The organism is Fictibacillus nanhaiensis, from assembly GCF_036213205.1.
In the GTDB taxonomy this organism is placed as follows: domain Bacteria; phylum Bacillota; class Bacilli; order Bacillales; family Fictibacillaceae; genus Fictibacillus; species Fictibacillus nanhaiensis_E.
Genome location: NZ_JARMFC010000001.1, coordinates 288,358 through 344,815, shown reverse-complemented (window position 1 = coordinate 344,815; position 56,458 = coordinate 288,358). Strand labels below are relative to the sequence as shown.

Below are 56,458 nucleotides of genomic sequence, written 5' to 3'. Positions count from 1 at the left end.
AACTCAAGAAAAATATGGGAATTTAATGTCGTCTACACGTCCTTTTGTAACAATAGAGGGTGTGTTTTTTTATTTTGAAATAACGCTGATGACTTTGGTAGAGGGGTTTATTAGGGAAAGTGTACAATTATCAGTTTGTTTTGCTAATTCAGTACTTTAACGATAACGTCACAAATGTTACGGACGCTGTAATATTGTTATAGAACTGTATCCTACAAATGTCAAAAGTCATGGTATAAATGAATAGGAGAGCTTGTTTGCATGTTTGCTCCCTAGCTTAATGTGGTAAATAAGAATGATTTTATTTTCAAATTAAAAATATCTGATTCACTAATAAACGAAACAAAACGCAAAGCAATTTTCTAACAGAGGTGATTTATAAACATGGCATCTTTAAATTTAAATGCAGTATTTCCTATTGCAAAAAATAAATTAACTAGCATTGAAGATAAAGTTCTAACGATCCAGGAAAGAGACGATGAGAAACTAAGAAACGAACTGATTGGTGATTACCAACCATTCATTAAAAAAGTAACATCAAAAGTTTGCAGTCAATATATAGATCGTACGATGGACGAGTTTAGTGTAGGTCTATTTGCCTTCAATGAAGCGATTGATCAGTACCAAGAAGGCCAAGGCAGCCGTTTTTTATCTTTTGCAGATATGGTAATCAGACGCCGTGTCATTGATTATATCCGTAAAGAAGTTCGTCAAAATAGACTAATTTTTCTTCAGCCAGATGAAGAGGATGAAGAAGGCCGTCTAGAAGAAAGTTATGCTGAACAAAAAGCTGCGATGGATCATTTTGAAGATCAGATTCAAGTTGAGAATCGTGTTTATGAGATTGAGGAATATCAGAAGTTATTAAAAACCTTTGGATTGAACTTTAAAGTGTTAAGTAAACATTGTCCTAAGCATGTGGATGCACGTGAAAATGCAAAAGAAATTGCTCGTCTTTTAGCTGAGAACGAAGAACTTGCCGCGTTTTTAAAAGAAAAAAAGCAATTGCCAATAAAAGATTTATTAAATATGGTATCCTGTAGTCGTAAAACCATAGAGAGAAATCGAAAGTATATAATAGCAGTATCACTTATATATTTAGGCGATTTTCAAGCGCTGAAATCATACATTCAGCCATAAGGTGAGGTAAATAAGATTACTTGGCAAGGGAATGGAATGTTCTCTTGCCTGTAATTATACTGATCCTGCTACATGCGGGAGGGATATCATTGAAGAACGGCAGCGGCATTGTTATTGAAGTTCAGAATAAAAAAGCAACTCTTCTCATGAAGGACGGAACCTTTGTTACAGTAAGAGTGCCAGCAGGGAAAAGGCCACTTATAGGTAACGAGTATCAGGCTTCTTATTTTTCAAATAAAAAAAGAAGTCTTTTTGTGCTGCCATCTATTTCATTTTCAGTTGTAGCATTAATTGCCTTTCTTTTTCTTTCAGGTTTAATGCCGAATAGCAGTCATTCTGCAGCGGCTGCTTATGTTAGTTTTGATATCAATCCAAGTCTAGAGGTTGGCGTAGACGATGAAATGCGAGTCGTTGAAATGGATGCTTTTAATGATGAAGCAAGAAAAATAATTAAAAAATATAATTTCTCAACAGAGGATCGTATGCCGTTTGAAGTATTTGCGGATCAACTGATCAAAGCTTATCAGAGAGAAGGCTATATGGAAGAGAATCAATCCATGCTTATCACCACAGTATCCGATAAATCCAGTGATAAGAAAACGAAGCAGGAATTGAATCATGCATTAGATTCAATTGTAAAAAAAGCTGTCGTTCAATACCCTGTAGCGATAACTGTTTCTGAAACGAACGAAGAGGTTCGAGATAAAGCGAAACAATTAGGTGTATCTTCAGGTAAATATACAGCATTCCAAGAAGCAACGAAGAACGATAAGCACCTTAAAGAAGAAAGAATTAAAGAAGTGAAGTTTCAAGAGCTTAAAGTGAACGCTACTTCTTCTAAAGATATTAAATCAGTGCCACATCCTCGTAAAATAAAGGCTACACCTCATGAGGTCAAGGTAAAGTCTGTGAAAAATCAAGGGAAAAAAGTGGACAACAAAAGCGTGGTTAAACCACTCCAGGAAAACGTGATGGAGCCTCAAAACAAAACGAATGAAAAACGTAATTATGAACAGCGTGGCAAAAGAAATGAACAAAATAACAATAAAAAGCATAAACAACAAAATGAGAAAAAAGTAGAACTTAAAATGATTAAGGACCCTGTCAGGTCACAAAACCATGACAGGGATAATAATCAGCATAAAGAGCATAGAAAAGAAAACAGACATCAAGATAAGAATCATAACAAGCAACAAAAGGGAAATGACCGTAATAAAAATGACCAGAGACAGCAATGGAATGAAGACTGGCACTCTAATGATAATCACAAGCGTTCTGAAAGTGAACATCGAAAGCAAGAAAAGAAACATAAGCACTAATTATGCGATAACGTGTCGTAATACCAATTACGATTCCTTGCTGCTGTCGAAGGGTTTATAAAGGTATATGAATATTCCTCTAGAATCGGTGAAGTAACAACCAATTCGGGGGGATTTTTTATGTTGGATATCCGTTACTTTGAAAGCCAAATAGCAAAAAGTCCGTATCTTTCTCTTTATAATATTCCGGTAAAGCCTAGTTTTAAATGCAAGGATGATACCACGCTCAAAATTGAATACAGAGAAGGAGAGCGGAATAGAACTGTCACTTTTACAGGAAATCCGAAATATCTATCCTTGTTGCTTGAGGGTAAAATGAAGTTGAGTACATTATTGAGACAAGAGATGATTGAGTTTCAAGGAACTCTCAGACAACGCTTAAAATGGGAGGCGATTTTTTACTTAAGTTCCCATTGGGAAGAGATCTCTGCTGGTGTACTCGTTCGAACTGCTAAAAATATTTGACATGAATCGACAAGGATGATAATATTCTTCACAGTGATTCAAAAATATGCATCGCTTTAACTTAATAAAGTAACACTTTTTACTTATCACGAGAGGTGGAGGGACTGGCCCTATGAAACCCGGCAACCGCTAGATCATTGCATTCTTATGAATGATGAACTAGAAAGGTGCCAATTCCTGCAAGACTTTAAGTAGTCTTGGGAGATGAGGAGAACGTGCATAGAATATTATATGCCTTTCTGCTCATATTGAAGCAGAGAGGCATTTTTTTGTTTGGTTGTTTTCTAAAAGAATTCCTTTTGGGTATTCTCTAAACTCATCTTTGAAAAGCTGATTGTAGTGGAAGGTGCGAGACTCCTGGGTGATCAGCGGGATAGGTGAGACACCTATAGTGCGAAGCATAGTGTGGCTCACCGCACGCGCCCCGGAAAGCGAGCAACCTGAAACGGAGATCAGCCACTTTCAAGAACAACATTGATTACTGAAAGAAAGCATTATTTTAGATAAGAAATGAGGTAAGAATCTTGATTAATTTACAGTCAGTCCGTAAAGTCTTTCAAACCAAAGATGGTGAAGTAAAGGCTGTTGATACGGTAGATTTAAACATAAAGCAAGGAGAGATATACGGAATCATCGGTTACAGTGGTGCAGGTAAAAGTACACTCATCCGCATCCTTAACATGCTAGAGCGTCCGACTAGCGGCACTGTTACCATTGGCGGCAAAAACATGTCTGAGCTGTCATCTAAAAAGTTAAGAGAAGCACGACAAGAAATTTCTATGATCTTTCAGCACTTTAACTTATTATGGTCTCGCACTGTAAGAGAAAACATTGCTTTTCCTCTTGAAATTGCGGGGTATCCAAAAGCTAAGATCAAACAGCGTGTTGATGAGCTGATCGACCTAGTTGGATTAGAAGGTCGTGGTGGTTCTTATCCATCACAACTAAGTGGCGGACAGAAGCAACGTGTAGGTATTGCGCGAGCTCTTGCTAATGAACCGAAAGTTCTTTTGTGTGATGAAGCAACTTCAGCACTTGACCCTAAAACAACTGACAGCATTCTTGACCTGCTTGTTGAGATCAACCAAAAATTAGATCTTACAATTGTTCTTATTACACATGAGATGCATGTTATCAGAAAGATTTGTCATCGTGTAGCGGTTATGGAGCAGGGGAAAGTTGTAGAAGAAGGCGATGTTCTAAGTGTCTTCAAAAACCCGAGAGAACCAATCACGAAGGATTTTGTGAAACAAGTAACAGAGCCTGAAGAAACAGTGGACACGATCAAACAGTTTATTTCTGAGTTTCCTGAGGGAAGAATCGTTCAACTAACTTTTATCGGTGGTCGAGCAGGACAGCCATTAATTACAGAATTGATTCGTAAGTATGAGGTGGATGTTAATATTCTTCAAGGAAAGATTACACAAACTCAGAATGGACCTTATGGGACGTTGTTCATTCAGATTAAAGGTACAGAATCTGCACTAGCTCGTGCAATGGAGTTTTTAAACAGTGTGCAGGTTGAAGTAGAGGTGATTCATAATGCTTAAGTCATGGTTCCCGAATGTTCAATGGGAAGTTCTATTTGAAGCAACAAATGAAACTTTATATATGTCAGCCATATCTGTGGTGATAACATTTTTCTTAGGACTAGCTCTTGGATTGGCGTTATTTCTAACTTCTCCTGGAAACTTGTGGGGAAATAAGTTTTTAAATAGCGTAATTGCCATAATCGTTAACGTTTTTCGATCGATTCCGTTTATTATCTTGATCATCTTATTGATTCCTTTTACACGATTAATCGTAGGAACGATGCTTGGAGCTGAGGCTGCACTTCCTGCTTTAATCGTAGGTGCTGCGCCATTTTATGCACGTATGGTAGAGATCGCTTTGAGAGAGATTAATAAAGGGGTAATCGAAGCAGCGAAATCGATGGGTGCTACAAACGCTCAGATTATTTTCAAAGTTCTTATTCCTGAGAGCACGCCAGCTCTTGTTTCAGGAATCACTGTAACCGCGATTGCACTCGTAAGTTACACAGCAATGGCTGGAGTTGTTGGTGCTGGTGGTTTAGGGAACTTGGCTTATATGGAAGGGTACCAAAGAGACAACGCTGATGTAACATTAGTTTCAACTGCACTTATCTTAGTCATCGTTTTCGTCATCCAATGGATCGGTGACCGCATAACAACAGCATTAGATAAGAGATAATGGTTTAGACAACAAGGAGGAAGTTCATATGAAAAAAGTTTTATCTGTTCTTGTATTAACCGTTCTTGTTGCAGCACTTGCTGCTTGTGGGAACAAAACTGAAGGCGGGATCAGCGACGAGAAGATCATTGTAGGTGCATCAAACGTACCACATGCTGAAATCTTAGAAGAAGCAAAACCGCTTTTGAAAGAAAAAGGTGTAGAACTTGAGATCAAAACATTCCAAGATTATGTACTACCTAACAAGTCTTTAGATGAAAAAGAAATCGGTGCGAACTACTTTCAGCACGTTCCTTATTTAGAGTCTCAAATGAAAGATCACGGATACAAATTCGAGAACGCAGGTGGCATTCACCTTGAGCCGATCGGAATCTATTCTAAAAAGTATAAATCACTAGATGAGCTTCCCGAAGGCGCAACAATCATCATGTCTAACTCTGTAGCAGATCATGGCCGTATGCTTGGCTTACTTGAAAAAGAAGGCTTGATTAAAGTTAAAGAAGGTGCTGGAGCAGAAGCACAAATTAAGGATGTAGTAGATAATCCTAAAAAGCTAAAATTCAAAGCTGATGTTGATGCAGGAATGCTGCCAAAAGCATATAAGAACGGTGAAGGTGATGCTGTTCTGATCAACACAAACTATGCTATCGATGCTGGATTAAACCCTCAAAAAGATTCGATTGCAATAGAAGGAACTGACTCTCCATTCGTAAACATCATCGCGGTGCGTGAAGGAGATAAAGATAAGAAATCTGTTAAAGCTCTAGTTGAAGTTTTACGTTCTAAAGAGATTCAAGATTTCATCAAGAAGAAATATGAAGGTGCAGTAGTGCCGGTAACGAAATAAAGCTTAAAAGAGACCTGACTTGATTTTTAAGTCAGGTCTCTTTTTTAGGAAAACGGTTTTTAGTCCTTCATCCTATTTTATAGGCCAAAAAATCCATTTATAGGCCCATAAAATCATTTTATGGGCTTTCAAATTTTTTTATAGTCCTTCAAAGTTATTTATAGGCTTTTCGACAAAAACTTACGAATATTTATTACATAACCGGCTTGCGAAAAACTCATACTAAACCTGTTTACTATTTTGACAGGAGTGAATGAAATGAAACAAGAAGAACAGCCGCTACCGGGATCGAATTCTACGCAATATCACCTAATCCGCTATAAAGAAGGCTTAGGGAAATATAATGAGAATATGCCTGAACTTACACATGCTTATAATGAATTTACACGCCATTGCTTTAAAGAAGGTGAAATCTCTGAGAAGTATAAGCAGTTGATCGCTTTAGGAATCAGCATCTATTCACAAGATGAGTATTGCATCATTTACCATACAAAAGGATGCTTAGATCAAGGGTGTTCAGAAAATGAAATCCTTGAGGCTGTTGGGGTTTCTGCTGCATTTGGCGGAGGAGCGGCTATGAGCCAAGGTGTGACCCTCGTTCAAGAATGCATTAAAGAATTAAATAACCCGCGTCATTAAAAGAAAGTCTAAAATCCACACTTTACATGTTTTAAAAATCATCCTAAAAGGTAATGGAAGTAATGTAGCGCATTTAGCAGGATAACACAGGAAGCCACATCTGTTTTCAATAGGAATCATCATGTGCCAGTATGTGGGGTGATTTCAATTGGATAACGGATTGAGCAAAATGAGTGATGCTGATACGCTATTAATGTTAACTAACTTTAACTTTGAAAGGATTGATTCATTATCCACCCCATTAAAGTAAAGCATACGTCCGAGATGGAAAAAGCAATGCACCAGTCACATGGCTGTGGTTTTGCAGAGTATGAGAGGGATTTGGAAAAACGATTAGATGTTGAGAAGGTCCGAGATAAGGAATACAAAGAAGGATTAAAAATAGCGACAGATGCAAACAGAATTCATACGCCGTAACATATGAAGATAAAAATACGAAAGGCTGATTTATGAGGTGGTTTACCACTTCATGAGTCAGCCTTTTTTTAAATATTGTGACTGATAAACAGATAATATGACAACAATGGAAAAGTAAACAGCTCGTTCCCTTGAACATACATTTCATTTGTTATAAGATTAGAATGAGAATAAATTGAGAATGGCTATTTTGTGCCTTTTATCAAAAATCTTGAGAATGATTTCTTAATGGAGGTTGTATTATGTCAGCACCTAATTTAAAGATTGAAGATCTTCGTGTATCTATTGAAGATAAAGAGATTATTAAAGGTTTAGATCTCGAAATAAATGGCGGAGAAATCCATGCGATCATGGGACCTAACGGAACAGGAAAGTCTACTCTTTCTGCAGCGTTAATGGGACACCCTAAATATGAAGTAACTTCTGGTAAAGTTACGTTCAACGGTGAAGATCTATTAGATATGGAAGTTGATGAGCGAGCACAAGCTGGTCTTTTCTTAGCTATGCAATACCCATCAGAAGTAAGCGGTATTACAAACGCTGATTTCCTTCGCTCAGCAATCAATGCAAAGCGTGAAGAAGGCGACGAAATTTCTCTAATGAAATTTATTCGTGAGTTAGATAAAAAGATGGATCACCTTGAGATGGACAATGCGTTCGCTCACCGTTACTTGAACGAAGGATTCTCTGGTGGAGAAAAGAAACGTAACGAGATTCTTCAAATGATGATGCTTGAGCCTAAATTAGCTATTCTTGATGAGATCGATTCAGGACTTGATATCGACGCTCTTAAAGTAGTAGCTAAAGGTGTTAACGAAATGCGCAGCCCTGATTTCGGTTGCTTGATTATCACTCACTACCAGCGTCTATTGAACTACATCACTCCAGATAAAGTACACGTGATGATGCAAGGACGTATCGTAAAATCTGGTGGACCAGAATTAGCTCAACGTTTAGAAGCGGAAGGGTACGACTGGATTAAAGAAGAGTTAGGAATTAAAGACGAAACTGTTGGTCAAGAAGCGTAAGCATTAAGGGGGACTATACATGTCAGTTGATACGAGCCTAAGATTTGATAAGGACTACGTAACCGGTTTTTCAAACAGCAGACAGGAACCCGCTTGGCTGCAGGAACTTCGTTTGCAAGCATTGGAATTAGCTCAAGAGCTTCCAATGCCTAAACCGGACAAAACTAAGATTGATAAATGGAACTTTACAGAATTTAAACATGAAGCAACTGGCACTCCTGTTGCGTTCAATGAACTTCCTGAAGATGTTAAGGCATTGATCGGTTCTGAAGAAGAAGCGAAAAATGTTCTTGTCATTCATAATGGAACACCTGTTTATTTTGCACTTGAAGATTCCGTAAAGGATCAAGGTGTTATTTATACAGATCTTCTAACAGCTGCAAAAGAGCATGAAGATTTAGTGAAAAAGTACTTCATGAAAGCTGTAGCGGTGGATGAGAACCGTTTACCAGCACTTCATGCAGCACTATTCGTTAATGGAGCTTTTCTTTATGTTCCAAAAAACGTTGAACTTTCTGCTCCAATTCAAGCAGTGTATTATCAAGATGATGAAGCAGCAATCTTCAACCACGTTATCGTTGCTGCAGAAGATAACAGTTCAGTAACGTATGTAGAAAACTACTTATCAACGAATGAATCTTCAGAATCTGTTGCTAACATCATTTCTGAAGTATACGCTGGCAGCGGAGCAAAAGTCGTTTACGGTGCTGTGGATAACCTTGCAAAAGGAATGACAACATACGTGAACCGCAGAGGTCGCGCTGAAAAAGATGCACGCATCGAGTGGGCGCTTGGTCAGTTTAACGATGGAAATACAGTTTCTGACAACACGACACACTTGATCGGTGATGGATCGTTCGCAGATACGAAGACGGTAACGATTGGTCGCGGTGATCAAAAACAAAACTTCGTTGCGCAAATTTTTAACCATGGAAAACATTCCGAAGGTTATCTCCTGACTCACGGGGTAATGAAAGATAGTGCGAGCTCTATTTTTAACGGTATTACAAAAATTGAGCACGGTGCTACAAAGTCTCATGGTGAGCAAACAGAACGTGTTCTTATGTTAAGTGAAAAAGCACGAGGTGATGCAAACCCGATTCTTTTAATCGATGAAGATGATGTTACAGCTGGTCATGCTGCATCAGTGGGAAGAATCGATCCTCTTCAAATGTTCTATTTGATGAGCCGTGGAATTCCAAAAGCTGAAGCTGAACGTTTAATCATTCATGGATTCTTAGCACCAGTAGTTAGTCAGATGCCTTTAGAATCTGTTAAAAATCGTTTAGTAGAGGTTATTGAAAGGAAAGTGCGCTAATGAGTGCAAACGAATGGAGAAAGCTGTTTCCTATCCTGGACCAGGAAGTTAACGGCAAACCTCTCGTTTACCTTGATAGTGCAGCCACTTCACAAAAACCGATACAAGTTATTGAAGCTTTAGATAAGTATTATAAAGAGTACAACTCGAATGTTCACCGTGGTGTTCATACACTTGGAACTCGTGCTACAGATGGTTATGAAGGAGCACGTGAAAAGGTACGCCGTTTTATAGGGGCAAAATCCACTCAGGAGATTATCTTTACACGTGGTACAACAACAGCGATCAATACGGTAGCAAGAAGCTATGGGATGGCTAACCTTTCTGAAGGTGATGAAATTGTGATCACTCCTATGGAGCATCACAGCAACATTATTCCTTGGCAGCAAGTGGCGAAAATCACTGGTGCAACGCTTAAGTACATTCCTTTACAGCCTGATGGCACGATTGATCTTGTAGATGTTGAAAATACAGTTACAGAGCATACTAAGATCGTCTCAGTTATGCAGGTATCGAACGTATTAGGAACAATCAATCCTATTAAAGAGATCGCAGCGATTGCTCATAAAAACGGAGCAGTTATGGTCGTGGATGGTGCCCAAAGTGCCCCGCACATGAAAGTCGATGTTCAAGATCTTGATTGTGATTTCTATGCCTTTTCTGCACATAAAATGTGTGGTCCAACAGGCATTGGTGTCCTTTATGGGAAAAAAGCGCTTCTTAACAAAATGGAACCTGTTGAGTTCGGCGGAGAAATGATTGATTTTGTCGGACTACAGGAATCTACTTGGAAAGAGCTGCCTTGGAAGTTTGAAGGTGGTACACCGATCATCGCAGGAGCGATCGGCCTAGGTGCTGCGATTGATTTCTTAGAAGAAGTAGGTCTTGACAATGTGTTAAAACATGAACATGTACTTGCTGAATATGCGATGGAGCGTCTTTCTGAGTTAGAGGGTGTTACGATCTTTGGTCCTAAAGAACGAGCAGGACTCGTAACGTTCAACTTAGATGATGTTCATCCGCATGATGTAGCTACTGTTCTAGATTCTGAGGGTATTGCTGTTCGTGCAGGTCATCACTGTGCACAGCCTCTCATGAAGTGGTTAGATGTTACAGCAACAGCACGTGCTAGCTTTTACCTGTATAACACTGAAGATGACATCGATGCTTTTCTTAAAGGCTTAACAACAGCAAAGGAGTATTTCGGTCATGTCTTCTAATTTAGATCAGCTATATCGACAAGTTATCATGGATCATTACAAAAACCCGCGCAACAAAGGGGTAATTGAAGATAATGCTCTGACGATTAATATGAACAACCCAACATGCGGCGACCGCATCCAGCTTACTTTAAAAGTGGAAGATGGAAAGATCGAATCTGCAAAGTTTGATGGTGAAGGGTGTTCGATCAGTTTAGCGTCAGCTTCTATGATGACACAGGCTGTTAAAGGCCTTCCAGTCGAAGATGCTGTAAAGCTTGCAAAGATTTTTTATGATATGATGTTAGGGAACGACTATGATGATGAATCCTATGATTTAGGTGACATCGAAGCTCTTTCTGGCGTTTCCAAATTTCCTGCTCGTATCAAATGTGCCACACTAGCGTGGAAAGCGATGGAGCAAGGAGTAGGAAAGCCTGAGGAAGAGGAAGAATAAGTTCCTTTTGATAATGAGTAATAGAGTGCCAATCCAGTAAGGAGGGATTCTGTAATGGCTAAGAAAATGCCGGATATCGGCGAATATAAATATGGTTTTAGAGATAAAGACGTTTCCATTTTCAGATCGAAGCGTGGGTTAACAAAAGAGATCGTTGAAGAGATCTCACGCATGAAGAACGAGCCTGAATGGATGCTTGAATTCCGTTTGAAGTCATTAGAGCAGTTCTATAAAATGCCAATGCCACAATGGGGCGGAGACATGAAGGACTTAAACTTTGATGATATTACGTATTACGTAAAGCCATCTGAGAAATCTGAGAAGTCTTGGGATGAAGTGCCTGCTGAAATTAAAGCGACTTTTGACAAGCTTGGAATTCCAGAAGCTGAACAGAAATACCTTGCAGGTGTATCTGCTCAGTACGAATCAGAGGTTGTATATCACAACATGAAAGAAGACCTTTCTGACTTAGGTATTCTTTTCACAGATACGGATACGGCTTTAAAAGAGCACGAAGAGATCTTCCGTGAGCATTTTGGAACAATCATTCCGCCATCTGATAATAAGTTCTCAGCACTTAACTCTGCAGTATGGTCTGGTGGATCTTTCATTTACGTACCAAAAGGCGTTAAATGTGATACTCCGCTTCAAGCATACTTCCGAATCAACTCTGAAAACATGGGTCAGTTCGAACGTACGCTTATCATTGCAGATGAAGACAGCTCTGTACACTACGTAGAAGGATGTACTGCACCAGTTTATTCTACAAACTCACTTCATAGTGCGGTTGTAGAGATCATCGTTAAAAAGAACGCATATTGCCGTTACACAACGATTCAAAACTGGGCAAACAACATCTACAACCTTGTTACAAAGCGTGCTGTTGCTGAAGAGAACGCAACGATGGAATGGGTAGATGGAAACATCGGATCTCGTCTAACGATGAAATATCCGGCTGTTATCATGAAAGGCCGTGGTGCGAAAGGTACAATCCTTTCTATCGCTATCGCTGGTAAAGGACAGCACCAAGATGCAGGAGCAAAAGTATTGCACCTTGCACCAGATTGTTCTTCTACAATCGTTTCCAAGTCGATCTCAAAGCACGGCGGTAAAGTAACATACCGTGGTATTGCTCACTTCGGACGTAAATCTGATGGGTCTAAATCCAACATCAAGTGTGATACGCTGATTATGGATAACCAATCCACATCAGATACGATTCCGTACAATGAGATTCTTAACAACAACATCACACTAGAGCATGAAGCAACTGTATCCAAGGTTTCTGAAGATCAGTTGTTCTACCTCATGAGCCGTGGTGTATCTGAGCAAGAAGCAACGGAAATGATTGTAATGGGCTTCATCGAGCCATTTACGAAAGAACTTCCAATGGAATATGCAGTAGAGATGAACCGTCTGATCAAGTTCGAGATGGAAGGCTCTATCGGTTAATAAAGAAAAGCCTTGGTGTAGATACACCGAGGCTTTTTTGTGTTTATATGCTCATTAGTGAGTTATTTTTTAATCTTTTTAAAACCGAACTTCTCAAATGTTTTTAAAGTTCCTTCTTTTTGCAGATAATTATAGAACTGTTCTGCTTCTTTCTTATGAGAAGTATCTTTTATTATTCCCACTGGATAGATGATAGGTGAATGAGTATCTTCTTTAGCATCAGCAGCGATTTTTACTTTAGAAGAAATCATTGCATCCGTCTTATAGACGATACCTGCATCCACATTATTCGTTTCTACATATGTAAGAACTTGACGAACGTCTTTGGCATAAACGATCTTCTGTTCAACTTCTTCTAGAAGGTTTAATCTTTCTAAAGTTTCCACTGCGTATTTTCCTGCTGGAACAGTCTCAGGGGTACCGATAGCCATTTTCTTTACTTTAGGCAAATCTTCAAATTCCTTTATATTTTGTGTTGAATCTTTCCTAACAACTAAGACAAGCTCGTTTCCAACAAGATCTGTTCCTTGATTCTTTTCAATAAGTCCTTCTTTAACAAGCTGATCAAATTTATCTTCTGCTGCTGAAAAGAAAAGGTCAACGGGTGCACCGTTAGAGATTTGCTGTTTGAGAGCACCAGAGCCTCCAAAATTATATGTGATGCTGATATTTGGATGTTCTTTTTCATATTGAGTCGCAATTTTATTTAATACATCTTGCAAACTGGCTGCTGCCGAAATCGTCAAATCTACATGATCTTTATTGGATGTATTGTCGGCTAATTTCGATGCTTCATTTTTTGAGCAAGCAGACAAAAGTGCTACAAACAAGCATATTAGAAGTAAGATTACGAAGTATTTCTTCATCATTTCTCTCCTTACTTATTCTGTTTTCGTTATATAGAAAAAAGACGCCCGAATGGACGTCTTTTTTGCGTATATTGCGGCGAGAGACAGCACTCCACATAGTGCATTGCCAATAAAGGCGCGTCAATCTCGTCTTATGCAATTAGCTCATCGCAAAATTAGTATACCATCTCTTTGCTTTAATGAGAAGAAGATATTTTGAGACTTCAAATGTTTCGCTTTTTTATAGACGAAAAAGATATAATGCAATCAACAATAATTTTAAAGAAGGAGCATACATGATGAACGAGATTATAGAAACGATATTAGCTCATCGATCGATTCGAAAGTTTAAGAACAAGCCATTAGATGAAGAAACCGTTGAAACACTTGTACAATGTGCTCAAGCAGCATCCACATCAAGTTATCAACAAGTTTGTACGATTATAGGGGTAGAGGACCGGGAAAAGAAAGAAAAACTAGCTGAGCTTGCTGGTAATCAATCTTATGTTGCAGACAATGGATATTTCTTTGTCTTTTGTATGGATTATAATCGACATAAAGTCGCTGCAGACCTAAAGGGGATTGATATTCATGAAACGATTCAATCCACAGAAGCGTTTATCGTAGGAACTGTGGATGCGGCGCTTGCTGCACAAAACGTATCTGTAGCTGCAGAGTCTTTAGGACTTGGTATTGTGTATATAGGGGGAATTCGTAATAAACTACAAGAAGTTTCAGCGTTGTTGGATTGCCCTGACCATGTACTTCCGTTGTTTGGTGTTGCGGTTGGATATCCTGACGCTGAGCCTGGGAAAAAGCCGCGTTTGCCAATGTCAGCTGTTTTTCATAAAGATCAATATCAAAGTTCAGAGCAAACACGGGCTCTCCTTAACCAGTATGAAAAAGAAACAGCAGCGTACTACACAGAAAGAACAGGCGGAAAACGTACAGACGGTTGGGTCACTCAGATTACAACGTCCATGGCGACTCCTAAACGAACGTATATGAAAGAGTTTGTCCGATCAAAAGGATTAAATAAATTGTAACTCACAGGCAGGTGACTTCAAAAAATGATAAAAATCGGTGTAACAGGCTGGGGAGATCATGATTCACTTTATCCAGATGGTACTTCTGCAAGAGAAAAGCTTGCTGTTTATAGCGGCCACTTTCCTGTTGTAGAAGTTGATTCTTCTTTTTACGCGGTACAGCCTGTTAAAAACTATGAAAAATGGGTAGCATCTACACCAAAGGATTTTTCATTTGTTGTAAAGGCTTATCAAGGTATGACGGGACACTCAAGAGGCAAGCTGCCTTTTGATTCTGTTAAAGAAATGTATGAGGCGTTCATAGAGTCTATTCAACCTGTCATCTCATCAGGCAAGCTTGAGATGGTATTGTTTCAGTATCCTCCTTGGTTTGATTGTAAGAAAGACAACGTTCAGATGTTGCGCTATGCAAAAGAAATGATGGGCGACATTCCGGTAGCTCTTGAGTTTCGTAATCAAACTTGGTTCAGTGATGAAATGAAGGAGAAGACGTTACACTTTATCCAGCAAGAGAATTGGATTCATACGGTCTGTGATGAACCTCAAGCAGGACAAGGCTCTATTCCAATCGTTATGCATACTACACCGGAAAAGACACTTCTTCGGATGCATGGCCGAAACGTGTATGGCTGGAACAACCAAGGTCAGCCGAATTGGAGAGAAGTTCGTTATCTTTATCGTTATAATGAGGCAGAGCTTCAAGAATGGAGGGAGCGAATACAACAGCTTGCTTCAGAAACAAAAGATCTGACCATTCTATTTAACAATAATTCAGGTGGAGATGCTGCTGATAATGCTAAGCAGATGATTGAACTTCTAGATATACAATATGACTTTTTGGCACCAAGGCAGTTGGATTTGTTTTGAGTTTTCCTTATATTACAAATCCATTTCAAAAAGAAGGAAACGATTCATTTTTCTCTATAGACTGATATACTAATAGGGTGAATTATATAACGTGAACTTGATGAAGAAAGTGGGGATCACTTTGAATTTCAAAAAATTGATTCAGATGATGTACTGCTTACAGATTGCCTTTATCATCAGTGGCGTTTACTTGCTATGTGTCTACATATATATCAATGATTCGAAACGCATACAGTTCTTATCCTTAGTCTTATGCATTAATCTAATATCATTAAAAATTACAAGAGATCGCTTTAAAGTATAAAGTGAACACCCTCTGCCATTTGGTAGAGGGTGTTGTCGTTTTATTGCAAATGTCGATATATTTCATTTTTCGCCGATAAATTTAAAAAGTTGCCGATATAAATGATTTTCTGCCGATATATTTCGTTTCTTGCCGATAAATGCTCTAGATCATTTTTAAAAGTGCTTTTCGCCCTTGCATACCAACTTCAATACCTTTTTCTTTTGCTTCAAAAGTAATAGATTCTAAAGGTGCATCCAACAGCTGTTCGATCGTCCTTACTCCAACAGCACGTCCTGCGATAATTTTACGGTCTGCTAACTTTTCGTTCAAAAGAGCGACGTCTAGTGCTCCACACATGATATATCCATTGTCGTTGAATACAGCCATAAAATTCGTTTTTGGCAAACGAAGGGTGACAGCGGTAAACGGATGTCCTTCGATTAAGATCGGGTTCATCTCTAACATGCTTCCACTCCTTTCTTCACTATTAATTTTATGTGTATAGAAGGGAAAAAGTGTTAGGTGTTGAAGCTATTTTTATGACTTTTCGTATGATACGATTAAAAGAAAAATAGGAGGCGATGAGGGATGAAACAATATCTGGATTTTCTTCAAGATATTCTACATAACGGTACAAAAAAAGAAGATCGGACAGGCACGGGGACCGTTTCGGTGTTCGGTCGTCAGATGAGGTTCGACCTACAGAAAGGCTTTCCACTTGTTACGACAAAAAAGCTACATGTAAAATCGATTATTCATGAATTACTTTGGTTCTTAAAAGGTGACACAAACATTGCTTATTTAAAAGAAAACGGTGTGCGAATTTGGGATGAGTGGGCAGATGATAAAGGAAACCTTGGTCCTGTTTATGGACATCAATGGCGCTCATGGTCTACCCCGAACGGTGAGACGATCGATCAAATCTCAAACGTAATCGAAGACATTAAGAAGAATCCAGATTCAAGAAGATTGATCGTCACTGCATGGAATCCTTCTGATATACCAAATATGGCGTTGCCACCATGTCATTTATTGTTTCAATTCTATGTTGCGGATGGAAAACTCTCCTGCCAGCTCTATCAGCGCTCAGCTGACAGTTTCTTAGGGGTGCCTTTTAATATTGCTTCATATGCTTTGCTAACGATGATGGTGGCTCAAGTGACAGGACTTAAACCAGGAGAGTTCGTTCACACTGTAGGGGACGCGCACATTTACACGAATCATCTTGAACAAGTAGAGCTGCAGCTCACTCGCGAGCCAAAGCCTCTTCCTAAGATGAAGATTAATCCGAACGTAACGAGTATTTTTGATTTCACTTACGATGACTTTGAGCTTGTAGACTATGAGGCGCATCCACACATTAAAGGCGTGGTGAGCGTATGATCTCGTTTGTTGTAGCGATGGATGAAAATCGCGCGATCGGTAAAGACAATGATCTTCCGTGGTACTTGCCTAACGATCTCAAGCATTTTAAAAACGTAACGATGGGAAAACCGATCGTAATGGGTCGTAAAACGTATGAATCCATCGGAAAGCCTTTGCCAGGTCGAGAGAATATCGTGGTAACAAGAGATAAGCAGTATCAAGCAGAAGGAACGACGATCGTTCATTCTGTTGACGAAGTGATACAGAAAGAAACAGAAGAATTATGTGTGATAGGTGGGACTGAAATCTTTAAACTGTTTATGCCTGTTGCAGATCGCTTGTATGTCACAGAGATTCACCATACCTTTGACGCAGATACGTATTTTCCCGAGATTAATCGTGATGAATGGCGTGAGGTCTCTCGTAAGCCGGGAATCGTAGATGAAAAGAACAAATATCCACACGATTTTGTCGTGTACGAAAAAAATTAAAACCATAAAGTTTGAATGAGCCCCCCTCTTGTCTGCATACATATGTATATGTAGATAAAGGGGGGTTACCTTTTGCTTAAGCGTAGAAAAATGAAACTTCGAAAAGGGCCACTTCCATTCCGGTTTGTACTGTTGATCTCATTTATTCTGTTTACTTTTATAACGATTCAAGGGCTATGGCTTGTAAACAAAGGAATCGAGCCAACACTTATGTTGATTGCGCAAAAGAAAACAGAAGAAATCGCCGCACTTGCAATAAGTGAAGCGATCGACAATGAAATTTTAGGACCTTCAGAAATGAATGACATCATTGAATATAAGACGGATACAGAGGGGAATGTCGTATTTGCTGGGATAAATCAGAGTGTAGTTAACCAGGTTGCCAACCAATCACAAAAGGTAGTTCAAAAGTATTTGAAGGAAATTGAAGAAGGAAAAGCACACGAAGTAATCACCAATGACGAGTTAGGGATTACAGCTTATAAGAATGAACCGGGTGTTATTATGGAAATACCGCTCGGGCAAGCAACGAGAAATTCTCTACTAGCTAACTTAGGACCAAAAATCCCTATCAAATTTATGTTGATTGGTGAAGCGAACACCGATATTGAAGAGAAAATAGAGAATTCAGGAATCAACAATACGTGGATCAATATTGATATCGTAGTTACAGTTAAAACAAGAATCGTTATTCCTTTCGCGACAGAAACGACAGTCGTAAAACGACCGATTAAAATAACTGCCCAGTTTATTAAAGGAGAAGTGCCGGTCTATTATAATCAATCTGGAGATCCGATTCAGCCTACAGTACCTATTACACCAGATTTAAAAGAAAAGGAGTCTCATGATGAATTAGAGCCATCTGAAGATAGTTCAACAGAAGAAGTGAGTGAGGAACAAGCAGCAGAATGATGTTATTTCCTACATTTAACAAAACCTATATAGGTTGACCAATCATCCTATTTTGTTATAATTGTAATTGAATTTAAAATTTTATATGTCTTTAAGCCTATCACCGATGGGGTAGAGGAGCGGATTTTATAAGTACTTTTTCAGAGAGTGACGTCTGTGAAGAAAAAGGAAAGGAACTTCCGCCGAAGCAAAAGATAACCGTCTGTTCACTTTTGCTGGGTTTACACTAAACAAGTGTAAAACTGTCACTGCTTGGGAATTAAAAGCAGTGGAGGACTACTGATCGATGAGGAAAACCATAAATTACTAAAGTGATTGATAGCAGGTTATTTCCTTGTCTATTGATCGCTTTTTATTTTGTCCTTTTTTCCTCAACGTCCTGTAAGAACTCCTCAATATCGATGGCTAAATGAAAAGAAGGAGGAACATCATGGAATTTGAGAATTCGATTTATTCATTAATACCACCCTTATTGGCAATCTTAATGGTTGTATTAACGCGAAGAGTGTTAGTCTCATTAGGAGCTGGGATCCTAGCGGGAGCATTATTGCTTCATGATTTTAATATTGTAGCAACATTAAAAGAAATTGGTACGATTGTGAAAGGGCATTTTATTTCAGACGGTGCATTAAATGAGTGGAATGTTTATATTCTTCTGTTCTTATTAATCTTAGGAATGATGACGAGCATAATCTCTTTAGCAGGTGGAAGCAGAGCTTTTGGTGAGTGGGCCATTTCTAGAGTGAAAACAAGAAGAGGTGCACAGCTTTTAACAGTTGTGTTCGGACTCGTCATTTTTATTGATGACTATTTTAATTCGTTGGCTGTCGGAAATGTAAGTAGACCAATCACTGACCGACACCGCATATCACGTGCGAAACTGGCATATTATCTTGATTCAACTGCGGCACCAGTATGTGTGATCTCGCCTGTTTCAAGTTGGGGAGCGTACATCATCGGTATTATCGGAACGATTTTTGCTACACATGAGATCACGAATATGTCTGCGTTTAGTGCATTTATTCAAATGATTCCAATGAATTTTTATGCAGTTTTTGCACTGATTCTTGTGTTTATCGTTGCGTATTTCCAGCTGGATTTCGGACCAATGAAAAAACATGAAGAAACAGCTCTTGCTACGGGAGAGGTGATTGCTCCAGATAAAAAGGCAGCAATAGGAGAAGGCATTAAGCTTGAAGAAAGTGACAAAGGAAAAGTGGGAGACCTTGTTTGGCCAATCGTCATTTTAATTGTTTCAACGGTTGGATTCATGATCTATACAGGTATTCAAAATGTGAAGGGGCTTGAAGAACCAACGGCTATCACACTTTTATCAATCTTTGAGAATACAGATGTACCAAAATCATTAGTATATGGTGGTCTGTTTGGTTTAGCTTCTGCTATATTGTTCTTCCTTCCGAAGAAGATGGGTGCTGTATCATTAGGAAAAGGACTGGGACGCGGTATTCAGTCTATGATCGGTGCTGTAACAATCTTGCTTTTTGCTTGGACGATCATCTCGATCATTGATAGCTTGGGAACAGGAACGTATTTAGCTGGTTTAGTAGATCAGCATATGAACTTAGCTTACCTGCCATTTGTTCTTTTTGTACTGTCAGGGTTAATGGCTTTTGCGACAGGAACTTCGTGGGGAACGTTTGGTGTCATGCTTCCGATCGCAGCAGAAATTTCAGCATCAACGAATATTGAGTTAATGCTTCCAGTTCTTGCTGCAGTACTAGCGGGTTCTGTTTTTGGCGACCACTGTTCTCCAATATCAGATACTACAATCCTTTCTTCCACAGGAGCAGGCAGTCATCACATTGATCACGTGATGACCCAGCTTCCATATAGCCTAGTGGCTGCTGGAGTGTCTGCCGTCGGTTATCTTGCGCTCGGATTAACAGAGAGTGTTTGGATGGGCCTTCTATCATCTGCTGTAATATTTATCTTAGCGCTTTTTATCATTAAAAAAGCAACTAGTAAAAATAGCATTAGTGATCAATCCCTAAAGGCTTAATTTTTGAAAGTGTCTGGTAGTTAACCAGGCACTTTTTCTTATATTTATACGACTTTTTCCCCCTTATTCCGACAAAATAACTAAAAACATTTTGACAGGTTTTCATGTTTTGTAATATACTGAACACAGAATTATCAGAAAAAAGTAATAATTGTAAACTTTTCGACTTCATAAAAAGGGGGATACAACAATGGAAAATAGGCAGCAATGGGGAAGCCGCTATGGGTTTATATTAGCAGCGGTCGGCTCAGCTATCGGCTTAGGCAATATCTGGAGATTTCCAGCGGTTGCTTATGAGAACGGTGGAGGAGCATTCTTCATCCCATATCTAATAGCACTTTTAACGGCAGGGATTCCCTTACTGATCCTAGAATTTACGTTAGGTCATAAGTACCGTGGATCTGCTCCACTTTCTTATTTCCGTCTTCATAAAAAAGCGGAGTGGTTAGGATGGTGGCAAGTATTTGTAGCGTTTGTTATTTCCACTTATTATGCTGTAATCATCGCTTGGGCGATTAAGTATTCTATTTACTCTTTAAACTTAACTTGGGGAGACAAGCCTTCTGATTTCTTTTACGGTGAAGTTCTTCAATTAAGCAAGACACCTGGTGACATGGGTGGTATCGTACCAGGCATTTTAATCGCACTTCTAATCGTGTGGGTCGTTACGCTTCTTGTTCTTTATAAAGGTGTATCAAAAGGAATCGAGCGTTTTAACAAAATCTTTATTCCAGCTTTAGTCATTATGTTTACGTTAATTGTTATTCGTGCCGTAACACTCGATGGTGCAGCTCAAGGTTTGAACACATTCTTCACACCTGATTGGAGCATGATGAATAATGGTAAGGTGTGGGTAGCAGCTTACGGTCAGATTTTCTTCTCACTATCGATCGCATTTGCAATTATGGTAACGTACTCAAGCTATCTGCCTAAGAAATCAGATATTAACAATAATGCATTTATTACAGGATTCGCAAACTCAGGATTTGAACTACTTGCAGGGATTGGTGTATTTGCCGCTTTAGGATTCATGGCAATGCAACAGGGTCTGCCAGTTGATGAAGTTGTAAAAGGTGGAATCGGACTAGCATTTGAAGTATTCCCAGCAATTATTAACGAGTTCCCAGGCGGTAATGCCTTCTTTGGAACAATCTTCTTCTTAACCCTTGTATTCGCTGGTATGACATCGTTGATCTCGATCGTTGAAACGTATGTGGCAGCACTACAAGATAAATTTGGAATCTCAAGAACGAAAGCCGTACTGATGGGCGGAGGAGTAGCATCTGTTATCTCATTACTCTTCGCTACAAAAGGCGGATTGTACATGCTAGATATCGTAGATTACTTCATCAATAACTTCGGAATCACGTTAGCAGGTCTTGTAGAAGTAGTTATTGTTGCTTGGTTCGTAAGACAATTGGCTGGACTTCAAAACCATGCAAACGCCATCTCTGACTTACGAACAGGATTATGGTGGAAGGTTTGTCTCGGCGTCATCACACCAATCCTACTGGGTTACATGATGTTTGATAACATTAAACAAAACGTTGCAGAAAACTATGGAGGCTACCCTACAGAACTGATCCTAACGTATGGTGTAGCAGTAGCGGTTGGCGTTATCGTACTCGGCATCGTACTCGGTCTAGTGAAGTGGAAATCTGAAGTGGTAGTAGAGAAAAAGGAGGTCAGCTAATATGACAGGCAGTGCGATTACAATGATGGTGATTGGCATGGTTATTCTATGGGGCGGCCTCCTCGCAAGTATTGCAAACGTGGTTCGCGTATCAAGAAAAAAATAAAGGATGAGGCTGGTTCTTCAGTTGAAGAATCAGCTTTTTTCTTATGATGGCGCTCGTAAATCAGAGCAGGGCTCTAGAAATACGAGCGCCATATGAAAAAAGAAGCCCTCAAGCTTCTTTTTCCAACTTATCCATCATTCATCATTATCTACGCCTGTTGCTAATACGCTCCTGACGTTCCCAAGCTTTTAAATATGGGTAAGGATCGAATGCCCATTCCGTATATCCGTTGTCACGGTACATGCCAAAGTGCAAATGAGGAGGGAATTTTCCTGAAGTTCCAGGAGGACCGTAACCTGAACTGCCCACATACCCAAGCACCGTTCCGGGTTCTACGATCGTCCCTTTTTCAATTGCTTTATTGAAACTCCCTAGATGGGCGTAATAATGATACACATTATTGATATCGCGAACACCGATTCTCCATCCGCCAAATCGATTCCATCCTTTAATCTCAACAATTCCATAAGATACTGCCTTTACCGGAACTCCGTAATCTGCAAAGATATCTGTGCCTTCATGAATACGTAGTCCGCCAAAGCCGCGTCTGTCACCCCAAGTGCTTCGGTAGCTATAGTTTGATCTTAATGGAACGATAAAACTGTGTTTGTCTAGAGAAACAGTTCCATAGGTCTCATAGATTTTTGCGTTTTCCATAATAATATCTACGGCTTTATCACGCTGGTAATAGCTCCAGAGACCGATTCTGAAATTTTCTATATCGTGCCCATGCTTTTGGATGATCTCACTGAATGTATATAGAATGTCTTCATCGTTGTTTCGATCAGCAATTCCGTCGTTGTTCCCGTCTTTTCCGATACCGCCAAACATGGATATTCGTTCAGGGTTCGTATCGTCCATGGTAGGGTTAATCGGTCCTGACCATTGTAGGGGGGAAAAGTAAATGCCAACCAACCCTTTTCGGGCAGGTAGATCTCTTCTCGCTTTTCTTACGCTTCTTTCATATTGGTCTACACCTGCAAAGTAGTGCCATGGAATGAGAGTGACGGACTCCATTTTTTTATAGAGGCTGAGCCTTTCCACATCTTCTTTCGTAAATCGCTCTGCGGCCGTGCTCCTGCTTTCTGGAAGAAAGGTTATTAGAAGGGCTGTCAGAGTGAGGAACAGGACTGAAAATTTCCTCATGCGTCCCAATCCACTCCTTTCTTTCATTTATCTATAGTTTGTTGAAGTTAAGAAAAAACATGAAGGAAAAATGTTGGAAAAAACTCTTGTTTGGAATTTTACCCTGTCGTATGGTAGAGTATTGATGGGACAATAATGTTTAAGTAGAAACTAAAATACGAACGTTCATTATACGAAAGACCAAGAAAATCTGGGGTGATGATGATGGCAAAGAAAGAAGAATATGTACGTAAACCCGAGTGGTTAAAAATAAAGCTAAACACGAATGAAAATTATAAAGAACTTAAAAAAATGATGCGTGAGAAAAAGCTACATACGGTATGTGAAGAAGCAAAATGTCCAAACATTCATGAATGTTGGGCTGTTCGAAAAACAGCTACTTTCATGATTCTTGGAGATATCTGTACACGTGCTTGCCGTTTTTGTGCCGTTAAAACAGGTTTACCGACTGAGCTTGATCTACAAGAGCCAGAACGTGTTGCAGAATCTGTTGAGCAAATGGGCCTAAAGCACGTTGTAATCACAGCGGTAGCGCGCGATGACTTAAAAGATGGTGGAGCTCATGTTTTTGCTGAAACCGTTCGTGCTGTTCGCGCTCGTAATCCATTCTGTTCTATTGAAGTCCTTCCATCTGATATGTTAGGTGATTTTGATGCATTGAAAACATTGATGGACGCAAAACCAGATATTATGAACCACAATATTGAAACGGTGAGACGTCTTTCTCCGAGAGTTCGTGCACGTGCTACGTATGACAGAACGATGGAGTTCTTGCGTCGTGCAAAAGAAATGAATGCTAACATCCCTACCAAATCCAGTCTAATGATCGGATTAGGTGAAACGTGGGATGAAATTGTAGAAACGATGGATGACCTTCGTGCAAATAACGTAGATATCATGACGATCGGTCAATATCTACAACCTACTAAGAAACATTTAAAAGTACAAAAATACTATACTCCAGATGAATTTAAAGAACTCCGTGATATCGCGTTCTCTAAAGGATTCAAGCATTGTGAGTCAGGACCTCTTGTACGTTCTTCTTACCATGCTGATGAGCAAGTAAACGCAGCAGCACAAAACAGTTAAATATAAAAAAGCCAGAAGCAACGATCTGCTTCTGGTTTTTTATTTGCCTTCCATTTCACTACGCATATTGTTCGTTTCGCCGTTCATCTCACCATTTTCATTTTCCCCATAGTTCCACTTCTTGCCTTGAGGCGCTTTTTTCATTTGTTGGATTAACGTGTCCATGATGCCTTCGATCTGTTCTGTATCATTGTTTAATGATTGATATTGTTCGATCTTATCGATCATTCCTTTTTCATCAGATACGTAGACGTGATAATATCTCGGTACGACAGAGAAACCAGTCATCTTTACTTGATCAGCAGCTGCGTTTCGGTCTTTGTTTGTTGTTTTGTAGCCGATCAGTACCTCTTCATCCGTTACTAATGTACCGACATCTTTAATCTCAGGCAATTGAAGGACCATGTCAGAAATCATATCGGCAAGCTTTTGACGATTTAAGTACGGAACCGCATTACCTGTTTTTACTTTGTCCCCCGACATATGACGCATATATCCAAAGTCCCCATAGTTCATGTTGTTGCCAATTCGATTCTCATCTTTTACATTGGTTTTAGAAAATTTATATTCTTGTCCCATCTTCTTTTGATCACCGCCGCCGCATCCAACGAGCATCAGGCTGATCAATAAGAACGTTCCTAATTTTTTCACTGGTGTTTCACCTCCTTATTCTATAGAGTGCCTTAAATGGGAAGATCTTTACGAAGAAATTGTTGGCTGAAACGAGCACAAGCATGGTAAAATAAGTATCAGGAAACGAGGTGAAGCATTTTTGATTACAGTTGGTAATTATTCCTATGAAGTGATTGAAGATGTACGAGAAGCCTTTAACGAGGAACAATTTAAAGCGCGCTATAGTGAAATATTACATAAATACGATTATATTGTTGGTGATCTCGGCTACGAACAGCTTCGACTTCGTGGGTTTTTTGAAGACAATCATGAGAAGGCTACGTTTGATACGAAGATCAGCACACTGCCGGAATACATTTACGAATATTGCAATTTCGGTTGTCCGTATTTTGTAGTCAAAAAAGTAAACCCCTGAGAAATTTCAGGGGTTTTTTTTTGTTTTAGTGATGATCTAGACGGATCCTCAAGACCTCCTAACTTTATGAGCCTCGAGAATCTTCATAAGGTTTTTCTGTATGATATTCTGGATCATCGTGAGTGGGATGAGCACCAGGATCTTGTCTTTCCAGACCTTCATGAAGGGTTTTGTTTTCATAGTTAAAGGCACTATAATAACGCTGTTCTTCTCTCCAAGGAGTTGATTTTCCTAAAGCTCTCTTGATCGGAGAGCCGTACGGACCTTCAGGTAAGTCCTCAGGAAGTACGTAATTACGACCAGTCTCTACATTCGAAAAATCGGTATATTGTTCTTTTTCTTTTTCGAACAAAAAAACCATCCTCTCTTCGGTCATTTTAGGATAAGAAAGTATCCTTATCTAAAGTGTCTCCAAGAAAGCATGATTCTTTTTTGGTACATTTTGATTACATCTTAAACGACATCAGCTAAAAATTCACGAAGCTCCATTGCGTCTTCTTCCGTGAGATTAAACGCGTGTTCTAAATACCCTTCCTCTTCTAAATCATCTTGACCAATGATGGCATATGTACTGCCTAACATATTCAGAACTAGAGACTTTCCGTAATGTCTTGTTGTTTTTGTGATGGCAAGATCAAAGCGTGTGTTTCGTCCCATAAAGCTAACAAAGCGCGTTTCTGTTGGTTCTTTATCATCATATAAGAAAAATGTTTCCTCGTTCATTTTGTTCCTCCTTCGTATATAGCAAAATTTAAATTTGAGTTCATATGATTGCTCTTACTTTATGTTACACTTTACTTGAGAAACTTACAAAAGGTGATGACTATGTATTTTGTTGATCGAAAAAAAATCAATGAACATTTAGTGTATATGAATGGATTAATTCGTACGTTCAAGGAACTTTCTTCTCCAGCAAATAAGTTTGAAACACTTGTGATAGAAAGAATAGGACATATGTTGATCGAATCGATGATGGACGTTGGAAATATGATCATTGATGGATTTATCATGCGTGATCCAGGAAGCTTTGAAGATATTCTTGATATTCTGATTGATGAAAAAGTAATACCAAATAATGAAGCGGTATCGTTGAAAGAAGTGGTGAACCTTCGTAAATCACTCGTTCAAGATTACACTTCTGCTGATAGTAAGCTCATATATGATACCATTTCATCAAAAGAGAAAGAACTTTCAGCATTCCCATTACACATAAAGCGGTATCTAGAGGAAGAGTTGGGGCCAGTTTCTGCATTTTTACCTGAATAAAGATAAAAGAGTTTTTATACATTTATATTTAAAAATGTACGTTTATCTTTATTTACGATAAAATGGTAACAAAGGATGGTGATGACCATGAAGAATCACACCTCAACCCGTGATGAAATCATCTATCTGTTAAAAAGAAATAAGAAGATGACAGTTACGGAAATGGCGAAATCACTTGGAATAACCGAAATGGCTGTTCGTCGTCATCTCAACACATTAGAGCGTGACCATGTGATTGAAACGACTCTTGTACGACAGGCTATGGGAAGACCTATCCATTTTTATCATCTTACAGCAAGCGGTGACGAACAATTTCCACGAAACTATTCGGGGCTTACCGTTGATTTTTTAAAAGATATAGAAGAAGTTAGTGGCACTGGGACAATTGACGAATTGTTTAAACGGCGTGAAAATCGTCTGCAGGATAGATACAAAGATCGAATGAACACGCTCACAGAATTTGAGCAAAAAGTAAATGAACTGGCGAATATTCAAAATGAAGCAGGTTACATGGTGGACTGGGAAAGAGGAGAAAACCCTGGAACCTACGTATTGACAGAGTACAATTGCCCGATCGCTAAGGTAGCGAATGAATATCAACAAGCCTGCTCGTGTGAACTTTCGCTGTTTAAGCGCATGCTTCAAACAGATGACGTTGAGCGAAAGACGTGCATGGCAAAAGGCGGAGATTATTGCTGTTATGTGATAAAAGAAGAAAAGCAAGCATCTGAAGTCTAAAGCGCTTCAGGTGTGTTTTTTTTTAAAGTGGGTAGAATGAGAAGGTACATAAAAGGAGAGAGCATAATGAAGGCATATAAAGGATTCTTGATTGATTTGGACGGAACGATGTATAGAGGAACTGAACGAATTATTGAGGCCGTTGATTTTGTGAAAAAATTAAACGAACAAAACATCCCTTATTTGTTTGTGACTAATAATTCTTCTAAAACAAAAAAACAAGTGGCAGATGTGCTTGCAGGATTTGATATTCCGGCGTCAGCAGAGCATGTGTATACGACGAGTATGGCAACAGCTAATTATATTGCCGAGCTAAAGAAAAACGCGACCGTCTACTGTATCGGTGAAGATGGGATTAGAGAAGCGCTTAAAGAACAGGGGCTGCAACTTGTAGAAGAGAACCCAGATTTTGTTGTGATCGGAATCGATCGCTCGATCACGTATGAAAAATTAGCAAAAGCATGTCTAGCAGTCCGTAACGGAGCGACGTTTATCTCTACAAATGGTGATATTGCACTTCCAACAGAAAGAGGCCTTCTACCAGGAAACGGCTCATTAACTTCTGTTATCACGGTTTCTACTCAAACAGAACCAACGTTTATTGGAAAGCCAGAGTCCATTATTATGGAGATGGCGTTAGAGACACTGGGGACAAAAAAAGAAGAAACTCTTATGATCGGGGACAACTACCAGACAGATATCTTAGCTGGTATACGTGCCGGGATGGATACCTTGCTTGTGCACACTGGAGTAACAACAAAAAAACACCTTGAAGAAATTGATGTGCATCCAACGTATACCGTAAACGGATTGGATGAGTGGGAGATTAAATAAACCTCTACCCAAAAAGATAATTACTTTTGTTTTATTCGTCTCATCATCGACAAGTTGGTTGAAGTGCAAGGTGCGAGACTCCCGGCTAGGACAAGCGGTCAGTCCGAAGAGTGAAAGTGGCTCATTCAGCCCCGCCAAGCAAAAGGTGAATGGGTTGGAAGGCGCACTTTGCCTTCTAAACCATTTAACTTTTGACCTCGAGGGGCTAGCCACTGCAACTAGACAGGTGAGACCTTTAAGGGCGCATAGCGGCAAGGGGCTCACCGCCTGCCCCGCGGAAAGCGAGCATCCTGGAACGGAAATCAACTCCTTACAAGAACTACAAACCTTAGAACAGACAACATAAAAAAGGCTTAAGTCAAAGAGGATCCTCTTGTTCTTAAGCCTTATTTTTAATCTTCATTTGCTGCACGATGTGCTAACCTGCTCGATGCTGCTGCTGCAATCGCACCGACTATATCATCCAAGAAGGTATGGACCTTGCCAGTAGATTTGTCATTGAGTTTTTCTAATATCCCTGGTTTCTGTTTATCAATGAAACCGTAGTTCGTAAAGCCGATCGATCCATATATATTTACGATTGAGAGTGCGATTACTTCATCGATTCCATAGAGACTTTCATCGCGAGCCAATATTTCCTGAAGAGGCTGTTCAAGTTTTTTTTGTTCCGCTAATACATCAAGCGCAATGCCTGTAAGTATGGCATTTTGAACTTCACGTTTTGCGATTACTCTTTCAACATTTTCTCTACATACATCCATTTTTAAATCAGGATGATAGGGGACTTGGAGAAAATAAACAAGTTCAGCAATATCGTTTACCGTAACGCCCCGTTCGTTCAGCTGTTTGCGTGCAGTTTCTTCGACTCTTTCCACTTTTTTGTTTGGCATCCTTGTACTCCTTTTCTCTGTTTGTCTCCTTAGCTTTGTATAGTATATGTTTTCATAGTAAAGTTATGAATTTATAAAAAGTACTAACCACTTCGCCTATATGGGCATACAATGTTGTATCCAATCATGCGGTGGTATGCTCAAGTTTAATCTGAAAAGATCAACCGCTGGAAAGCTGAAGGGGTGGGGGGATCGGCTTTGTTTGAAAGAGATATATTTCATCATTATCAACTAGTTTGTGAAGACAGAAGATCTGAATCAGGTTATCGGACTTTCTATTGCAAAGGAAATCAATACATCGTGATACCGCAACAACAGATGTCTTATGAGAAACTGCAAGAAATGATGTATATTAGTGATTATTTACAGCAACGAGGAGAGGAGAACATTCCTGTTCTGCAGCCCACGATTACGAATATGCCTAGTGCTTATGTAGATGGGGAGTCTGTTATCATTTTTAAAGTGGAGCCCAAAAAAGGGGAAAATCGTAATATAGAAATAGGCTCCGAACTAGCAGAATTTCATAAGCGAGGAAAAGGGCTTGAACAGTATTATCCGGTAGAACAAATCGCATACGGACAATGGCCGTTATTATGGATCAATCGTGTGGATGAAATGCATAGCCGATATGCAGAAATATCAGCCAGAAAGCAAAAGAACGATTTTGATCAACTATTTTTGACTACATTTCCTTATTATGAGGGAATGGCAGAAAATGCAATTCAATATATTACGGATTACCAACTGGAGAGAGGACCTAAAGGGATAGGTTCTGCTGCAATTTGTTACGATCGATTCAGTGAGCGGTCATGGATTCGGACCTCAAACAGTTTTGTTAAACTGCCTGTAGGCTGGGTAATCGACAGTCCGATGAGAGACCTTGCAGAATGCATCAGGGAAAAGATCTATCAACCAGAGTTCAGAAGTCATGAAGTATTGCAATTGATCGACGAATATGAAAAAGTAAAGCCATTATCTAAGGGGGCTTGGAGACTTTTATACGGCAGACTCCTCTTCCCTTCACAGTACTTTGATACGGTTGATGAACATTATAACAATGAGAGAGATATCGGAAAAGAACTGTATGTTCGCCGCTTTACTGACTTAATCTCGTATGAAAAGCAAAATGAATACTTCTTAAAAAGCTTTTACAGATCGATCGGTCTTCCTGTTCAAGAGTTAAATATTCCAATGGTCGATTGGCTCGTTCCCATGATCTAATGAAAGAGGTAGCTCAAAAAGTAAGATTTTTGAGTTATACCTCTTTTTTTGTTGTTTTCGTCTACAGTGTTGTCTTTGAAAGTAGTTGATTTCCGCTCCAGGTTGCTCGCTTTCCATGGGGCGAACGTTGAGCCTCCTGTCTAGTTGCAGTGACTAGCCCCTCGAGGTCAAAAGTTGAATGGTCAAGAAGGCAAAGTGCGCCTTCCTAGCACATTCACCTTTTGCTTGTCGGGGCTAAACGAGTCACTTCCACTTTTCGGACTGACCGCTCGTCCCATAGGAGTCGGCAACCTTGCGCTCCAATCAACTTGCAGAGGAAGTGAAAAAGAAAAGCAAAATTCTTTTTAGATATCTTGCACAAGAATATCACCAGCATAAGTACCATTGCTTTATTTTCTAACTTTCACATGAGAAAATAGCTAGCAAGGAGTGAAAGCGTATGCAAAAACCTTATGTATTTATTACACGAAAATTACCGAAAGAAACGGTTAGTCAACTAGAGCAAATTGCAGAGGTCAATATGTGGCCTCATGAAGAAAAGGCTGTACCACGCGAAGTGCTTTTAAAAGAAATCAAAAAAGCAGATGGAATACTCACGATGCTTTCAGACAAAATTGATAGCGAAGTATTGGATGAAGCCTCTTCACTAAAAGTAATAGCTAATCTAGCAGTAGGCTATGACAACATCGATGTCGCAGCAGCCAAACAAAAAGGGATAACGGTCTGTAACACACCAGATGTATTAACAGATTCTACGGCGGATTTAGCATTTTCTTTAATTCTTGCAACAGCTCGCAGAATCGTTGAATCAGCAAATTATGTGAAAGAAGGAAAGTGGAATAGCTGGGGACCTCTATTGCTTGCTGGAGCAGATGTTCATCATAAAACAATCGGTATTGTTGGAATGGGAAGAATCGGTGAAGCCGTAGCGAGACGAGCAAAAGGCTTTGATATGAAAATTTTATATCATAATCGAAATCGTAAGCCCGATGCGGAAAATTCGCTTGACGCTGAATACAAAGAATTTCATGAGCTTTTAAAGCAATCTGATTTTGTTGTCTCTCTTGCACCATTAACACCTGAGACAGAAGGAATGTTTAACCAAGAAGCATTTCAGAGCATGAAGGATAGCGCGATCTTCATTAATGCAGGCAGAGGTGCGACAGTAGATGAATCTGCGCTTATTGAGGCATTACATAACAAAGAAATCGCTGGAGCTGGGCTTGATGTATTTCAGCAAGAGCCGATTGAAGTCGATCATCCTCTACTGTCCATGAAACAAGTGGTAGCCCTTCCTCACATCGGAAGTGCAAGTGTGGAAACAAGGATGAAGATGGCCGAACTTGCATGCAGAAACATAACCAATATATTGGATGGAAAAGACGCTGAAACACCTGTTATATAAGGAGGTACAAGATGAATCGTTCTTTAGAGGGGAAAACAGCCATCGTTACGGGAGCGAGCCGTTTAAACGGAATTGGCGCAGCTGTTTGTGTTGAGCTTGCAAGTAGGGGAGCTCAAATATTCTTTACGACTTGGGGTACATATGACACAACGATGCACACAGGTGACCATACAAATGATCCAGAGCAGCTTGTAAAGAAACTAAAAAATTTAGGAGTAAAATCTTCGTATGTAGATATTGACCTTAGCGTTTCAGAAGATATTCCAAAACTCCTAGAAAAAGTTGAAAGTGAATTAGGAGTAGCAAGCATACTTGTGAACAATGCCTGTATGTCACAAAATCACAGCTGGGAAGATACAACAAGTGAGATTTTAGATGCTCATTATGCAATCAACATTCGTGCAACGACTCTTTTAAGTATAGAGTTTGCCAAGCGTTTTAAAGGGGACAAAGGCAGCATCGTTCATCTAACATCCGGCCAGTCGAAAGGTCCGATGCCTGGTGAATTAGCATATGCTGCTACAAAAGGAGCCGTCGATGCGTTAACAATATCCTTAGCTGCTGAAATCCGACATAAAGGAATTACGGTTAATGCAGTGAATCCAGGCCCTACAGATACGGGCTGGATCAATCCAGATTTAGAAAAGATCCTTCTGCCTAAGTTTCCCGGTGGAAGGATTGGGAAACCAGAAGATGCGGCAAGGTTAGTCGCGTTTTTAACAACACCTGAGGCAGAGTGGATAACCGGACAGATCATTCATTCAGAAGGTGGATTCTTAAGACAATAGAAAGATTTTTGAAACTGACTTTAGTGGTATCTTCGTGAACCCAAAAAGTCAGTTTTTTTATTAAAATTAAATTATTTATAAATATACTATTGAATTAATTTTTATACAGTCCTATAATGAACCATAACTTATTTAAGGAGTGATGTAATGAGAGCAGGAATTATTGGTGTAACCGGATATGGTGGGATGGAACTTTTCCGGCTGCTTTCTGCACATACAGAGATTACCGAAGTTGTTCTCTATTCATCCTCTAAAGCAGGCAAACAGCTTTCAGAAGAAATTCAGCACCTGTATCATATTCATGATCAGAAGCTAAGATCACTGAAACAACTATCATCCGATGGCTTAGATATCGTATTTTCCTCCGCACCGAGCGGGGTTTCATCTGAGTTTCTTCCTTCGCTCGTTAATGAGAAATTGAAGATTATTGATCTAGCAGGAGATTTTCGTTTAAAAGATCCAGACACCTATCGAGCGTGGTACAAAAAAGAGCCGCCTCCACAACCACTCGTGAATGAGGCGATCTACGGATTAACAGAATGGAAGAGAGAAGAGGTACAGAACGGGAATTTGATAGCGAATCCAGGGTGTTATCCGACAGCAGCTCTTATAGGTATTCTCCCGTTGTTAAAAGAAAACATGATCAATCCAACTTCACTCGTGATTGATGCAAAGAGCGGAATTTCTGGAGCAGGTGCTACGCCGGGCAAAGGAACGCATTTTTCACAAATAAATGATAGCCTCGGCATCTACAAGATCAATCAACATCAGCACATCCCAGAGATCGAACAAACGATACAGTCATGTACGGATACTGCAACGAAAATTACATTTAATACACATCTTGTTCCGATGACAAGGGGCATCATGACTACGATGTACGCGGAGCTTACAGATTCAGCTACCTCGCGATCAATAAAAGAAATCTTTGGATCTTATTACGATAGTGAATACTTCGTCAGAGTTCATAGAGAAAAAGCAAATTTGTTCACAAAACAAGTGTACGGATCCAATTTTTGTGATGTTACGTTTGCCGTTGATGAGCGAACAAACCGAATCACGGTGATCTCTTGTATCGACAATCTATTAAAAGGAGCGGCAGGCCAAGCGGTTCAAAATATGAATGTGATGTTCGGTATAAACGAAACGGAGGGATTAAGATCTTCACCGATGTTCCCTTAATTAGAGGAGGCAGTATATGCAGGCAACAAAAGCAACAATTCAGAAGATAACAGGTATCAACATCGCGACGCCAAAAGGATTTTACGCAAGTGGGCTTCATTGTGGAGTGAAACATAAAAAGCTCGACTTAGGATTGTTGTATAGTATAACCCCAGCGAACGCGGCAGGCGTTTATACAACGAACCAAGTACAGGCAGCTCCTCTAAAAGTTACTCAGAATAGCATCTCTCAGGAAGGGAAGCTTCAAGCGATCATCGTGAACTCTGGTAATGCAAATGCTTGTACAGGAAAAAGGGGCTTGAATGATGCTCGGCACATGCAGATTCAGACAGCCGAAAAGCTAGATATTCCCCCGCACTACGTCGGAGTGGCCTCCACAGGGGTAATCGGTGAACATCTGCCGATGGATAAAATATCAACCGGTATTAAAAATTTAGTACTAGATGCTGAGTTGAAAGGGTCAATCGACTTTTCTCAATCCATTTTAACAACAGATACTGTTTCCAAGAATACAGCCTACTCGCTAAAAATTAATAATAAAAACATTACGATAGCAGGTACGGCAAAAGGGTCAGGGATGATACACCCCAATATGGCTACGATGCTCGGATTCATCACGACAGATGCAGCTGTCCAGCAGGATGATCTTCGTGAAGCTTTGTCTTTTGCCGTGGAACGAACGTTTAATTGTATTACCGTAGACGGAGATACTTCGACGAACGACATGGTACTCATGCTCGCAAACGGTATGGGCGAGAATGAAGAGTTAAACAAAGACCACCCTGAGTGGGAACTATTCTTAGAAGCTCTTGTACTTGTTTGTGAAGACTTAGGCAAACTTATTGCAAAAGATGGAGAAGGGGCCAGCAAGCTGATTGAAGTAAATGTTAAAGGTGCAGCTACGGATAAGGATGCGAGAATCATAGCCAAAACGATAGTAGGTTCTCCATTAGTAAAGACTGCTGTGTTCGGTTGCGATGCCAACTGGGGAAGAATTCTTGCTGCAGCTGGATATAGTGGTGTTTCGTTTAATCCAGACACCGTTAAAATTAAGATCGGTAAACATGAAGTTGTCGTGGATGGGGAACCTGTACTATTTTCAGAGGAAGAAATTCGTAACTATTTAAAAAGTCATGAGATTCATATCTTTGTTGATCTATCAGAAGGTTTTGGAAACGGAAGAGCGTGGGGATGTGATCTCACATATGATTACGTTCAGATTAATGCAAGTTATCGTACTTAAATGGAGGCGAGCATTGTGTTTCATGTTGTGAAAATCGGAGGTAGTACGCTAGCTAACTTACAACCTGCCTTTTTTGATGTACTTAAAAATAGAATTCAACAAGGTGAAAAGATCGTTATCGTTCACGGAGGAGGGCCGGAAATTAATAAAAAGCTGTCAGAATCCGGATTACCGTTAGTAATGAAGAATGGCATCCGAGTAACAAGCCCAGAATCACTTTCCTATGTGAAAACAGCGTTAAAGGACATTACCAATTCAAATCTTGTAGAGAGATTAAATAACGAAGGCATTTCAGCTCAAGGACTTTCTGGAGAAGAGAATTCCTTACTTACTTGTGATTTTTTAGATAAAGAGAATTATGGATGGGTTGGAAGTATACAAAAAGTAAATACAAAGATCATCCAAAACATATTAGAAGCTGGTAAGGTTCCAGTCATTGCATCGCTAGGTGTAGCAGAGTCGGGTGAAACGGTGAATATAAATGCAGACACAGCAGCAGGTGAAATAGCAGCTTCTCTATCAGCTGAGTCAATCTGCTTTGTTACAGATACCCCTGGGGTTCGAGTACTTGGGGAATGGATGGAATGCTTAACGATTGCTGACATTTTTACAAGTATTGTTGAAGGACACATAAAGGGAGGCATGGTACCAAAGGTTGAAGCGGCTATAAAATGTCTGGACCTTAATATCAAGAAAGTACGAATTACCGACCAAACTCTGTCAGGTACAGAGTTGCTTAAGGAGGTATTGATTACATGAGTGCACTTTTTCCAACTTATAAAAGAAAGCAAATAGAACTTCAAAAAGGTAACGGAACTTATGTATATGACCAAGACAATAAAAAATATCTAGACTTTACGAGCGGAATAGCTGTGACGAGTCTTGGACACTGTCATCCTGAAGTGGTTGCAACGCTTCAAAAACAGAGCGAGCGTATCTGGCATACTTCCAATCTTTTTGAGATCCAACAGCAAGAGTTGCTCGCTCTGACACTTGTAAAGCACACACAATTGGATTTAGCTTTCTTTTGCAATAGTGGGGCTGAAGCAAACGAAGGTGCAATCAAGCTGGCTAAAAAATTTACAAAGAAAAATAAGATCATCACGTTTAATGATTCATTTCACGGTCGAACGTTCGGTTCTATGTCGGCGACTGGTCAACAGAAGATCAAAGAAGGCTATGGGCCGCTCGTGTCAACATTCATACACCTCCCATGGAACGATATTGAGCAATTGAAGGACCAGGTAGACAACGACACAGCTGCGATCATGATGGAAGTCATCCAGGGTGAAGGCGGTATTAAAAGCGCGGACCTAGATTTTTATAAAGAAGTGCAAGAGATCTGTGAGAAAGAAGATGTTTTATTGATCATAGATGAAGTCCAAACGGGTATCGGCAGAACGGGGAAAAGATATGCTTATGAACACTTCGGATTAAATCCTGATATCGTAACCCTTGCCAAAGGGCTAGGAAACGGTTTTCCGATAGGAGCTATGCTAGGTAAAAGAAAACTAGCTGAAGCGTTTGGACCAGGAAGCCATGGCACAACGTTTGGAGGTAATCCTCTTGCATGTGCCGTCAGCCAAAGTGTTTTGAATATCATCTTTCATGACGAATTCTTAAATGAGGTTGTTAGAAAAGGAAAGAGCTTTAAAAAGAAATTAGAAGATTACTTAGGTAAGTTTCCATCTGTAAAAGAAATAAGAGGAGAAGGATTGTTAATAGGTATTGAATGTGAGCGAGCTGAGGAAGTTATAGTGAGCTTAGAGAAACAAGGCTTATTAACCGTTCCTGCAGGAAAGCATGTTATTCGATTATTACCACCGTTAAACGTAACGGATGAAGAGTTATCGATAGCTTTAAACACGATTCAAAGAGCGTTTAACAACATGTATGAAAAAGTAAATCAATAGCTAGTTGCTATTTTTTTACGCAAGAATGAATAAAAATACAAATAATTATTAGTTTTATACAAGGAGAGGAACTTATCATGGAAGGCTGTATAACGCTATCTAACGGTAATACATTCAATGGTGACTGGATTAGTGATAACCAATTTGGTACAGGTGAAATTGTATTTTATACAGGAATGACTGGATACGAACAAGTTTTGACGGATCCTTCCTATCAAGGGCAGATCGTTGTATTTTCTTATCCTTTTATCGGAAATTATGGATTTGATCCTAAGAGGATGGAATCAGCAAAAATCCAAGTGGCGGGAGTAGTTATGGCGGAATGCTTTGGATTTGCTGCAAAAGGTGGCCGCCAATCAATCATTGATCTGTTAAATGCATATCAAATCCCTGCACTAACCAATGTAGATACTAGGTCTCTTATTCAACAAATTCGAATGAAAGGATCTCTGCCTGCTGTAATGCATGTACCAAATATCCTTCCTGATTCTTTTAGTCTAGAAGAATATTGGCCAGCGACATCGATGAAAAAGACAGGTTCAGGAGATACACATATCGTTTTGATCGATTTTGGATATAAGAAGTCGATTGCTGATGCTCTCGTTAACGAGGGATGTAGAGTGACAATTGTTCCTTATGATCAAAATCTAAACGATATTGAAAACTTGAATCCAGATGGTCTTGTTTTTTCGAATGGTTCTGGTGATCCTATGAGGTTCGCTAACTATTTTCATAGGTACAAAAATTTAGCCATGCGCTATCCCACATTAGGCATATGTCTTGGTCATCAGATTCTTGCTTTAGCCTTCGGCGGTAAGACGCGAAAGCTAAAATTTGGTCACAGAGGTGCGAATCACCCGGTAATGAACTTGAAGACTGGAAAAGTATCCATGAGTTCTCAAAATCATAGTTATGTCGTTCAAAAAGAAAGTTTGGCAGAAACAGGCTTTAATATCTGGTTTGAAAACGTGAACGATGGAAGTGTTGAAGGATTGTGGCATCGCTCACATAACGTTGCGAGTGTTCAATTCCACCCAGAAGCAGCGCCGGGTCCGAACGAACATAAAGAAATCTTTCAAAATTTTATTAACAGTGTACAACATTCAGAGAAGGTGAGAAGCTATGCCTAAACAACAAGACATCAAGAAAGTGCTCGTCATCGGATCAGGACCGATCGTAATCGGGCAGGCAGCAGAATTTGACTATTCCGGAACACAAGCATGTAAAGCGTTAAAAGAAGAAGGGGTCGAAGTGGTCCTGATCAACAACAACCCTGCAACGATCATGACCGACAACACGTTTGCAGACGTTATATACTTTGAGCCCTTAACAGTAGAATATGCAGAACAGATTATTCAGAAAGAAAAACCTGATGGACTCCTAGCGACAGTTGGCGGCCAAACAGGGCTTAACTTAGCAATGGATCTTCATACGAATGGGGTATTAGAAAAACATGGAGTTAAGCTTCTAGGTACAGATATTAATTCTATACAAAAAGCAGAAGACCGTGATCTGTTTCGATCATTGATGAAGCATCTCGGTGAACCTGTACCAGAAAGTGAGATTGTAACTTCATCAGAAGAAGCGATGTATTTTGCCGAAGAGACAGGTTATCCGGTGATTGTTAGACCTGCATATACACTCGGGGGATTTGGTGGAGGAATAGCTTCAACGAAAGAAAAGTTGATCGCACTTGTCAAACAAGGTCTGTCCGCAAGTCCGATCAACCAATGCTTGATTGAAAAAAGTATTGCAGGTTACAAAGAGATTGAATATGAAGTGATGCGTGATAAGAACGGAACATGCATTACGGTATGTAACATGGAAAACGTTGACCCTGTTGGAGTTCATACAGGTGATTCGGTAGTAGTAGCTCCTAGCCAAACGTTAACAGATGATGAGTATCAGTCATTAAGAAAAGCATCCTTGACCATTATTTCTGCGCTTGAAATTGTAGGAGGATGCAATATACAGTTTGCGCTTCATCCAGATAACTCACAGTATTATTTGATCGAAGTGAATCCACGTGTGAGCAGGTCATCTGCTTTAGCATCAAAAGCAACCGGATATCCGATCGCTAAGATTGCTGCCAAACTTGCACTAGGGTATAACTTGCATGAATTGAAAAATCCAGTAACTGGAACGACCTTTGCGAGTTTTGAACCAGCTTTAGATTATGTAGCTGTAAAAATGCCAAGATGGCCGTTCGATAAGTTTCCTCATGCAGACCGAAACCTCGGAACACAGATGAAAGCGACAGGCGAAGTGATGGCGTTAGAGAGAAACATGGCTTCTGCCTTTCAAAAAGCGATACGTTCACTCGAGCTGAAAACGAACGGCATGTATTTAAAAGAGCTATACGTGCTAGATGAGGATACACTTTTTGATCTTGTCGTATCAGCGGATGATCGCCGCTTTTTCGTTGTGATGGAACTATTGCGAAGAGGGATATCTTCAGACAAAATTCATGAGTTGACCAAAATCACACCTTACTTTTTATCCATTTTTCAAGAGATGGTTTCTATGGACAATTTGCTGCAAAAATGTGGATTTAAAAAAGTAGAAAAACAACAACTGCAACTTGGAAAAAAATATGGTTTTTCAGATCGATACTTATCGGAGATCTGGTCTGTTTCAGAAATAGAGGTACGCAACAAGAGAGCAGAGTGGGATATCACGCCGACGTATAAGATGGTGGATACGTGTGCAGCAGAGTTTGAAGCAAAAACGACTTATTTTTATTCCAGCTGGAGCGGGAAAAGCGATAGAATCCCTGATACGAAGAAGAAGGTTGCTGTTATCGGCTCGGGTCCTATTCGAATCGGGCAAGGTGTTGAATTTGATTATTGTTGTGTGCACAGTGCTATCGCACTTCATTCATGTGGATATGAAGCCATTTTAATCAACAACAACCCTGAGACGGTAAGCACGGATTATGAAGTATCTGACTCTCTCTATTTTGAACCTCTAACCTTTGAAGACATCAACCATGTTTTGGAGTTTGAAGGAATATCAGATGTCATTCTGCAATTTGGCGGGCAAACATCTATCAATTTGGCTAAAGAGTTAGAAGAGGCAGGGTATTCTGTTCTTGGAAGTCCTGCAGACACCGTAGACCAAATGGAAGACAGAGACCGTTTTTATCAATTTTTAGAATCATTAAGTATTCCTAAAGTTCCAGGATACTCGGCATTGAACGAAAAAGAAGTCAAACAGTATGCAAACGAACTAGGGTTTCCCATTCTTCTACGTCCTTCATACGTGATTGGTGGTAGCGGAATGAAGGTTCTTTATTCTGAAAGTGAACTAACCAGTTATCTGAACCATGAAAAAGTGAATTATCCTGTTTTAATCGACACTTTTTTAGAAGGTACAGAAGCAGAGGTAGATGTATTAAGCGATGGTCTAGATGTATTCATTCCTGGCATATTTGAACATTTAGAAGGAACAGGTGTTCATTCTGGAGATAGTCTAACTGTTACACCTCCGCAATCCTTATCTATTCATGTGATTGATCAAATTAAATCATACTCTATAAAGATCGCACGCAACTTAACGTATAAAGGATTGTTTAACGTTCAGTTCGCCGTAAAAAATGAAAATGTATATGTTATTGAAGTGAATCCAAGAGCCTCTCGAACAGCACCGATCATGAGTAAGATTACGAATGTAAACCTTGTACAGAAGGCAACCCAATTGCTTCTTGGTCACTCATTAAAGTCGTTGAACTTAAAAGATGAGCATAACGGCCAACCAGAAGTTACAGTGAAAGCACCTGTTTTCTCAACTATAAAACTGCCAGGTGTCAGCCCGGTGCTAAGTCCGATGATGCTCTCAACTGGAGAAGTGATTGGAAGTGATGCAGATTTTTATGAAGCTCTCGTTAAAGCTCTGAAAGGCTCGAGTCTTCAATTAGCAGATGTTTGGAATGATAAAGGTACCATTTTTGCGGAAGGAACACTCGCTGAAGCTGCTTCAAAAGCATGGGAGGAATGTGGTTATTCCGTACTTACGGCAAGTACTCTGACTTTTGATGAATGGTTAAAAACAGACCACAAAGCCATATATATGAACTTTTCGAATGATAGCGAAAGTCATAATGCTAAGCGTGCTGTTCTAGAAAGAGTCCATGTACTAACAAGGGAAGAAACATCAAAAGCTTATTTAAATGCGATACGCACTGTAAACAAAACAAGAAAGGAAGTGCTGATCTGATGTCAATTGTACACCCAATTCTCCAAACGCGAACTCAGAAAGATTTCCTAACGCTGATGGATTATTCTACATCTGAGATTATCGACTTATTGAACCTTGCGAAAGACTTAAAAAAACAAGGTCCATCTGCACCACCTTTACTAAAAGGAAAGATCTTAGGAATGATTTTCGAGAAATCATCAACACGCACTCGCGTTTCGTTCGAGGCTGCTATGGTGCAGCTCGGCGGTCATGCAATTCATCTATCTACTCGTGATATTCAGATGGGTAGAGGAGAATCCATCTCAGATACAGCAAAAGTATTGTCCGGTTATCTAGATGCACTGATGATTCGTACGTTTCATCAATCTACAGTTGAAGAGCTTGCAGAGAGTGGAACGATTCCTGTCATCAACGGTCTAACGGACGATTTTCATCCGTGTCAGATACTAGCTGATCTTCTTACAATACTAGAATATAAAGGGTCGTATAAAGGGAAAAAGTTGGCATATATCGGCGACGGAAACAATGTGGCACACTCTTTAATGATTGGCGCTGCAAAAGTGGGGATGGATTGTACCATTATTTGCCCTGAAAACTACGAACCGAAGGAAGAGATCGTTTCTTATGCAAAGGAAGTTGCAAAACAAAACGGTTCAGTAATCGAGGTAACTCATGATCCTATTGAGGGTATTAAAGATAGTGATGTGATTTACACGGATGTCTGGGCGAGTATGGGTCAAGAAGCGGAAGCGGAGGAACGTCTCGAACATTTTAAGGGTTATCAAGTGAATCAAGAGCTTGTGTCGTATGCAAAGAGTGACTATATCTTCATGCACTGTTTGCCTGCACATCGAGAGGAAGAAGTGACGGCGGAGATTATTGATGGTCCTCATTCTGTTGTTTTTCACGAGGCCGAGAACCGTCTTCACGCACAAAAAGCATTGCTTGTTCGTTTGCTGAGTTAAGTATTCGAGTGATGATTAGTGAGTAGTTGATTTCCGTTTCAGGTGCTCCCTTTCCGGGGGGCATGCGGTGAGCCACCTAGCGCTCTGCGCTGTTAGGTGTCTCACCTGTCCCGCTGATCCCCCAGGAGTCTCGCCCTTGCACTCCAATCAACTTGTCAATGAAGCTTCTTAAAGAACTCTTAATAGCGACAAACTTAGAACAAGTGTTTCAAATGATTTGTGCGAGTAAGCTAAATTATTACCTTTACTGCAACTAAATTTTCAAAAAACAACTAAAAAAAGAAGCCGCTCTCTATTGAGCGGCTTCTTGCGTTTTATTAAAATACTTGTTCTAATTCAACAACACCAGGAACTTCTTCAAGAAGTGCACGTTCGATACCTGCTTTTAGTGTAATAGTTGAACTTGGGCAGCTACCACATGCTCCCATTAGGCGTACTTTTACTACACCTTCTTCAATATCCACTAACTCCACGTCTCCTCCATCACGAAGAAGGAACGGGCGTAATTTATCAAGAACTTCTTCAACTTGTTCACGCATCTCTAAGTTTTGAGTTTCAGCCATAATAATCAAGGCTCCTTTCTTAAAAAGAACTTACTCTTAGTATACGGGATATGGAATAAAAAATCCATGAGCAAGCATCATGATATTTGCTCCTTTTTCTTTTATGAGAAATAAGGTATGATGAAAGCAAATAAGCGCATACATTGAGGTGATTCTTCATGAGTAACTCATTTAATATTAAAGTATATGGAGCTGAACAGAAATGTGCCAGCTGTGTTCATCTTCCTTCAGCAAAAGAAACAGCTGAATGGCTAGAAGCAGCAATCTCAAGAAAGTTTCCGAACTTAGTGTTTAATGTTCTTTATATAGACATGGAAAATACGGAAAATGAGATCGATCAGGCATTTTCAGAAAGAATTGTTGAAGAAGATCTTTTTTATCCTGTCGTTGTGATTGATGGAGAGGTAGTAGCAGAAGGTAATCCGAATTTAAAAACGATCTACGCAATTATAGAACAGAATGGTTATGGCGCTGTAAGTTAAGCGCCTATTTTTTTTATTTTGGGTTTGTACACACGCCTTGTTTTCTCTAAAGAATAAGATGTATAGAGAAAAAAGGAGGCAAATTGTATTGTTGAACCCTTTAAAAGGTAAAAGTCATAAAGATGAGTCATCCTCGTATGCAGGACATCATCACCATCATTATCATGATCTTTGTCTCGAGTACATGGGACAGAAGGTTACGATCGAATTGAATGATGGAAATGTATATCACGGTCAATTGCATAGCTATGATCAGGATAATATGTATATGATCATGCCAGGTGAGCAAGATGATCGTAATAGCCGTATCATTTTTGTCGGGCCGTTCTTTCCAGGCTTCGGAGTTTTTGGTTTTCCTTTTTACCGAATTCGTCGATTCCGTCCTTATTATTGGTAAAAATACAGAAAAAGACCCATGCCGCGGCATGGGTCTTTTCTTATACTTGATATTTATACAACCAAAGAATTCCTGATTTTAATAAACGTGGCACTCTTCCAATAAGAGCAGTACTACCCATCGTACCAAATCCGCTCTTCTTACCAAGAGAACCCATAACACCTTTTAGTTTGATCTCGTTCATCTCAGGAAGAGGCTGCTCGTTCCAACGAGCTAAAAGGACTTGTGAGATTTGCTCTGCTTGCTCCTCTGCTAATTGTGCACTCGGTGCATAAGGGAGGCTCGCGCAATCTCCAACGACATATACATGCTCTTCGTTTGGAAGGTGATGATGTTCAGTTAGAACAACACGTCCTTGACTGTCTTTTTCAACATCCAAATCACGAACGATTCGGCTCGGCTGTATACCTGCCGTCCAAACGATAGCATCACACTCTACCTTTTCGTCATGATTATAAAGTGCGCCTTCTTCAACCTTTGTTACATTTGAATTATTAATTACTTCAACACCGTGTTCAACGAACCAGTTTTGTACATAGTTGCTCAATCGCTTCTTATAAGCGGAAAGAATCATATCACCACGGTCAAAGAGTTTAATGGTAAGATCCGGACGGCTTTCACGAAGTTCAGAGGCTAGCTCTACACCTGAAAGACCGGCACCCACTACAGCAACAACCGCATTAGCATGCAAGTTGTTTAGAATTTGATACGTTTGACGCGACTTATCAATAGTCTGAATGCTGAGCGTAAATTGGTCAGCACCAGGGACATTATGATATTTGTCTTCGCATCCTAAGCCGATAACCAAATCGTCATATGAGACAGCATCTTGATCTTTTAATAGAACTTTCTTTTCTTTCACATCGATTGATGTCACTTCGCCGTATTTAATATTGAGGCGAGGATGGTCTGGAAAAGTTACACGAACATGATGATCTGATATGGTACCTGCAGCCAGTGCATAATATTCGGTTTTCAAACAATGATAAGGCACACGATCAATAAGCGTAAGCTGAATGTTTTCAGGGAGGTCTGAGGAATTAAGAAGTCTCTTTAGCACACGCATATTTCCATATCCTCCGCCAAGTAAAACGAGGTGTTTCATTTGTCATTTCCCCTTTTCTTTCAAGACAATTCTTATCTGTTTTTAAAAATGCATATATAAGTAAATAACCTTAACTCGAAATAAGTAAACGATTACACGTTTTTGACATGTTTAAGTATAGCACTTTGCAACAATTTCACAACTCTTTTATAGAAAAAACACAGGAAGAATGAGTGTTTACATTGACTACAACATTAGAAACCGTTAGGATGGATTCATCAAGAGGTGAAGACGTAAATGAGACCGATTATAGAGTTTTGTGTAAGTAATCTAGCGAGTGGTGCACAAAAAGCGCTCGAAGAACTCGAGAAAGACTATGATCTAGACGTTATCGAGTATGGTTGTCTAGGCTATTGTGGACACTGTGCGAAGTCGATGTTTGCTCTCGTAAATGGAGATATCGTTCACGGAGAAACATCAGATGAACTTGTTAAAAATATTTACAATCATATAGAAGAAAACGGAATGTTTTAAGAAGCAGCTATTCTAAAAAGGGAATAGCTGCTTTTTCTATGTTCTATGGATAAGGGAGTTTTGATTGGGAAAAATATCTAGCATATAATTTTTTGAAAAACGATTGCATTTTTGTCGAAATTTGTTACATTAGAAAAGGGTCAGTCATTGGATGTCTGACAACTAACGTGCTAATAGAAAGCGTTTTCTTCCAAATTACAAAAGGGGTGTACGAATATGCAAATTTTATGGGGATTAGGTGGTATGCTTGTTCTTCTTGTAATCGCATTCTTACTTTCTCAAAATAAGAAAGCGATTAACTGGAGAACGGTAATAGGTGCACTAGCAATTCAAGTTGCTTTTGCATTGATCGTTCTTAAATGGGATGCTGGAAAAAAAGCATTGCAAGGCGTCTCACAAAAAGTTTCAAATGTTGTAGCTTATGCGAACGAAGGGATTACTTTCTTGTTTGGAAGTATGATTCCAGCAGAAGGAAAAGGATTTATCTTTGCGTTTCAAGTTTTAACCGTTATCATTTTCTTCTCTTCTCTAATCTCAGTTCTTTATTACCTAGGCATCATGCAATGGGTTGTAAGAATCTTAGGGGGAGCATTATCTAAGCTATTAAAAACAAGTAAAGCAGAATCAATGAGTGCTACTGCAAACATCTTCTTAGGTCAGACAGAAGCACCTCTAGTTATTCGTCCATATATGAATCGTCTTACTCAATCTGAACTTTTTGCTGTAATGGTAGGTGGACTAGCATCAGTAGCGGGTTCTGTATTGATCGGTTATTACCTATTAGGTGTACCTTTAGAATACTTAATCGCAGCAAGCTTTATGTGTGCTCCTGCAGGTCTTGCGATCGCTAAGATCATTGTTCCTGAAACAGAAGAGCCTGAAACAATGGGTGAGATCAAATTAGAACGTGACAAAGATACAGTAAACGTTATCGACGCAGCGGCAAAAGGTGCTGGAGATGGACTTCAAATCGCACTTAACGTTGGTGCAATGTTACTTGCTTTCATCGCACTTATCGCATTAGTGAACGGTATCCTTGGCGGAATCGGCGGCTGGTTCGGCTATGAGATCACACTTCAACAAATTCTAGGTTATGTTTTCGCTCCAATCGCATTTGTTATTGGTGTACCGTGGGAAGAAGCAGTTAAAGCGGGTACGTTCATCGGTCAAAAAATCGTATTGAACGAGTTCGTTGCTTACTCTTCATTCGCACCTCAAATTCCAGACTTAATGCCGAAAACGGTAGCGGTTGTAAGTTTCGCACTTTGTGGTTTCGCGAACCTTTCTTCGATCGCAATCCTTTTAGGTGGTCTTGGAGCAATGGCACCTAGCCGACGTCCTGACATTGCAAGACTTGGAATGCGCGCTGTAATCGCAGCTACAATCGCAAACTTACTAAGCGGTGCAATCGCAGGTATGTTCATTCTATAAGAATTTGTTTAACTTTAAGTTGCTCAAGCTGATGCTTGAGCACCTTTTCTTGTTAGCGAGGCTTTTAGCAGATAGCGTGCGGTGCTATTCTCTGTCGCACTTGGGACATTAGTCCCCTGAATAATACCAGCTGGGGTATCTTCATCTATAATTAAGTCTAAGCAAACAAAATTGGGTCGAAATAAGACTTAATTAAGTCGAAACGATGTTCAATTAAGTCATAATTCTAAAATAAAGGCGGTTCGCTAAATTTCGACAAGCGATCTAACCGCCAGTCCAGCTTAATACCCCTATCATGAACAATAAAAAAACCGCAATGGGAATCACCCCACTGCGGTTTTGTCTACTAGATTTAAGCCTGCTGAGCAATCTGTTTCATCACCCATGGCTGCATTCGGTTGTATAATGCTACGAATAACAGTGTAATTATCGTACCTTTTATCAAGTTAAACGGTGTTATCCCTTTTAGTATAAGATCAAGCATCATCTGGCTAGACATCGGATCAGCGCCGAGGAACCATGTATATGCCGGTAGTATGATCAAGTAGTTGAGCAGCCCCATCATAAATGTCATCAAAACCGTTCCTAAGATCAAGCCCGCCGAAAGACGTTTAACAGAATTCTTTTTGCGGAATAAGTAGGATACTGGAAGAATGAAAAGGATACCGGCTACAAAGTTTGCTAATTGACCAACTGGTACTCCGGTAAAGCTTCCTACTATCCCGTAGTGTAGAACATTTTTTATGGCTTCTACCATAACTCCTGCCGCTGGCCCGAAAATGATTGCAGCTAGAAGTGCAGGCACCTCACTAAAGTCAATCTTTAAGAATGGAGGTAACCCAGGAAACGGAAAATCGAGCATCATCAGTACATACGCAATCGTACTGAGCATCGATACCGCTACCATTTGTTTGATCTTTCCCTTTTGCATTGAAATCTCTCCTCTTTTGTGTTGCGCCATCTCATGATTTCGAATGCAGCACAGCCTGCTTCACACAAAAAATCCTTAGCCAGTAAATGAGACTAAGGGAGTTTGTAAGTATGATAAACAGCATGTAAAAGATGCACAGATAAATGGCATGCTTAAACAAAGGGTTCCATTAAGAGTAATTGAACCGCTGTACCTACATCTTCTCCCATCCAGACTATACTGTCGGCTCTGGAATTACACCAGATCAGCAAAAAAGAAAACTTTTTCGCTCACGGGCTGATGAAGAGGGAATCTTCAAATACCGCCGGTCGGGAATTTCACCCTGCCCCGAAGATGGATCGCTATTGTATTTTGTTACATCACCTATTATACTTTAAAAAATGTAAGTTGTGAACGAATATGCAATAACCATACCTTCCAAATAGAGGATGAACCGATATGAAGTTAACATTTGAATACACATGGCCATATGAAAGAATGATGAGGGATATTTATCTTTCAGAATGTCCGTTCTGCCAACAAGATAATGTTTTGACTTCCTTTAAAGAAGAACAATTGAATCTCGCTCAAGAGGGAATCAAACAGATTCTTATCATGCCGTGCTGTCACGGCAAGTTAACCATACTGAACGCAGACGATGACTATTTTTATACGGATGAAAAATTAAGAGGTCAATCATAAGGAGCACGGTTAAAGTAATGGATACGTTGAAATTCACAAAAATGCATGGTTTAGGCAATAATTACATCTATATTAACATGTTTGAAGAATGTATTGATGAAGCTGTCCTTCCGAGATTAGCTACAGAGGTTTCAAATCCATACACAGGTATCGGATCAGATGGTATGATACTTATCTGTCCAAGCAAGTTAGCGCCAGTAAAGATGCGAATCTTTAATAACGATGGCTCTGAAGCTAAAAATTGTGGGAACGGACTTCGTTGTGTAGCCAAATATGCATACGAAAACAGATTAGTAACAGAAACCGAATTTCAGATTGAAACACTAGGTGGTTTAGTAACTGCAAAAGTCACAATAGATAACACCAATAAAGTATCACTCGTTACGGTTAATATGGGTAACCCCATCCTTCGACCTCAAAAAATTCCTGTCATGGGATTTGACCACCTCCAACAAGTGGTGAATGAGGAAGTATCTTTTGATGGGACACCATTAAGACTCACTGCTGTTTCAATGGGAAATCCACATGCCGTTTTCTTTGTGGATAATATTGAGAAAGCGCCTCTGCATTCGTTAGGACCAATCATCGAAAAAGATTCAATGTTTCCTGATTGGGTAAACGCAGAGTTTGTAGAAGTGGTGTCTAAAAGTGAAATGCACTTTAGAGTTTGGGAGAGAGGGTCAGGTATAACGCAAGCTTGTGGTACAGGAGCATGTGCTGCAGCAGTAGCTGCCGTTCTAATCGAAAAAGCAGAAAAAAATACAGACATTACCGTTCATTTAGCAGGCGGAGATCTTATCATTAACTGGAAAGATAGTGGAGATGTTTGGATGACTGGTCCAGCGGAAATAATCTGTACGGGTGAGTATCATAATAAATGGTAGAACGATCAGACGTTTTTCCTTAACTTACTAAAAAAGAAAGCAGAGATGCTTTCTTTTTTTAGTCCTTAACATTAGCCTGTTCACGATGGTGAACAATTTTCTCGGTATGTTCAATTCCCCATTGAAGCATGGATTTGATAATAGGGATTAGTGTTTTACCAAACAAAGTTAGAGAATATTCCACTTTAGGTGGAACTTGTTTATAAACTTCTCGGTGTATGATTCCATCACGTTCTAATTCTCGTAACTGTAAGGTAAGCATCCGCTGTGTAATTCCAGGAACGAGGCGCTTTAGTTCATTAAATCGTATCTCTCCATCAATCAAGTGATACAAAATAACGCTTTTCCACTTACCGCCGATAATATCAAGGGTCGCTTCAACAGGACATGAATAGCCGTAAGATTGCCAATTGGATAGATCGAATTGCTGATTATTCATTGAAATGCTCCTTTAGTATAAAAAATGATACTATGACACAAAAATGTGCGTACTTTTCATTTTTGTTATTACTTTTATAATATAGCGTATAAGGGAACAGCACAACTTAAAATTACGTTCTAAATATTGAAGGAGAGATAAATCATCATGAATAAAGAAGATAAAAAACAAGAGATCTTAAATGCATTTCAGTTCAGACATGCAACAAAGGAATTTGATCCAGAGAAAAAGATTTCAGATGAAGACTTTGAATTTATTTTAGAAACTGGACGTCTATCACCGAGTTCTTTCGGCTTTGAGCCTTGGCGTTTTGTTGTCATTCAAGACCCAGAGCTACGTGAACAGTTGAAACCTGTATCATGGGGTGCACAAAAACAATTGCCGACTGCGAGTCACTATGTCGTGATGCTAGCACGTACGGCAGAAGATATGATGTACGATTCAGAATACATTGAGCATATAAAGAAAGATGTAAAGAATCTTCCGAAAGAAGCGTATGATGCAATCAGTGGGTTTTACAAGACATTCTTAGAATCTGACTTTAAGCTTCTTGGTAACGACCGCGCTATGGTCGATTGGGCAGCTAAACAAGTCTATATTGCACTAGGAAATATGATGACAGCAGCTGCTCAAATTGGTATTGATTCTTGCCCGATCGAAGGATTTGATCAAGAGAAAGTTCAGGCTATCTTAGAAAAAGAAGGAATACTTCAAGGAGGGAACTTTGAAGTGGCGGTTATGGTAGGATTCGGCTATCGCGTAAACGAACCCCGTCCAAAAGTTCGTCAAGATATGAGCGATGTTGTGAAATGGATTAAGTAATGAATATAAAAAAGTGGAGGCACAATCGCCTCCACTTTTTTTAGTATTTTTGAATGATGTTATAGAATGTATCACGTTCTACAGGAACTTTGTTGGCTGTTTTGATCAAGTGAACAAGTTCTTTACGTGTAATCCCTGATGACGTTAATGCTCCAACAGCGTGAGAGATACGTTCCTCGATCAACGTTCCATGGATGTCACTTGAACCGAACGTTAATGCCATTTGAGTTAACTGAACACCAATGTTGATCCAATATGCTTTGATATGGTCAAAATTATCTAGCATGAGTCGGCTTATCGCAATGGTTCTCATATCATCAAAAGCAGATGTTCTTCTCATCAATCCCATAGATTGTGTACGAGGCTGCATAGCTAACGGGATGAATACCATGAATCCGTTTGTTGAATCTTGAAGTTGGCGCAAGCGATCCATATGAATGAGACGTTCTTCTTTCGTCTCAATAGACCCGTACAACATTGTTGCATGTGTTTTTAAACCTAAACCATGAGCGATTTCATGTGCTTCTAACCACTGATCAGTCGATGCTTTGTCTGGGCTCATTTTTAAACGGTAACGTTCGGTCAGAATCTCAGCACCGCCACCAGGCAGGGTATCAAGACCTGCTTTAATCAACTCTTCTAAAACTTCTTTCATAGAAAGTCCAGCTATTCTGGAGAAGAACTCGATCTCTGCACCTGTATATGCTTTAACCGTTACTTGTGGATAATGCTTTTTTAACGTCCGAATCGTATCTAGATAATAATCGAAAGGTACTTCATGATTATGGCCACCTACGATATGAAACTCTCGAATGTTATCGTTCCAGCGTTTTTCAACATAGCTCAAGAGCTGCTCATCGTTCATCGTATAAGCGCCTTCTTCACCAGGCTTACGCTTAAAGCCACAGAAACTGCAAGTAGCTTCACATACGTTAGTCGGGTTAATGTACAAGTTTTCAATGAAGTAAACGTTGTCGCCGTTCTTACGCTTATTAACCTCGTTTGCTAATGAAGCAACGCTTAGCAAATCATTCGTTTCATATAGAAATAATCCATCTTCAATCGAAAGACGCTCACCGTGAGTTATCTTTTCAGCGATTGCCTCCATACGAGTATCTAGCGTTAATATATTTGCCATTACTAATCCCCCTAATTTTTCAAATGAAATGTTCGGATGATGTACACAATTTTTTAAGAGATAGTCATAAAGCGACACTCTCTCTTTACCAAATTTATACGAATACTTATGTATTAAGAGAATTCAATACATGTCTTAATTGCATAATCATTATAATCCTATTCAAACTTTACGACAAGGGAAGCTGCTTTTACAGATAATTGCACATAAAAAGTTTCATTTTTTTATAAGCGACTCGTTGTCTAATAAATAGAAAAAATGTAAAATAAAAGGAACGGATATGTTGAAAACGAAGAGTGGAGTGACGAAAATGAAAGCCACAATACCAGCCGCTAGACTTGAAAAGATCGAACAATTAGAGGCATTGCGTAATAAAATGATACAGGCGGCGAACGTGTTAGGTCTGCAGCATCCAATGGTGTTAAAATATAGTAGAAAAATTGATGAGACACATAATAAGATTATGGAAATGCAGCAAAAAAACAACTAATCGAAAGCCGATTCCTTGAGGGCTTATTTAAGAGTCGTTATACTATAGATATAGATCCTTATAAGAGGAGTGATCACGATGATCGTTGAAATAACAGATAGTGCAGCGAGTCGAATTAAAGAAATGCTTGCTGATGAAGAAGATCAAAATCAATTTCTCCGTGTAGCGGTAAAAGGCGGCGGATGTACAGGGCTTTCTTATGGCATGGGTTTCGATAGTGATAAAAGTGACTCAGACCAAGAAGAGATGATTGAAGGAATCCGCGTGGTTGTGGATGAAGAAAGTGCAAAAGTCCTAAAAGGAACAGTTGTCGACTTTAAACAGAACATGATGGGTGGAGGGTTTACTATTACAAACCCGAACGCAATTGCTTCATGCGGCTGTGGCTCATCATTCCGTACAGCAACAAACGCTGGTACACCTGAAGAGTGTTAAATAAAGTGCGATAATAAAAGCTCCTGCCTCTTATTCAAGAGGCAGGAGCTTTTTTGAGCTAAATGATATTAAAAATAAAAAGTACCCCAAGTATATCTGATACAACAGCAGCACCAATAAGCAAGAATTTCTTTTGTTTTTGGTGTTCTCTTAAACCAAACGGCATTAAAAAGGTACCAAGTATAAAGAAAACAATTCCAAGTATTAAGTTAGTCTCCATTATGTAAATCTCCTTATCTAAAAAAGGATAAAAGAAAACCCGGCGCGCCAACACCGGGTAAAAATTCATATGAGTCAGCGGCACTTGTCCGCCTCAATACCCATGATAACAGAATCAAAGGTTCATAACCATATGAAATTTATTCCACTGTGTATTTTTCTAGATCTTGAAGTAACTTTGATAAACGTGGAATTTCTTTTTTCGTATCTTCAAGGAAAGATTCGTCTGTTATGTGAAGCTGGTTAATGATCCTTTGCATTTCCTGAAGGCAGTCAGCAGCATGCATTTCTTCTTCAGTAAATTGTCTATTCAAATCTATTCTCTCCTTTGTTAGAAATAAATAAATGAAAATGAAAAAGGCGCAGGAGCTTTTTACCCCGCGCTAATTTTAGTTTAGAATAAGCTAGTGCTGTGTAAAGGTTGAGTCTTCGCATTGGGATCAATATATGATTTAGCATTGTTGATTGCCGTAGGGGCCTCTCCAAAACCTGAGGCGATTAACTTTACTTTGCCATCATACGTACACACATCACCAGCAGCATAAATACCTTTTATATTTGTTTCCATTTTTGAATTAACAACGATTGAATTTTTCTGAATATCTAGTCCCCATGTTTTAATAGGACCTAGAGATGAGATGAAACCATAGTTTACAACTACAGCGTCTACTTCAACTGTCTCTTTAACATCTCCATTTTCTATGACAACAGCTGATATATTCTCTCCATCACCGATCAACTCTGTTATTTGATAAGGTGTTTTAACAGCAACTTTTGAATTCATTAACTGCTCGACGCTATGTTCATGAGCACGAAACTTATCACGTCTGTGTGTTAACGTAACTTGTGGAGAAATAGGTTCAAGCATCAAGGACCAATCAAGAGCGGAATCTCCACCGCCACAAACTAAAACGCGCTTTCCTGCGAATGCATTCAAATCGTTTACGAAATAATGGAGGTTTTTCCCTTCGTATTGTTGAGCAGTTGCCAATTCTAAACGACGAGGTTGGAAAGCACCTACGCCAGCCGTGATTATAACTGCTTTGCTGTAATGCACACTTTTATCAGTTGTTAACTCAAAGATTTCTTCATGCTTTTCAACATTTTGAACCGATTCTTCTAAAACGACTGTTGGGTTAAATTGCATCGCTTGCTCTTTAAGGTTATTAACGAGATCTTGAGCAAGTACTTTAGGAAATCCAGCAACATCATATATGTACTTTTCAGGGTAAAGAGCAGATAATTGACCGCCAAGTTGAGGCATGCTCTCAATAATTTTTACCTTCATCTGACGCATTCCGCCATAGAATGCAGCAAACAAGCCTGATGGTCCTCCACCAATAATCGTAATATCGTAAATTTCTTTTGTCATAACTTTCACCTCTTCTAGATTTATGACTGATGAACATGTAATATGTTCTGACCAGAACGTGCTATCTCTCATTTTTACATTCTTGAAGGAAGCTCAAAGTCCTCTTTTTGTTTTGTAGAATTTGCCATTGTCAAACAACCTTATGAAAGGCACTTCACAATATAAAATTGAAACTTCATCATAACGAAAAAAGGGTTGAAAAAACAAGAAAAAAGGAATAAGATGAGGGTGTATGGTTAAAAAATGTCGAAATTTCGAACGTTTTTTGCATTTATTTATATCTTATTACGTGAAATATATCACAATCTATTCCTTTCCATCATATTTAATGATTGAAAAGGTCACACTAAAAAAAAAACGAGAACTGGAAGTGAATTTAAATGAGTAAGCCAAAAATTCTAATATTAGGCGGGGGCTACGGTGGAATCATGTCAGCTGTCCGTTTACAAAAAGAGCTAGGTTCAGACGAAGCTGAGATCACGTTAGTAAACAAGCACAACTATCATTACCAAACGACGTGGCTTCATGAGAACGCAGCGGGAACATTACATCATGACAAAACACGTATCATGATCGATAACATTATCGACATGAACAAAGTAAACTTTGTTCAAGATACGGTTAAAGAAATCAAAAAAGATGAAAAGCTTGTTATTTTAGATAATCAAGAATTAACATACGACTACTTAATTATTGCTCTTGGTTCTGACCCAGAAACTTTCGGTATCCAAGGCCTTAAAGAGAATGCATTCAGCATTCGCAGCATCAACTCTGTTCGTAAAATTCGCGAGCATATCGACTATTCATTCGCTCGTTACAACAACGAAGGACAACCTGATGAACTTATTACAATCGTAGTAGGTGGAGCAGGATTTACAGGAATTGAATTCGTTGGGGAACTGGCTGACCGTGTTCCTGAACTTTGCCGTGAGTATGATATTCCTCGTGAAAAAGTTCGTATCGTAAATATTGAAGCTGCTCCAACAGTACTTCCAGGATTTGATGAAGAGCTAGTTGAGTATGCAATCAATAACTTAGAACGTCGTGGCGTTGAATTCCTTGTAAGCACACCGATCAAAGAGTGTAATGAAGATGGTGTAATTCTTGCAAATGGTGAAGAGATCAAAGCAGCTACAATCGTTTGGACTGGTGGAGTTCGCGGTAACCACTTAGTTGAAGAAGCTGGATTCGAAACAATGCGCGGACGTGTGAAAGTTGACAAAGACCTTCGCATGCCTGGATTTGATTATATTTTCGTTGCTGGAGATTGTGCACTTATCATCGATGAGGAAGCGAACCGTCCTTATCCTCCAACAGCTCAAATCGCTATTCAACAAGCTTACACAATTGGCCGTAACATCAAGGCATTGATGAACGGTGGCAAGCTTGAGGAATTTAAGCCTGATATTAAAGGTACAGTTGCATCCCTTGGTAAAGGTGAAGCGATTGGTAAAGTAGGAAACAAGAAGTTATTTGGTGCAACTGCATCTGCAATGAAAAAAGTAATCGATAACCGCTACCTGTTCTTACTAGGTGGGGTACCGATGGTTATTAAAAAAGGAAAATTAAAACTGTTTTAATGGATAGTGGTAAACTAAGAACAGAAGCGTAAAGCTTCTGTTCTTTTTTTTATTACGTTGAGAAAGGGCGAGCGTGCGGATGACGAAAAAAAACAGGGGAAACGTTTGGCTTGCGGCAGCTGGCCTAGTGATCGATGAGGATGGAAAATGGCTTGTCGTGAAAAAGAATTATGGCGGGCTTAAGGGGAAATGGTCTATTCCCGCTGGCTTTGTTGATGCTGGAGAAACGGTTGATGAGGCCGCCGTTCGAGAAGTTTATGAAGAGACAGGCATTCTTGGAGAGATTAGTACATTACTTGGTATCCGCTCAGGTGTGATTAAAGAGACAATTAGCGATAATATGGTTGTCTTTTTATTGAAAAAAAAGCATGGAGATCTTTCACAGCATTCAAGTGAAATTGAAACAGCTGCGTTCATGGCACCTGAAGAATTAAGCGCAGATCCAGATACTTCATTAATGATCCATTACTTTATGGATAAGAAAGTAAAGTTTTTAGAAGATAAAATCAATCCTGGAGACGTATTCGGTTATACGACTTATAAGGTGATGGATTGTAGATAGAAATAGCACATACATAAAGAAAAAGATTTCCAATCAGGGCATATGTAATGCTTTGGTCGTTTTGTTAAGCTCTTTAGATTGACTTTTAAACCAGTACTAGCAAAAATGTACGAAATATTCTGAAAATTAAAGAATGTTCGTGATGGTTACGCTTACATCGGGGTATTTCGCTTTAAAACCGATTTTTCAATCCCTCATTTCCTTGTTATTATTATCTGAAAATTTAAACAAAAAAGAGGGAGTGTTACAACATGAGAAAACATGCGATTCAGAAAAAACATGATCAATGTCCATACTGTGAGGGAAAGGGTTATTTTCAGCTCTTGCTTGGAGGATCTGAAACGTGTGTAGAATGCTGCGGAAGCGGGAAAAAAAGAGCTTAAAACCGTAACGCTCTCAAAC

The 56,458-nt window shown here is 39.5% G+C and carries 63 protein-coding genes and 3 riboswitches; of the genes, 48 read left to right on the top strand and 15 right to left on the bottom strand.

From position 1 onward, the window contains the following. Nucleotides 1–384 precede the first annotated feature (384 nt). The 13 genes from sigI to sufB all read left to right on the top strand — a co-directional run bounded on the left by sigI (nt 385) and on the right by sufB (nt 12,492). Nucleotides 385–1,140 (top strand): RNA polymerase sigma-I factor, encoded by a 756-nt coding sequence (gene sigI / locus P4V41_RS01730; protein ID WP_328083129.1) that lies wholly within the window; start codon nt 385–387, stop codon nt 1,138–1,140. 89 nt (nt 1,141–1,229) lie between these two features. Next, complete coding sequence (locus tag P4V41_RS01725) at nt 1,230–2,459, top strand: anti-sigma-I factor RsgI family protein (RefSeq protein ID WP_328083128.1); 1,230 nt, start codon at nt 1,230–1,232, stop codon at nt 2,457–2,459. A 120-nt stretch (nt 2,460–2,579) separates the two neighbouring features. Further along, nucleotides 2,580–2,924, top strand: coding sequence for a hypothetical protein (locus P4V41_RS01720; protein ID WP_205725442.1), 345 nt, complete (start codon nt 2,580–2,582; stop codon nt 2,922–2,924). A gap of 80 nt (nt 2,925–3,004) precedes the next feature. Next, nucleotides 3,005–3,135: riboswitch (SAM riboswitch) on the top strand. A 313-nt stretch (nt 3,136–3,448) separates the two neighbouring features. After that, nucleotides 3,449–4,474 carry a methionine ABC transporter ATP-binding protein gene (locus P4V41_RS01715; protein ID WP_328083127.1) on the top strand — a complete coding sequence of 342 codons (1,026 nt, stop codon included), beginning with the start codon at nt 3,449–3,451 and terminating at the stop codon, nt 4,472–4,474. Continuing rightward, nucleotides 4,467–5,135, top strand: a complete 669-nt coding sequence (locus P4V41_RS01710) for a methionine ABC transporter permease (protein WP_328083126.1) — start codon at nt 4,467–4,469, stop codon at nt 5,133–5,135. Before P4V41_RS01715 ends, P4V41_RS01710 begins: the two co-directional genes overlap by 8 nt. Before the next feature lie 28 nt (nt 5,136–5,163). After that, on the top strand, nt 5,164–5,982 hold the full coding sequence (locus P4V41_RS01705) for a MetQ/NlpA family ABC transporter substrate-binding protein (RefSeq protein ID WP_328083125.1): 819 nt from the start codon (nt 5,164–5,166) through the stop codon (nt 5,980–5,982). A 258-nt stretch (nt 5,983–6,240) separates the two neighbouring features. Further along, nucleotides 6,241–6,621, top strand: a complete 381-nt coding sequence (locus P4V41_RS01700) for a carboxymuconolactone decarboxylase family protein (protein WP_197129588.1) — start codon at nt 6,241–6,243, stop codon at nt 6,619–6,621. 276 nt (nt 6,622–6,897) lie between these two features. After that, nucleotides 6,898–7,038 carry a hypothetical protein gene (locus P4V41_RS01695; protein WP_328083123.1) on the top strand — a complete coding sequence of 47 codons (141 nt, stop codon included), beginning with the start codon at nt 6,898–6,900 and terminating at the stop codon, nt 7,036–7,038. Between the two features lie 242 nt (nt 7,039–7,280). Further along, the gene (gene sufC / locus P4V41_RS01690) at nt 7,281–8,066 is read left to right on the top strand and encodes a Fe-S cluster assembly ATPase SufC (protein WP_066239016.1); all 786 of its coding nucleotides are present in this window, start codon (nt 7,281–7,283) and stop codon (nt 8,064–8,066) included. 19 nt (nt 8,067–8,085) lie between these two features. Beyond that, entirely contained in the window at nt 8,086–9,384 is a 1,299-nt protein-coding gene (gene sufD, locus P4V41_RS01685; RefSeq protein WP_328083121.1) for a Fe-S cluster assembly protein SufD, read from the top strand. Next, the gene (locus tag P4V41_RS01680) at nt 9,384–10,604 is read left to right on the top strand and encodes a cysteine desulfurase (protein ID WP_328083120.1); all 1,221 of its coding nucleotides are present in this window, start codon (nt 9,384–9,386) and stop codon (nt 10,602–10,604) included. The genes sufD and P4V41_RS01680 overlap by 1 nt, the downstream gene beginning before the upstream one ends. Further along, complete coding sequence (gene sufU, locus P4V41_RS01675; RefSeq protein WP_197221980.1) at nt 10,594–11,040, top strand: Fe-S cluster assembly sulfur transfer protein SufU; 447 nt, start codon at nt 10,594–10,596, stop codon at nt 11,038–11,040. The genes P4V41_RS01680 and sufU overlap by 11 nt, the downstream gene beginning before the upstream one ends. A 54-nt stretch (nt 11,041–11,094) precedes the next feature. After that, the gene (gene sufB, locus P4V41_RS01670) at nt 11,095–12,492 is read left to right on the top strand and encodes a Fe-S cluster assembly protein SufB (protein WP_066397332.1); all 1,398 of its coding nucleotides are present in this window, start codon (nt 11,095–11,097) and stop codon (nt 12,490–12,492) included. A 62-nt stretch (nt 12,493–12,554) separates the two neighbouring features. Here sufB and modA read toward each other — a convergent pair whose 3' ends face one another. Continuing rightward, nucleotides 12,555–13,358: a molybdate ABC transporter substrate-binding protein gene (modA, locus tag P4V41_RS01665; RefSeq protein WP_419181276.1), complete on the bottom strand. Its 804-nt coding sequence runs from the start codon at nt 13,356–13,358 to the stop codon at nt 12,555–12,557. Between the two features lie 281 nt (nt 13,359–13,639). On the opposite strand from modA, the gene nfsA reads away from it, so the two are divergent. Continuing rightward, entirely contained in the window at nt 13,640–14,386 is a 747-nt protein-coding gene (gene nfsA, locus P4V41_RS01660; protein ID WP_328083118.1) for an oxygen-insensitive NADPH nitroreductase, read from the top strand. 24 nt (nt 14,387–14,410) lie between these two features. Further along, nucleotides 14,411–15,253, top strand: a complete 843-nt coding sequence (locus tag P4V41_RS01655) for a DUF72 domain-containing protein (protein ID WP_328083117.1) — start codon at nt 14,411–14,413, stop codon at nt 15,251–15,253. A gap of 448 nt (nt 15,254–15,701) precedes the next feature. Here the strand turns inward: P4V41_RS01655 and P4V41_RS01650 are convergent, their stop codons facing one another. Further along, nucleotides 15,702–16,004 carry a YunC family protein gene (locus tag P4V41_RS01650; RefSeq protein WP_328083116.1) on the bottom strand — a complete coding sequence of 101 codons (303 nt, stop codon included), beginning with the start codon at nt 16,002–16,004 and terminating at the stop codon, nt 15,702–15,704. A gap of 123 nt (nt 16,005–16,127) precedes the next feature. On the opposite strand from P4V41_RS01650, the gene P4V41_RS01645 reads away from it, so the two are divergent. From P4V41_RS01645 to P4V41_RS01620, 6 genes are all read left to right on the top strand, one after another. After that, on the top strand, nt 16,128–16,922 hold the full coding sequence (locus P4V41_RS01645; protein WP_328083115.1) for a thymidylate synthase: 795 nt from the start codon (nt 16,128–16,130) through the stop codon (nt 16,920–16,922). Beyond that, nucleotides 16,919–17,395, top strand: a complete 477-nt coding sequence (locus P4V41_RS01640) for a dihydrofolate reductase (RefSeq protein ID WP_328083114.1) — start codon at nt 16,919–16,921, stop codon at nt 17,393–17,395. The genes P4V41_RS01645 and P4V41_RS01640 overlap by 4 nt, the downstream gene beginning before the upstream one ends. A 72-nt stretch (nt 17,396–17,467) precedes the next feature. After that, a complete protein-coding gene (gene yunB / locus P4V41_RS01635; RefSeq protein WP_328083113.1) occupies nt 17,468–18,307 on the top strand; it encodes a sporulation protein YunB in 840 nt (279 codons plus the stop codon). 104 nt (nt 18,308–18,411) lie between these two features. Further along, nucleotides 18,412–18,594: riboswitch (Lysine riboswitch) on the top strand. A 143-nt stretch (nt 18,595–18,737) separates the two neighbouring features. Further along, a complete protein-coding gene (locus P4V41_RS01630; protein WP_328083112.1) occupies nt 18,738–20,327 on the top strand; it encodes a Na+/H+ antiporter NhaC family protein in 1,590 nt (529 codons plus the stop codon). Between the two features lie 190 nt (nt 20,328–20,517). Next, nucleotides 20,518–22,020 (top strand): sodium-dependent transporter, encoded by a 1,503-nt coding sequence (locus P4V41_RS01625; RefSeq protein ID WP_328083111.1) that lies wholly within the window; start codon nt 20,518–20,520, stop codon nt 22,018–22,020. Nucleotide 22,021: 1 nt separating this feature from the next. Then, entirely contained in the window at nt 22,022–22,126 is a 105-nt protein-coding gene (locus tag P4V41_RS01620) for a methionine/alanine import family NSS transporter small subunit (protein WP_137791787.1), read from the top strand. 144 nt (nt 22,127–22,270) lie between these two features. Here P4V41_RS01620 and P4V41_RS01615 read toward each other — a convergent pair whose 3' ends face one another. Then, nucleotides 22,271–23,272 (bottom strand): M23 family metallopeptidase, encoded by a 1,002-nt coding sequence (locus P4V41_RS01615; protein WP_328083110.1) that lies wholly within the window; start codon nt 23,270–23,272, stop codon nt 22,271–22,273. A 204-nt stretch (nt 23,273–23,476) separates the two neighbouring features. On the opposite strand from P4V41_RS01615, the gene lipA reads away from it, so the two are divergent. Further along, nucleotides 23,477–24,361 (top strand): lipoyl synthase, encoded by an 885-nt coding sequence (lipA, locus tag P4V41_RS01610; RefSeq protein ID WP_197132073.1) that lies wholly within the window; start codon nt 23,477–23,479, stop codon nt 24,359–24,361. Between the two features lie 39 nt (nt 24,362–24,400). Here the strand turns inward: lipA and P4V41_RS01605 are convergent, their stop codons facing one another. Then, complete coding sequence (locus P4V41_RS01605) at nt 24,401–25,012, bottom strand: YhcN/YlaJ family sporulation lipoprotein (protein WP_328083109.1); 612 nt, start codon at nt 25,010–25,012, stop codon at nt 24,401–24,403. Between the two features lie 121 nt (nt 25,013–25,133). On the opposite strand from P4V41_RS01605, the gene P4V41_RS01600 reads away from it, so the two are divergent. Further along, entirely contained in the window at nt 25,134–25,409 is a 276-nt protein-coding gene (locus P4V41_RS01600; protein WP_066238928.1) for a YutD family protein, read from the top strand. 64 nt (nt 25,410–25,473) lie between these two features. On the opposite strand, the gene P4V41_RS01595 is transcribed toward P4V41_RS01600, so the two are convergent. After that, nucleotides 25,474–25,770: a hypothetical protein gene (locus P4V41_RS01595; RefSeq protein ID WP_225218678.1), complete on the bottom strand. Its 297-nt coding sequence runs from the start codon at nt 25,768–25,770 to the stop codon at nt 25,474–25,476. Nucleotides 25,771–25,862: 92 nt separating this feature from the next. Then, nucleotides 25,863–26,132, bottom strand: coding sequence for a DUF3055 domain-containing protein (locus P4V41_RS01590; protein ID WP_328083108.1), 270 nt, complete (start codon nt 26,130–26,132; stop codon nt 25,863–25,865). Between the two features lie 102 nt (nt 26,133–26,234). On the opposite strand from P4V41_RS01590, the gene P4V41_RS01585 reads away from it, so the two are divergent. The 3 genes from P4V41_RS01585 (at nt 26,235) to P4V41_RS01575 (ending at nt 28,247) form a co-directional block, all read left to right on the top strand. Next, nucleotides 26,235–26,675: a DUF86 domain-containing protein gene (locus P4V41_RS01585; protein ID WP_328083107.1), complete on the top strand. Its 441-nt coding sequence runs from the start codon at nt 26,235–26,237 to the stop codon at nt 26,673–26,675. Between the two features lie 81 nt (nt 26,676–26,756). Continuing rightward, nucleotides 26,757–27,413 (top strand): metalloregulator ArsR/SmtB family transcription factor, encoded by a 657-nt coding sequence (locus P4V41_RS01580; RefSeq protein ID WP_328083106.1) that lies wholly within the window; start codon nt 26,757–26,759, stop codon nt 27,411–27,413. Nucleotides 27,414–27,479: 66 nt separating this feature from the next. Then, complete coding sequence (locus tag P4V41_RS01575) at nt 27,480–28,247, top strand: TIGR01457 family HAD-type hydrolase (protein WP_328083105.1); 768 nt, start codon at nt 27,480–27,482, stop codon at nt 28,245–28,247. Nucleotides 28,248–28,639: 392 nt separating this feature from the next. Here the strand turns inward: P4V41_RS01575 and P4V41_RS01570 are convergent, their stop codons facing one another. Beyond that, nucleotides 28,640–29,137, bottom strand: a complete 498-nt coding sequence (locus tag P4V41_RS01570; RefSeq protein ID WP_328083104.1) for a phosphatidylglycerophosphatase A — start codon at nt 29,135–29,137, stop codon at nt 28,640–28,642. 198 nt (nt 29,138–29,335) lie between these two features. On the opposite strand from P4V41_RS01570, the gene yutH reads away from it, so the two are divergent. The 10 genes from yutH (at nt 29,336) to argF (ending at nt 42,051) form a co-directional block, all read left to right on the top strand. Further along, a complete protein-coding gene (gene yutH, locus P4V41_RS01565) occupies nt 29,336–30,358 on the top strand; it encodes a spore coat putative kinase YutH (RefSeq protein ID WP_328083103.1) in 1,023 nt (340 codons plus the stop codon). A gap of 439 nt (nt 30,359–30,797) precedes the next feature. Then, complete coding sequence (locus P4V41_RS01560; protein WP_328083102.1) at nt 30,798–31,763, top strand: D-glycerate dehydrogenase; 966 nt, start codon at nt 30,798–30,800, stop codon at nt 31,761–31,763. 11 nt (nt 31,764–31,774) lie between these two features. Next, nucleotides 31,775–32,551 (top strand): SDR family oxidoreductase, encoded by a 777-nt coding sequence (locus tag P4V41_RS01555; protein WP_328083101.1) that lies wholly within the window; start codon nt 31,775–31,777, stop codon nt 32,549–32,551. 147 nt (nt 32,552–32,698) lie between these two features. Beyond that, complete coding sequence (gene argC / locus P4V41_RS01550; RefSeq protein WP_328083100.1) at nt 32,699–33,733, top strand: N-acetyl-gamma-glutamyl-phosphate reductase; 1,035 nt, start codon at nt 32,699–32,701, stop codon at nt 33,731–33,733. 16 nt (nt 33,734–33,749) lie between these two features. Further along, nucleotides 33,750–34,976 carry a bifunctional ornithine acetyltransferase/N-acetylglutamate synthase gene (argJ, locus tag P4V41_RS01545; RefSeq protein WP_328083099.1) on the top strand — a complete coding sequence of 409 codons (1,227 nt, stop codon included), beginning with the start codon at nt 33,750–33,752 and terminating at the stop codon, nt 34,974–34,976. Nucleotides 34,977–34,991: 15 nt separating this feature from the next. After that, nucleotides 34,992–35,735: an acetylglutamate kinase gene (gene argB / locus P4V41_RS01540; protein WP_328083098.1), complete on the top strand. Its 744-nt coding sequence runs from the start codon at nt 34,992–34,994 to the stop codon at nt 35,733–35,735. Continuing rightward, complete coding sequence (locus tag P4V41_RS01535) at nt 35,732–36,889, top strand: acetylornithine transaminase (RefSeq protein ID WP_328083097.1); 1,158 nt, start codon at nt 35,732–35,734, stop codon at nt 36,887–36,889. Before argB ends, P4V41_RS01535 begins: the two co-directional genes overlap by 4 nt. A 77-nt stretch (nt 36,890–36,966) precedes the next feature. Continuing rightward, nucleotides 36,967–38,019: a carbamoyl phosphate synthase small subunit gene (locus P4V41_RS01530; protein ID WP_328083096.1), complete on the top strand. Its 1,053-nt coding sequence runs from the start codon at nt 36,967–36,969 to the stop codon at nt 38,017–38,019. Then, on the top strand, nt 38,012–41,104 hold the full coding sequence (locus tag P4V41_RS01525) for a carbamoyl phosphate synthase large subunit (protein ID WP_328083095.1): 3,093 nt from the start codon (nt 38,012–38,014) through the stop codon (nt 41,102–41,104). Before P4V41_RS01530 ends, P4V41_RS01525 begins: the two co-directional genes overlap by 8 nt. Continuing rightward, a complete protein-coding gene (gene argF, locus P4V41_RS01520; RefSeq protein ID WP_328083094.1) occupies nt 41,104–42,051 on the top strand; it encodes an ornithine carbamoyltransferase in 948 nt (315 codons plus the stop codon). The genes P4V41_RS01525 and argF overlap by 1 nt, the downstream gene beginning before the upstream one ends. Nucleotides 42,052–42,368: 317 nt before the next feature. Here the strand turns inward: argF and P4V41_RS01515 are convergent, their stop codons facing one another. After that, nucleotides 42,369–42,614 carry a NifU family protein gene (locus P4V41_RS01515; protein ID WP_066238880.1) on the bottom strand — a complete coding sequence of 82 codons (246 nt, stop codon included), beginning with the start codon at nt 42,612–42,614 and terminating at the stop codon, nt 42,369–42,371. Nucleotides 42,615–42,772: 158 nt separating this feature from the next. Between P4V41_RS01515 and P4V41_RS01510 the strand changes: the two genes are divergently transcribed. Together P4V41_RS01510 and P4V41_RS01505 are read left to right on the top strand one after the other, a co-directional pair. After that, a complete protein-coding gene (locus P4V41_RS01510; protein WP_328083093.1) occupies nt 42,773–43,096 on the top strand; it encodes a YuzD family protein in 324 nt (107 codons plus the stop codon). Nucleotides 43,097–43,184: 88 nt separating this feature from the next. Next, nucleotides 43,185–43,493 (top strand): LSM domain-containing protein, encoded by a 309-nt coding sequence (locus P4V41_RS01505; RefSeq protein WP_328083092.1) that lies wholly within the window; start codon nt 43,185–43,187, stop codon nt 43,491–43,493. A gap of 40 nt (nt 43,494–43,533) precedes the next feature. Here the strand turns inward: P4V41_RS01505 and P4V41_RS01500 are convergent, their stop codons facing one another. After that, nucleotides 43,534–44,598 (bottom strand): NAD(P)/FAD-dependent oxidoreductase, encoded by a 1,065-nt coding sequence (locus tag P4V41_RS01500; RefSeq protein WP_328083091.1) that lies wholly within the window; start codon nt 44,596–44,598, stop codon nt 43,534–43,536. A gap of 237 nt (nt 44,599–44,835) precedes the next feature. Here P4V41_RS01500 and P4V41_RS01495 point away from each other — a divergent pair, with 237 nt between their 5' ends. Both P4V41_RS01495 and P4V41_RS01490 read left to right on the top strand, forming a co-directional pair. After that, entirely contained in the window at nt 44,836–45,072 is a 237-nt protein-coding gene (locus P4V41_RS01495; protein ID WP_191752119.1) for a YuzB family protein, read from the top strand. Nucleotides 45,073–45,288: 216 nt separating this feature from the next. Continuing rightward, a complete protein-coding gene (locus P4V41_RS01490; RefSeq protein WP_328083090.1) occupies nt 45,289–46,503 on the top strand; it encodes a NupC/NupG family nucleoside CNT transporter in 1,215 nt (404 codons plus the stop codon). Between the two features lie 352 nt (nt 46,504–46,855). On the opposite strand, the gene P4V41_RS01485 is transcribed toward P4V41_RS01490, so the two are convergent. Further along, on the bottom strand, nt 46,856–47,434 hold the full coding sequence (locus P4V41_RS01485) for an ECF transporter S component (protein WP_231618429.1): 579 nt from the start codon (nt 47,432–47,434) through the stop codon (nt 46,856–46,858). A 193-nt stretch (nt 47,435–47,627) separates the two neighbouring features. Then, nucleotides 47,628–47,773, bottom strand: a riboswitch (FMN riboswitch). Between the two features lie 99 nt (nt 47,774–47,872). On the opposite strand from P4V41_RS01485, the gene P4V41_RS01480 reads away from it, so the two are divergent. Together P4V41_RS01480 and dapF are read left to right on the top strand one after the other, a co-directional pair. Continuing rightward, complete coding sequence (locus P4V41_RS01480) at nt 47,873–48,115, top strand: hypothetical protein (protein ID WP_328083089.1); 243 nt, start codon at nt 47,873–47,875, stop codon at nt 48,113–48,115. 17 nt (nt 48,116–48,132) lie between these two features. Further along, nucleotides 48,133–48,999: a diaminopimelate epimerase gene (gene dapF, locus P4V41_RS01475; protein WP_328083088.1), complete on the top strand. Its 867-nt coding sequence runs from the start codon at nt 48,133–48,135 to the stop codon at nt 48,997–48,999. A 58-nt stretch (nt 49,000–49,057) separates the two neighbouring features. Here the strand turns inward: dapF and P4V41_RS01470 are convergent, their stop codons facing one another. Beyond that, nucleotides 49,058–49,438: a helix-turn-helix domain-containing protein gene (locus tag P4V41_RS01470; protein WP_328083087.1), complete on the bottom strand. Its 381-nt coding sequence runs from the start codon at nt 49,436–49,438 to the stop codon at nt 49,058–49,060. 147 nt (nt 49,439–49,585) lie between these two features. Between P4V41_RS01470 and P4V41_RS01465 the strand changes: the two genes are divergently transcribed. Continuing rightward, nucleotides 49,586–50,260, top strand: a complete 675-nt coding sequence (locus tag P4V41_RS01465) for an NAD(P)H-dependent oxidoreductase (RefSeq protein WP_328083086.1) — start codon at nt 49,586–49,588, stop codon at nt 50,258–50,260. Between the two features lie 40 nt (nt 50,261–50,300). Here P4V41_RS01465 and mqnE read toward each other — a convergent pair whose 3' ends face one another. Beyond that, nucleotides 50,301–51,398, bottom strand: coding sequence for an aminofutalosine synthase MqnE (mqnE, locus tag P4V41_RS01460; protein ID WP_197132030.1), 1,098 nt, complete (start codon nt 51,396–51,398; stop codon nt 50,301–50,303). Between the two features lie 310 nt (nt 51,399–51,708). On the opposite strand from mqnE, the gene P4V41_RS01455 reads away from it, so the two are divergent. After that, a complete protein-coding gene (locus P4V41_RS01455) occupies nt 51,709–51,888 on the top strand; it encodes an aspartyl-phosphate phosphatase Spo0E family protein (RefSeq protein WP_197193557.1) in 180 nt (59 codons plus the stop codon). A 78-nt stretch (nt 51,889–51,966) separates the two neighbouring features. Continuing rightward, on the top strand, nt 51,967–52,323 hold the full coding sequence (locus tag P4V41_RS01450; RefSeq protein WP_197193558.1) for a HesB/IscA family protein: 357 nt from the start codon (nt 51,967–51,969) through the stop codon (nt 52,321–52,323). Between the two features lie 58 nt (nt 52,324–52,381). On the opposite strand, the gene P4V41_RS01445 is transcribed toward P4V41_RS01450, so the two are convergent. The 3 genes from P4V41_RS01445 to P4V41_RS01435 form a co-directional block, all read right to left on the bottom strand. Further along, the gene (locus tag P4V41_RS01445; RefSeq protein WP_328083084.1) at nt 52,382–52,543 is read right to left on the bottom strand and encodes a hypothetical protein; all 162 of its coding nucleotides are present in this window, start codon (nt 52,541–52,543) and stop codon (nt 52,382–52,384) included. 139 nt (nt 52,544–52,682) lie between these two features. After that, on the bottom strand, nt 52,683–52,856 hold the full coding sequence (locus tag P4V41_RS01440; protein WP_328083083.1) for a hypothetical protein: 174 nt from the start codon (nt 52,854–52,856) through the stop codon (nt 52,683–52,685). Nucleotides 52,857–52,936: 80 nt separating this feature from the next. After that, complete coding sequence (locus P4V41_RS01435; protein WP_328083081.1) at nt 52,937–53,914, bottom strand: NAD(P)/FAD-dependent oxidoreductase; 978 nt, start codon at nt 53,912–53,914, stop codon at nt 52,937–52,939. A 380-nt stretch (nt 53,915–54,294) separates the two neighbouring features. On the opposite strand from P4V41_RS01435, the gene P4V41_RS01430 reads away from it, so the two are divergent. The 3 genes from P4V41_RS01430 to P4V41_RS01420 all read left to right on the top strand — a co-directional run bounded on the left by P4V41_RS01430 (nt 54,295) and on the right by P4V41_RS01420 (nt 56,439). After that, entirely contained in the window at nt 54,295–55,494 is a 1,200-nt protein-coding gene (locus tag P4V41_RS01430) for an NAD(P)/FAD-dependent oxidoreductase (RefSeq protein WP_066397232.1), read from the top strand. 79 nt (nt 55,495–55,573) lie between these two features. Beyond that, a complete protein-coding gene (locus P4V41_RS01425) occupies nt 55,574–56,056 on the top strand; it encodes an NUDIX hydrolase (RefSeq protein ID WP_328083080.1) in 483 nt (160 codons plus the stop codon). A 251-nt stretch (nt 56,057–56,307) separates the two neighbouring features. Next, a complete protein-coding gene (locus P4V41_RS01420) occupies nt 56,308–56,439 on the top strand; it encodes a YuiA family protein (RefSeq protein ID WP_171005383.1) in 132 nt (43 codons plus the stop codon). The last annotated feature ends 19 nt before the right edge of the window (nt 56,440–56,458 follow it).

Bases quoted from the DNA above. Each gene is read 5' to 3' on its own strand.
- sigI (WP_328083129.1), top strand. From the start codon at position 385: ATGGCATCTTTAAATTTAAATGCAGTATTTCCTATTGCAAAAAATAAA.
- P4V41_RS01720 (WP_205725442.1), top strand. From the start codon at position 2,580: ATGTTGGATATCCGTTACTTTGAAAGCCAAATAGCAAAAAGTCCGTAT.
- P4V41_RS01710 (WP_328083126.1), top strand. From the start codon at position 4,467: ATGCTTAAGTCATGGTTCCCGAATGTTCAATGGGAAGTTCTATTTGAA.
- P4V41_RS01705 (WP_328083125.1), top strand. From the start codon at position 5,164: ATGAAAAAAGTTTTATCTGTTCTTGTATTAACCGTTCTTGTTGCAGCA.
- P4V41_RS01700 (WP_197129588.1), top strand. From the start codon at position 6,241: ATGAAACAAGAAGAACAGCCGCTACCGGGATCGAATTCTACGCAATAT.
- P4V41_RS01695 (WP_328083123.1), top strand. From the start codon at position 6,898: ATGCACCAGTCACATGGCTGTGGTTTTGCAGAGTATGAGAGGGATTTG.
- sufC (WP_066239016.1), top strand. From the start codon at position 7,281: ATGTCAGCACCTAATTTAAAGATTGAAGATCTTCGTGTATCTATTGAA.
- sufD (WP_328083121.1), top strand. From the start codon at position 8,086: ATGTCAGTTGATACGAGCCTAAGATTTGATAAGGACTACGTAACCGGT.
- P4V41_RS01680 (WP_328083120.1), top strand. From the start codon at position 9,384: ATGAGTGCAAACGAATGGAGAAAGCTGTTTCCTATCCTGGACCAGGAA.
- sufU (WP_197221980.1), top strand. From the start codon at position 10,594: ATGTCTTCTAATTTAGATCAGCTATATCGACAAGTTATCATGGATCAT.
- sufB (WP_066397332.1), top strand. From the start codon at position 11,095: ATGGCTAAGAAAATGCCGGATATCGGCGAATATAAATATGGTTTTAGA.
- modA (WP_419181276.1), bottom strand. From the start codon at position 13,358: ATGAAGAAATACTTCGTAATCTTACTTCTAATATGCTTGTTTGTAGCA.
- nfsA (WP_328083118.1), top strand. From the start codon at position 13,640: ATGAACGAGATTATAGAAACGATATTAGCTCATCGATCGATTCGAAAG.
- P4V41_RS01655 (WP_328083117.1), top strand. From the start codon at position 14,411: ATGATAAAAATCGGTGTAACAGGCTGGGGAGATCATGATTCACTTTAT.
- P4V41_RS01650 (WP_328083116.1), bottom strand. From the start codon at position 16,004: ATGTTAGAGATGAACCCGATCTTAATCGAAGGACATCCGTTTACCGCT.
- P4V41_RS01645 (WP_328083115.1), top strand. From the start codon at position 16,128: ATGAAACAATATCTGGATTTTCTTCAAGATATTCTACATAACGGTACA.
- P4V41_RS01640 (WP_328083114.1), top strand. From the start codon at position 16,919: ATGATCTCGTTTGTTGTAGCGATGGATGAAAATCGCGCGATCGGTAAA.
- P4V41_RS01630 (WP_328083112.1), top strand. From the start codon at position 18,738: ATGGAATTTGAGAATTCGATTTATTCATTAATACCACCCTTATTGGCA.
- P4V41_RS01625 (WP_328083111.1), top strand. From the start codon at position 20,518: ATGGAAAATAGGCAGCAATGGGGAAGCCGCTATGGGTTTATATTAGCA.
- P4V41_RS01620 (WP_137791787.1), top strand. From the start codon at position 22,022: ATGACAGGCAGTGCGATTACAATGATGGTGATTGGCATGGTTATTCTA.
- P4V41_RS01615 (WP_328083110.1), bottom strand. From the start codon at position 23,272: ATGAGGAAATTTTCAGTCCTGTTCCTCACTCTGACAGCCCTTCTAATA.
- lipA (WP_197132073.1), top strand. From the start codon at position 23,477: ATGGCAAAGAAAGAAGAATATGTACGTAAACCCGAGTGGTTAAAAATA.
- P4V41_RS01595 (WP_225218678.1), bottom strand. From the start codon at position 25,770: ATGGTTTTTTTGTTCGAAAAAGAAAAAGAACAATATACCGATTTTTCG.
- P4V41_RS01590 (WP_328083108.1), bottom strand. From the start codon at position 26,132: ATGAACGAGGAAACATTTTTCTTATATGATGATAAAGAACCAACAGAA.
- P4V41_RS01585 (WP_328083107.1), top strand. From the start codon at position 26,235: ATGTATTTTGTTGATCGAAAAAAAATCAATGAACATTTAGTGTATATG.
- P4V41_RS01580 (WP_328083106.1), top strand. From the start codon at position 26,757: ATGACCATGAAGAATCACACCTCAACCCGTGATGAAATCATCTATCTG.
- P4V41_RS01575 (WP_328083105.1), top strand. From the start codon at position 27,480: ATGAAGGCATATAAAGGATTCTTGATTGATTTGGACGGAACGATGTAT.
- P4V41_RS01570 (WP_328083104.1), bottom strand. From the start codon at position 29,137: ATGCCAAACAAAAAAGTGGAAAGAGTCGAAGAAACTGCACGCAAACAG.
- P4V41_RS01560 (WP_328083102.1), top strand. From the start codon at position 30,798: ATGCAAAAACCTTATGTATTTATTACACGAAAATTACCGAAAGAAACG.
- P4V41_RS01555 (WP_328083101.1), top strand. From the start codon at position 31,775: ATGAATCGTTCTTTAGAGGGGAAAACAGCCATCGTTACGGGAGCGAGC.
- argC (WP_328083100.1), top strand. From the start codon at position 32,699: ATGAGAGCAGGAATTATTGGTGTAACCGGATATGGTGGGATGGAACTT.
- argJ (WP_328083099.1), top strand. From the start codon at position 33,750: ATGCAGGCAACAAAAGCAACAATTCAGAAGATAACAGGTATCAACATC.
- P4V41_RS01535 (WP_328083097.1), top strand. From the start codon at position 35,732: ATGAGTGCACTTTTTCCAACTTATAAAAGAAAGCAAATAGAACTTCAA.
- P4V41_RS01530 (WP_328083096.1), top strand. From the start codon at position 36,967: ATGGAAGGCTGTATAACGCTATCTAACGGTAATACATTCAATGGTGAC.
- P4V41_RS01525 (WP_328083095.1), top strand. From the start codon at position 38,012: ATGCCTAAACAACAAGACATCAAGAAAGTGCTCGTCATCGGATCAGGA.
- argF (WP_328083094.1), top strand. From the start codon at position 41,104: ATGTCAATTGTACACCCAATTCTCCAAACGCGAACTCAGAAAGATTTC.
- P4V41_RS01515 (WP_066238880.1), bottom strand. From the start codon at position 42,614: ATGGCTGAAACTCAAAACTTAGAGATGCGTGAACAAGTTGAAGAAGTT.
- P4V41_RS01510 (WP_328083093.1), top strand. From the start codon at position 42,773: ATGAGTAACTCATTTAATATTAAAGTATATGGAGCTGAACAGAAATGT.
- P4V41_RS01500 (WP_328083091.1), bottom strand. From the start codon at position 44,598: ATGAAACACCTCGTTTTACTTGGCGGAGGATATGGAAATATGCGTGTG.
- P4V41_RS01495 (WP_191752119.1), top strand. From the start codon at position 44,836: ATGAGACCGATTATAGAGTTTTGTGTAAGTAATCTAGCGAGTGGTGCA.
- P4V41_RS01490 (WP_328083090.1), top strand. From the start codon at position 45,289: ATGCAAATTTTATGGGGATTAGGTGGTATGCTTGTTCTTCTTGTAATC.
- P4V41_RS01485 (WP_231618429.1), bottom strand. From the start codon at position 47,434: ATGCAAAAGGGAAAGATCAAACAAATGGTAGCGGTATCGATGCTCAGT.
- P4V41_RS01480 (WP_328083089.1), top strand. From the start codon at position 47,873: ATGAAGTTAACATTTGAATACACATGGCCATATGAAAGAATGATGAGG.
- dapF (WP_328083088.1), top strand. From the start codon at position 48,133: ATGGATACGTTGAAATTCACAAAAATGCATGGTTTAGGCAATAATTAC.
- P4V41_RS01470 (WP_328083087.1), bottom strand. From the start codon at position 49,438: ATGAATAATCAGCAATTCGATCTATCCAATTGGCAATCTTACGGCTAT.
- P4V41_RS01465 (WP_328083086.1), top strand. From the start codon at position 49,586: ATGAATAAAGAAGATAAAAAACAAGAGATCTTAAATGCATTTCAGTTC.
- mqnE (WP_197132030.1), bottom strand. From the start codon at position 51,398: ATGGCAAATATATTAACGCTAGATACTCGTATGGAGGCAATCGCTGAA.
- P4V41_RS01455 (WP_197193557.1), top strand. From the start codon at position 51,709: ATGAAAGCCACAATACCAGCCGCTAGACTTGAAAAGATCGAACAATTA.
- P4V41_RS01450 (WP_197193558.1), top strand. From the start codon at position 51,967: ATGATCGTTGAAATAACAGATAGTGCAGCGAGTCGAATTAAAGAAATG.
- P4V41_RS01445 (WP_328083084.1), bottom strand. From the start codon at position 52,543: ATGGAGACTAACTTAATACTTGGAATTGTTTTCTTTATACTTGGTACC.
- P4V41_RS01435 (WP_328083081.1), bottom strand. From the start codon at position 53,914: ATGACAAAAGAAATTTACGATATTACGATTATTGGTGGAGGACCATCA.
- P4V41_RS01430 (WP_066397232.1), top strand. From the start codon at position 54,295: ATGAGTAAGCCAAAAATTCTAATATTAGGCGGGGGCTACGGTGGAATC.
- P4V41_RS01425 (WP_328083080.1), top strand. From the start codon at position 55,574: ATGACGAAAAAAAACAGGGGAAACGTTTGGCTTGCGGCAGCTGGCCTA.
- P4V41_RS01420 (WP_171005383.1), top strand. From the start codon at position 56,308: ATGAGAAAACATGCGATTCAGAAAAAACATGATCAATGTCCATACTGT.